The sequence below is a fragment of the Sinomonas atrocyanea genome (genome assembly GCF_030812675.1).
Lineage (GTDB): Bacteria > Actinomycetota > Actinomycetes > Actinomycetales > Micrococcaceae > Sinomonas > Sinomonas atrocyanea_B.
Genome location: NZ_JAUSTE010000017.1, coordinates 1 through 45043, shown reverse-complemented (window position 1 = coordinate 45043; position 45043 = coordinate 1). Strand labels below are relative to the sequence as shown.

Below are 45043 nucleotides of genomic sequence, written 5' to 3'. Positions count from 1 at the left end.
CCGATCCCTCAACGTTTGCGCCCCGCCCACCTTGTCGCCCCCCCCCACACGTTCCGGGTACCCAAACTGGTCCCTTTTGGGGGTTTCGGGGTACCCCGCGGCCGGGCCCCTCCGGGGGGCAGGGCCCCGGCCGTCGTCGTACTCCGTGGTTCCGAAGCAGTGGGCGCCCGGGGCGCGTGCCCGGAACGCGGGATCAGCGTCGAGATGCGTACCCGAGACTCAGCGGGCGAACCAGATGCCGATCTCGCGCTCGGCCGACTCCGGCGAGTCGGAGCCGTGGACGAGGTTCTGCTGGACCTTCAGGCCCCAGTCGCGGCCGAAGTCGCCGCGGATGGTGCCCGGCGCCGCGGCGGTCGGATCGGTCGCGCCGGCGAGCGACCGGAAGCCCTCGATGACGCGCTCGCCCTCGAAGACCGCGGCAACGACGGGGCCGCTCGCCATGAACTCGAGCAGCGGCTCGTAGAAGGGCTTGCCCTCGTGCTCGGCGTAGTGCTCGGCGAGCAGGTCCCGGCTCGGCGTGAGCTGCTCGAGGGCCACGAGACGGTAGCCCTTCGCCTCGACCCGAGCCAGGATGGTGCCGGTCAGGCCGCGGGAGACGCCGTCGGGCTTGACGAGGACAAGGGTGCGTTCGGTGGTCACAGGTGCTCCTGGAGGAAAAGGGGGCTGGTTTCCCGCCCAGTCTACTGATCAGGCCCCGTCGCCGGCGGCGCCGGGCTCTGCCGGGCCCGCCCCGGGGTGGCTGCGCTCCCACTCGGCCTGCTCGCGGTCGCGCTGGACGTTCTCCCGGTCCAGCCGCGCCCCCGTCCGGATCGCGAAGAACCACGTCACGAGCAGGATGCCGCCGACGACGAACATCATGGGCTCGAAGAAGCCGAGGGCCACGAGGACGAGCTGCAGGATCCAGCCGAGGGCCATCCCCCACGGCCGGGAGACCACGGCGCAGGCCAGGACGAACACGGCGAGCAGGCCGAACCCGCCGCCGAGCACCGTCCCGGCGCCGAGATCGTGCGCGCGAAGGCCGAACAGCACGAGCGTGGCGAAGAACACCACGAAGGCCTCGGTGAGCAGCAGGACCGAGGCGAACATGACCCGCACGGAGCGGCGCTTCCTCGGCATCCCCGGGCGCCATTCGCGCTGGGCCCTCGTGAGCCTGGCCATCATGAGGCGTCCTTCCCCAGCAGGGTCCGGGCCTCGCCCACGACCGTGATCGATCCGGTGATCAGCACGCCGCCGGCGAAGTCCTCGGTGGCATCGGCGCGCTCGACGGCGTACGCGATCGCGTCGTCGAGCTTCTCCTCGACGTGGACGGCGTCCTCGTCGAAGCCGAGGTCGAGCGCCATCTCGGCCAGCTCCTCCGCAGGGATGGCGCGGGGGGATGCCGACTGCGTGAAGCAGTACTCGACGCGCTCGTCCGCGAACTCCTCCTCGAGGGTCCGCAGGATCTCCTCGGCGTCCTTCTCGCGCAGGACGCCCAGGACGATCACGAGGGTCGAGAAGTCGAACGCCTCCTTGAGGGCCTGCGCGCTCACCCGGATGCCGTCGGGGTTGTGCGCGGCGTCCACGATGATCGTCGGGGACGTCCGCACGGTCTCGAGCCTGCCGGGCGAGCTCACCTCCGCGAACCCTTCGCGCAGCACCTCCACCGACAGCTCGCGCTCGCCGCCGCCGAGGAAGGCCTCGAGGGCCGCCACGGCCACGGCGGCATTCTCCGCCTGGTGGGCCCCGTGCAGCGGCACCACGAGGTCCTCGTAGCGCCCGGCGAGGCCCTGGACGGTCACAACCTGGCCGCCGACGGCGAGCGAGCGGGACTCGACGCCGAACTCCACGCCCTCGAAGCGGTGCGGCACACCCACCTCGCGGGCCTTCTCGAGGAGCACCTGCGCCGCCCCGCGGGGCTGCGCAGCGCTCACGAGGAAGCCGCCGCGCTTGATGATGCCGGCCTTCTCGCGCGCGATGTCCTCCACCGTGTCCCCGAGGAGGTCGGTGTGGTCGAGCGAGATGGGCGTGACGACCGAGACCGCGCCGTCGCCGACGTTGGTGGCATCGGTGATGCCGCCCAGGCCGACCTCGATGACCGCGACGTCCACGGGCTCGTCCGCGAACGCGGCGAAGCCAAGGATTGTGACGCACTCGAAGTACGTCAGGCGCGGCTCGCCGGCCGCCACGAGCTCGGCGTCCACGATCGCCAGGTACGGGGTGATCTCGTTCCAGATCCGCACGAAGGTCGCATCCGGCACCGGGGCCCCGTCGAGGCTGATCCGTTCCGTGACGCGGGCCAGGTGCGGGCTCGTGTACCGCCCGGTCCGCAGCCCGTGGGCCCGCAGGCCGGCCTCGATCATGCGGGCCGTGGACGTCTTCCCGTTCGTGCCCGTGATGTGGATGATCGGGAAGGCCCGGTTGGGCTCGCCGAGCACGTCCATCGCGCGGTAGAGGGGCGCGAGGCGGGGCTCCATCTTGTTCTCGGGGGCCCGGGCGAGGAGCAGTGCGTAGACCTCCTCGACCGTGGTCGGCTCGGCCGCGGACTGGGCGGGGCGCTCGTTCACTGGCCGGCCTCCCCGGCCGCCGCGCCCTGGCGCTCGGACCGGTCGGAGTCGACGCGCTCGACGAGCGCGGACGGCTCGACGTCGGCCACGAGCAGCTCGAGCTCGACCGCGAGGGTCTCGCCCTTGAGCAGTTCGGCGTGCTCGCGGGCCGCCGCGATGACGTGCGCCTTCGCGGTGACGCTCGCGCGGACGCGGTCGCCCACGGCGAGGTCGGCGTCCTTGCGCGCCTGCTGGATCACGCGCACGAGGTCGCGGGCCAGGCCCTCGGCCTCGAGCTCGGGGGTGAGGCCCGTGTCGAGGACCACGAAGCCCCCGCCCGGGAGCATCGCGACGGCGGCGTGCTCGCCGGCCTTCGCGGGGTCGACGACGGTCTCGAGTGTGTACTCGTGCGGTTCGAGGACGATGCCGCCGGCGTTGACGGAGCCGTCGTCGGCCACCGACCAGTCCCCCGACTTCGAGCCCTTGATCGCGGTCTGGACGCCCTTGCCGAGGCGCGGGCCGGCGGCGCGGGCGTTGACCACGAGCCGCCGCTCGATGCCGAACTCCTCCTCGCTGGCGTCGGCGGCGTCGAGGAGCCGGACGGCCTTGAGGTTCAGCTCGTCGGCTATCACGGCCTCCGACCCCGCCAGCGAGGCCGCACCGGGCACGACGACGGTCATCGCCGCGAGCGGCAGGCGCACCCGCAGCTTCGCGGCCTTGCGCAGGGACGAGCCTGCCGAGCACACGGCCTGGGTGCGGTCCATCTGCTCGACGAGCGCGGGATCGTCGGCGAACAGGGCGGGGTCCGGCCAGTCGGTGAGGTGGACCGAGCGGCCGCCGGTGAGGCCGCGCCAGATCTCCTCGGTGACGAGGGGCAGCAGCGGAGCGGCGACCCGGCACACGGCCTCGAGGGCGGTGTAGAGCGCATCGAACGCGTCGGCGTCCTCGTCGAAGAACCGCTGGCGGGACCGGCGCACGTACCAGTTGGTGAGCATGTCCAGGTACTCGCGCAGCAGGTCGCACGCGGTGGAGATGTCGTAGGCGTCGAGGTGGGCCTGCACGCCGCGCACGAGGCGGCCGGTCTGGGCCATGAGGTACCGGTCCAGCGGGTCGGTGTAGCCGTCGTGGCGGACCGCCGCCTCGAAGCCGGCGCCCGCCGCGCCGTCGCGGGTCCCGCGGGCGGCGTTGGCGTAGAGCGTGAAGAAGCTGTACACGTTCCACAGCGGCAGGATGACCTGGCGCACGCCGTCCCGGATGCCCTGCTCGGTGACGATCAGGTTGCCGCCGCGCAGGATCGGGCTGGCCATGAGGAACCAGCGCATCGCGTCGGAGCCGTCGCGGTCGAGCACCTCGGAGACGTCGGGGTAGTTGCGCAGGCTCTTGGACATCTTCTGCCCGTCGGAGCCGAGCACGATCCCGTGGCTGATGACGTTGCGGAACGCGGGGCGGTCGAACAGCGCCGTCGCGAGGATGTGCAGCGTGTAGAACCAGCCGCGGGTCTGGCCGATGTACTCGACAATGAAGTCGCCGGGGTTGTGCGTCTCGAACCATTCCTGGTTCTCGTAGGGGTAGTGCACCTGGGCGTAGGGCATCGAGCCCGAGTCGAACCAGACGTCCAGGACGTCCGGGACGCGGCGCATCGTGGACCGGCCCGTGGGGTCGTCGGGGTTGGGCCGGGTCAGCTCGTCGATGAAGGGCCGGTGCAGGTCCGGCTTGCCCTCGTGGTTGAGCGGGAGCCGGCCGAAGTCCGCCTCGAGCTCGGCGAGCGAGCCGTAGACGTCGGTGCGTGGGTACTCGGGGTTGTCCGAGACCCAGACGGGGATGGGCGAGCCCCAGTAGCGGTTGCGGCTGATCGACCAGTCGCGCGCGTTCTCGAGCCACTTGCCGAACTGGCCGTGCTTGACGTTGCCCGGGATCCACGTGATCTGCTCGTTGAGCTCGAGCATGCGGTCCTTGATCTTGGTCACCTCGACGAACCAGCTCGAGACGGCGCGGTAGATCAGGGGGTTCCGGCACCGCCAGCAGTGGGGGTAGCTGTGGACGTAGCTGGCCTGCTTGAGGAGGCGGCCCTGCTCGCGCAGGACCCGGGTGATGGGCTTGTTCGCCTCGAAGACCTGCAGGCCCACGATCTCCTTCAGCGGCGCATCCTCGCGGGAGCCGAACAGCGGGAGGAACTTGGCGCCGTCGTCGACGGAGAGGATCACGGGGATGCCGGCCGCCTCGCAGACGCGCTGGTCGTCCTCGCCGTAGGCCGGGGCCTGGTGGACGATGCCGGTTCCGTCGGTCGTGGTGACGTAGTCGGCGACGAGGATGCGCCAGGCCTTGCCCGTGCCGTAGACCTCGGCGTCGGTGAAGTAGTCCCAGAGGGGCTCGTAGCGCAGTCCCTCGAGCTCGGTGCCCAGGTAGGTGCGCTCCACGGCAGCGGCTGCATCCTCGGGCTGGCCGTACCCGAGGTCCTTGGCGTAGGACGCAAGGAGGTCCTCGGCGAGCAGGAAGCGGGTGCCGGCGGCGAACGGCGAGACGCCGGTCGCCTTCACGCCGCCGGGACCGGCGGGCACGACGGCGTAGCGCACCTCGGGCCCGACGGCGAGGGCCTCGTTGGTGGGCAGCGTCCACGGTGTGGTGGTCCAGGCGAGGGCCTGGACGCCCTCGAGCTGCCGGGAGATCTCGGAGTCGCCGGCGAGCAGCGGGAAGGTGACCGTGACGGTCTGGTCCTGGCGGTCCTTGTAGACGTCGTCGTCCATGCGGAGCTCGTGGTTGGACAGGGGCGTCTCGTCGTTCCAGCAGTACGGCAGGACGCGGTAGCCGCTGTACGTGAGCCCCTTCTCGTGGAGCGTCTTGAACGCCCAGATCACGGACTCCATGTACTCGACGTTGAGGGTCTTGTAGTCGTTCTCGAAGTCCACCCAGCGGGCCTGCCGCTTGACGTAGGCCTCCCACTCGTGGGTGTACTTCAGCACGGAGGCGCGGCAGGCGTCGTTGAACTTGTCGACGCCCATGGCGTCGATGTCCGACTTCTGGTTCATGCCGAGCTGCTTCATGGCCTCGAGCTCGGCGGGGAGGCCGTGGGTGTCCCAGCCGAACCGCCGCTCGACCCGCTTCCCGCGCAGCGTCTGGTATCGGGCCACGAGGTCCTTGGCGTAGCCGGTGAGCAGGTGGCCGTAGTGCGGAAGGCCGTTGGCGAAGGGCGGCCCGTCGTAGAAGACGAACTCGTTGGCGCCGTCGCGCCCGGCGTCCCGGCCGTCGACCGACGCCTGGAAGGTGCCGTCCTCGTCCCAGTACGCGAGGATGCGCTCCTCCAGCTCCGGGAAGCGCACGGAATGGTTCGTCGCCGCATCCTGGGCGGCTGCTGCAGAGGCCTTGGGGTACACGCTCACTCGGATCCTGGCTCGCTTCATGCTGCTGGATGCGAGGACGGCGTCCACCCGGATCTGCCGGACGGGACCGCGGTACCACCTCACTTGCCTGCGCCGACCGGCGCGGGCCTCTCATTGACGGCTGTGACGGGCCTGCCCGTCCGGTTCTACTGGGCGTTCCCGCTGGCGCGGGCGGCGCTGTTCTTCCGGAAGCTCGCCGGTGATGGCCGGGTCGACGCTGGTGCTGTCAAGTCTAAGCACTCGGGCTCGGCCCTGTCGAAAGCGGAAAATATCTCCAACGACTGGAATAAATGGCGGAGGCCGCGCACAATGGAGCCGTCACCAGCGCGCTCACCAAGGAGTCCAGGATGCGCACCACCCCAGCACTGTCGCTGCCGACCCTCGTCTCGGCGCCCGAATGGGTCGCCGCGGCCGCCGCCGACGGGCTCCGGCTCGAGGTCGCGCACACCGGGCGCCGTCAGCACGTGCCGCGATCCACCCGCTCGGCCGCCACCTCCATCCTGCGCACCGCTCTGGAGAACGCCGCGCGGCACGCCGACGCGTCCCGGCCGGTTCGCCTCGAGGTCGCCTGGCAGCCCGAGGGCCTTCGGCTGCGGATGCTCAACGTGCCCGGGGAGACGGCCCTCGGCCAGATGCTCCGGCCGGGCCGCGGCATCGCCTCGATGGCATCGCACGCCCACCACGCGGGCGGGTGGCTGCGCGCCGGGCTGTGCGACCGGGGGTTCGAGGTCGCTGCCTTCCTGCCGTGCGCCGTCCCGGTCGGCGCGCAGTCCCGCGCCCATGTCCGGGGAGCGGCGCGCACGGCCCCGGCCCTCCTCGCGTGGGCCGCGGGCGCGTGAGCCGGCCCCGCCGGTCCTAGGCGTGCCTGCGGATGAGCTTGTGGGCAGCGGCCTGGGCGACCGGCCGCACCACGATCTCGTCGAGGTTGATGTGGTGCGGGACGGTCACGGCATACCGGACGATGTCGGCCACGTCCTCCGCGGTGAGAGGCTCCTCGACGCCCTCGTAGACCTTCTCGGCGGCCTCGGCGTTGCCGCCGAGTCGGCGCAGGGAGAATTCCTCCGTCTTCACCAGCCCCGGGAGCACCTCGACGACGCGCACGTTGTTCTCGGCCTCCTCGAGGCGCAGCGCCCGCGTCATGGCCCGCTCGGCAGCCTTCGCGGCGTTGTAGCCTCCCCCGCCCTCGTACGAGACCAGGGCGGCCACCGAGGTGAGGTTGAGCACCGTGCCGTGGCCGTTCGCGCGGAGCATCGGCAGGAAGGCCCGGGTGATCTTCATCGTGCCGACGACGTTGGACCGCAGCATCCACTCCCAGTCCTCGGTCTTGGCCTCCGCGACCCAGTCCGTCCCCCGGGCGCCGCCGGCGATGTTCACCAGCGTGTCCGCCCCGCCTGCGTCGACGACGGCGGCGACGAGGCGCGCGACGTCGTCGTCCTCTGAGATGTCGGCCGGGACGGCGATCGCACCGGTCTCGGCGGCGAGGCTCTCGAGCCGCTCTGCGCGCCGCGCCACGGCGAACACCCGCCAGCCCTCCGCGGCGAGGGCCCGCACGGTGGCCTCTCCGATCCCGGTGCTCGCTCCGGTCACGATGGCGGAGCGCTGGTCAGTCTGGGGCACAGTGGTCGTCATGCGCCCAACCTACCGCGCTCCCCCGGCGCCCGGCCGGTCAGCGGGCCCCGAGGAGGTCCGCGAGGACCACCGCCTGGTTGTGCTCGGTGTCCTTGGCCGAGTACACGAGGTCCACGCTGCCGTGGTCCCGCACCGCCGCCTCGAGCTCGGCGAAGGCCTCGGCGCCGTCGAGCTCCTGGCGGTACCTGCGCGCGAATTCCTCGAAGCGGGCCGGGTCGTGGCCGAACCACGTGCGGAGCCTGTCGGAGGGCCCGACCTCCTTGAGCCAGAGGTCCACCGCGGCCCTGTCCTTGCTCAGCCCCCGAGGCCAGATCCGGTCCACGAGGATGCGGAAGGTCCCGTCGGGGGACGTCTCGTACACCCTGCGGATCCGCACGCTGCCCATGCCGCCATGCTAGGACCGCCCACGCCGCAGGGCCACGGTCGGCCACGTGCAGCAGAAAGCATGGAAGAATCGATGGCATGCCTGAAGCAGCCATCACGGGTACAGACACGCCCGACCGCACCCCCACGAACCCGACGAACGTCCCGGACAAGCCCGCCCTCGAGGGGCTCGAGGCCAAGCTCACCGAGCGCTGGCTCGCCGAGGGGACCTACCGGTTCGACCCCGACACGACCCGCGAGGCCGTCTACTCGATCGACACGCCCCCGCCGACGGCGTCCGGGTCCTTGCACGTCGGCCACATGTTCTCCTTCACGCAGACCGACCTGCTCGCGCGCTACCAGCGCATGACGGGCAAGAACGTCTTCTACCCCATGGGCTGGGACGACAATGGCCTGCCCACCGAGCGGCGCGTCCAGAACTACTACGGCGTCCGCTGCGACCCGGCCATCCCGTACGACGCGGACTACCGGCCGCCGGCGCAGCCGGCCAAGAACCAGCGCGACTTCGACGTCATCTCCCGGAAGAACTTCATCGAGCTCTGCGAGGAGCTCGCGGTCGAGGACGAGAAGGTCTTCGAGCACCTGTTCAAGACGCTCGGGCTCTCGGTCGACTGGGGCCTGACCTACCGCACGATCGACGACACGTCCCGAGCCGTGTCCCAGCGCGCGTTCCTGCGGAACTTCGCCGCCGGCGACGCCTACCTCGCCGAGGCCCCGACGCTCTGGGACGTCACCTTCCGCACCGCAGTCGCCCAGGCGGAGCTCGAGGACCGCGAGGTTCCCGGCGCCTACTACCGCTACGCGTTCACCGCGCCCGACGGCGAGCCGGTGCACATCGAGACCACCCGGCCCGAGCTGCTGGCCGCCTGCGCAGCCCTCGTGGCCCACCCCGACGACGAGCGCTACCAGCATCTCTTCGGCACCACCGTGGTCTCGCCGCTGTTCGGCGTGGAGGTCGAGGTCAGGGCCCACCCGCTCGCCAAGCCGGACAAGGGGTCGGGCATCGCGATGGTCTGCACCTTCGGCGACCTGACCGACGTCACCTGGTGGCGCGAGCTGCAGCTGCCGACCCGCCCGATCATCGGCCGCGACGGCCGCCTCGGCGCCGAGACCCCGGAGTGGATCACGGATGAGGACGGCCGCGCCGCCTACGCCCGGATCGCCGGCAAGACCGCCTTCTCGGCCAAGGAGGCCGTCGTCGAAATGCTCGCCGAGAAGGGCCTGCTCGACGGGGAGCCGAAGAAGATCCTCCACCCGGTGAACTTCTACGAGAAGGGCGACAAGCCGCTCGAGGTCGTGACCTCGCGCCAGTGGTACATCCGCAACGGCGGCCGCGACGAGGAGCGCCGGGCGACCTTCGTCCAGCGCGGCCGCGAGCTCGAGTGGCACCCGGCCTTCATGCGGGCGCGCTACGAGAACTGGGTCGAGGGCCTCAACGGCGACTGGCTCGTCTCGCGCCAGCGCTTCTTCGGGGTCCCGATCCCGGTCTGGTACCGGCTCGACGCCGAGGGCAACCCCGACTACACAGCCCCGATCGTGCCGGACGAGGCGTCGCTGCCCGTCGACCCGGTGGCAGAGCCCGCCCCCGGCTTCACCGAGGACCAGCGCGACGTCCCCGGCGGGTTCACCGGTGACCCGGACGTGCTCGACACGTGGGCCACCTCCTCGCTCACGCCGCAGATCGTGGGCCGGTGGAGCCGGGACGAGGCCTTCTTCGCCAACGTCTTCCCCTTCGACGTGCGGCCGCAGGCCCACGAGATCATCCGCACCTGGCTCTTCTCGACCGTGGTGCGCGCCCAGGAGCTCCACGGCTCGCTGCCGTGGAAGCATGCGGCGATCTCTGGATGGGTCCTGGACCCGGACCGGAAGAAGATGTCGAAGTCGAAGGGCAACGTGGTCGTCCCGACGGACATCCTCGAGGAATACGGTGCGGATGCCGTACGCTACTGGGCGGCCTCCGCCAAGCTGGGCGCTGACACGGCGTTCGAGGTCGCCCAGATGAAGATCGGCCGGCGCCTCGCGATCAAGGTCCTGAATGCCTCCAAGTTCGTCCTCGGCCTCGGCGCGACGGAGGCGGACGTCCTCACCGACGGCTCGGACCCCGTGCTCGTCAACCCGCTCGACCGTGCGCTCCTCGCCCAGCTCGCGGACGTCGTCGGGCAGGCCGGCGCCGCCTTCGCAGCGTACGACCCGGCCAAGGCGCTCCAGCTGACGGAATCGTTCTTCTGGCAGTTCACGGACGACTACGTCGAGCTCATCAAGGACCGTGCGTACGGCGCCCAGGGTGAGGAGCAGAAGGCGTCGGTCCTCGCCGCGCTTGCGACGACGCTCGACGCCGTGCTGCGCCTGTTCGCGCCGGTGCTGCCGTTCGCGACGGACGAGGTGTGGAGCTGGTGGCGCGCGGGCTCGGTCCACCGCGCCCCGTGGCCGGCCCCGGTCCCCGTCGCCGACGGCGACCGGGGGATGCTGCCCACGGTGGGCCTGGCCCTCTCGGGTATCCGCAAGGCCAAGTCCGAGGCGAAGGTCAAGCAGCGCACCGAGGTGCTCGCCGCGGTCGTCTCCGCCCCGGCCGAGCTGCTCCCGCAGCTCGAGGCCGGCCTCGGAGACCTCCGCGCCGCGGCGAACGCACGCTCGATCGAGCTGCGGGACGGCTCGGGCGAGGTGAGCGTGAGCGAGGTTCGGCTCGCGGACGCCTAGCCGGGCGCCGAGGGCAAAGGGGAAGCCCCATCAGCGTTGTCGCGTTGGTGGGGCTTCGACTTTTCGGCTGCTCGGTGACGTTCTCGCAGTCTGGTGGACTCCTCGGCATCCAGGTCTTGCCGTCCCGTCACTGGCGGCCAGTCGATGGCTTTGCCTGAGGCTGCGCCGAATCGGCTGTCACTGGATCTTCGGTTTCCACGTCCTCATCGTCTCCGATGGGGTGCTTCCATTGTGACCTCGGCGACACCCGCTTTCAAGGGTGTTCCCCTAACTACACGGCGGTAGTTCGGCGGGAGAGGGGCGCTGCGCTCAGCGCGCCGAGGGCTGCTCGGTGCGGGTGCGCTTGAGCTCGAAGAAGTGCGGGAAGGCGGCGAGCCCGACGGCCGCGTCCCAGAGGGCACCGGCTTCCTCGCCGCGCGGCACGCGGGTGATGACTGGGCCGAAGAAGGCCGTGCCGTTGATGGCGACGACGGGGGTCCCGACGTCCTGACCGACCTTCTCGATGCCCTCGCGGTGGCTGGCCCGCAGCTGGCGGTCGAACTCGTCGGAGTCTGCGTACTGGGCGAGCTCGGCCGGCAGGCCGACCTCCTCGAGCGCACGCCGGATGACCTCGCCGCGGTCGGTGACCTTCTCGTGGTGGATGAGGGTCCCCATGGAGTCGTAGAGCGGCTTGATGTGCTCTGGGCCGTGGAGCTCGGCGGCCGCGACGATCACGCGCACCGGGCCCCAGTTCTCATCCATGGCGCGCTGGTAGTCGTGCTCGAGCTCGCGCCCCTCGTTGAGCACGGACAGGCTCATCACGTGCCATCGGGTCTCGATGTCCCGGACCTTCTCCACCTCCTCGATCCAGCGGGAGGTCACCCAGGCGAAGGGGCAGGCGGGGTCGAACCAGAAGTCGGCGCGCTGCGCGGACGAAGCAGGGGTGAACATGGCAGCTCCTTGGACGTGGCCAGGCCGCGCGGCGGGCAGCGGCCCGCCGCGCGGAGATCAGGCCGACTTGTTGCGGCGCTTGGCGACGACGCTGTGCGGGATGAGGCCGGGCTCCTCGGATCCGGCGACGACACCGCGGCTGATGACCACGCCGGCGATGTCGTCGCGGCTCGGGAGGTCGAACATGACCGGGAGCAGCACCTCTTCCATGATGGCGCGCAGTCCGCGGGCACCGGTGCCGCGCTCGAGGGCGAGGTCTGCGATGGCCTCAAGGGCGCCCTCTTCGAAGTGGAGGTCCACGCCGTCGAGCTGGAACATCTTCTCGTACTGCTTCACGAGGGCGTTCTTCGGGACCGTGAGGATCTGCATGAGCGCCGGCCGGTCGAGGTTCTCAACCGTGGTGATCACGGGGAGGCGGCCGATGAACTCCGGGATGAGGCCGAACTTGAGCAGGTCCTCCGGCATGACGTCGGCGTAGGAGCTCTCCTTGCTCGTCAGCGCGCTGAGCGGGGCGCCGAAGCCGATGCCCTTCTTGCCGGCACGCTGCCCGATGATCTCCTCGAGGCCGGCGAAGGCCCCCGCGACGATGAACAGGACGTTCGTGGTGTCGATCTGAATGAATTCCTGGTGCGGGTGCTTGCGGCCGCCCTGGGGCGGCACCGACGCGACCGTGCCCTCGAGGATCTTCAGCAGGGCCTGCTGCACGCCCTCTCCGGAGACGTCGCGCGTGATCGAGGGGTTCTCGCTCTTGCGGGAGATCTTGTCGATCTCGTCGATGTAGATGATGCCCTGCTCGGCCTTCTTGACGTCGTAGTCCGCCGCCTGGATGAGCTTGAGCAGGATGTTCTCGACGTCCTCGCCGACGTAGCCGGCCTCGGTCAGGGCCGTGGCGTCCGCGACCGCGAACGGCACGTTGAGCCGGCGCGCCAGAGTCTGGGCCAGATAGGTCTTGCCGCAGCCCGTGGGCCCGATGAGGAGGATGTTGGACTTGGCGATCTCGACGTCGTCGTGAGCGTCAGCGAGCGATCCGCCCTTGCTGGCGTGCCCCGACTGGATGCGCTTGTAGTGGTTGTAGACCGCCACCGCGAGGGCCCGCTTGGCCGGCTCCTGGCCGATGACGTATTCCTGGAGGAAGTCGAAGATCTCGCGCGGCTTGGGAAGCTCGAACGAGCCGAGGTCGGAGACTTCGGCGAGCTCCTCCTCGATGATCTCGTTGCACAGCTCGATGCACTCGTCGCAGATGTAGACGCCGGGGCCCGCAATGAGCTTCCGGACCTGCTTCTGGCTCTTGCCGCAGAAGGAGCACTTCAGCAGGTCTGCGCTCTCACCAATGCGCGCCATTCGTCGATTCCCTTCCTGAAGAAGTCTGACCATCCCACTGTAGGGCACAGCGCCGACAGCCGTCGTAGGACACGGCACCCGATGCCATGCCCGGTCCGGCGCCGGTGCCCGCATTCCGGGCACCGGCGCCGGGCCGACGGTGCGGCCGGCGTCAGCGGGTGATGGCGCTCGGGCGGATCTTGCGGGATTCGAGGACCTCGTCCACGAGCCCGTAGTCCTTGGCCTCGCTCGCGGTGAGGAAGAGGTCGCGCTCGATGTCCCGGCTGATGTCGTCCGGAGTCTTGTTCGTGTGCTTGGCCCACGTGTGCTCGAGCCACTCCCGCATGCGCAGCACCTCGCGCGCCTGGATCTCGAGGTCGGTCGCCTGGCCGCCGGAACCGCCGGCGAGCGAAGGCTGGTGGATCATGACCGTGGAGTTGGGCAGTGCGAGCCGCTTGCCCGGCGTGCCTGCTGCGAGGATCACCGCGGCGGCCGAGGCGGCCATACCGAGGCAGACCGTCTGGATCTCCGGACGGATGAACTGCATCGTGTCGTAGATCGCGGTCATGGCCGTGAACGATCCGCCCGGGGAGTTGATGTACATCGTGATGTCGCGGTCCGGGTCGTTGGCCTCGAGGACGAGCAGCTGCGCCATGATGTCGTCCGCCGAGGCATCGTCGACCTGGACGCCCATGAAGATGATGCGGTCCTCGAAGAGCTTGGTGTACGGGTCCTGGCGCTTGAAGCCGTACGGAGTGCGCTCCTCGAACTGCGGGAGCACGTAGCGGGCAGTGGGGAGGTTCGCGGGGTTGACGCCCATGTTGTAGTTCATCGTGTTGCTCCTAGTCCTTCCGGGCGTCCTACTTGTCGGTCCCGCCGCCGCCGGACACGTGGCCCGCGCGCTCGGCGATCTTGTCGAAGAAGCCGTACTCGAGGGCCTCCTGGGCAGTGAACCACTTGTCGCGGTCGTTGTCCTTGAGGATCCGCTCGACGGGCTGCCCGGTCTGCTCGGCGGTGAGCTCGGCCATGACCTGCTTCATGTGCAGGATCAGCTCCGCCTGGATCTTGATGTCCGACGCCGTGCCCCCGATGCCGCCCGACGGCTGGTGCATCAGGATGCGGGCGTGCGGGGTCGCGTAGCGCTTGCCCTTCGTGCCGGACGAGAGCAGGAACTGCCCCATGGAGGCGGCAAGGCCGGTAGCCACCGTCACGACGTCGTTCGAGATGTACTGCATCGTGTCGTAGATGGCCATGCCGGCCGTGACGGACCCGCCGGGCGAGTTGATGTAGAGGTAGATGTCCTTCTCGGGATCCTCGGCCGAGAGGAGGAGCAGCTGCGAGCAGATCGCGTTCGCGTTGTCGTCGCGCACCTCCGATCCGAGCCAGATGATCCGCTCCTTGAGGAGCCGCTGGTAGATGTAGTCCTGGCCGCCGGACCCCTGGACCGGCTCAGCCATGCTCGGCGACTTCTCCTGCTGCATGGTGCGATACCTCTCGATCTGATGCACTGGGCATGGTTCGTTCTACAGGGACATTAGCCGTTTTCAGGGGCGCATTGTTCCGGCCCTGCGCGCTGTTCGCTCCCAGCGCATGCGCCTCAGGGCGGGGACGACGGAGGCCGCCGCCCCGTCCCTTCAGGGACGGCGGACGGCGGCCTCGTGTGCCGCTCGGCCCGGGCGGGAAGCGCCGGGCCGGAGGGCGTCAGAACGTGGCGGCGGCGGGATCGTCGCTCGGCGTCGCCTCGGTCGCCTCGGAAGCCTCCGGGGCCTCCTCCTCGTCGAGCGGACGGACGAACTCGCTGAGGTCGATCGCGTTGCCCTCGGAGTCCGTCACCTCGGCCTTGCCGAGCACGGCGGCGAGTGCCTTGCGGCGGCGGACCTCGCCGACCATCATCGGGACCTGGCCGGACTGGTCCATGATCTGCGCGAACTGGTTCGGGTCCATGCCGTACTGGCTGGCCGTGGTGACGAGGTACTCGATGAGCTCGCCCTGCGAGACCCCGATCTCCTCCTTGTCGGCGATCGCGTCGAGGATGACCTCGTTCTTGAAGGCGCGCTCCGTGTTGGCCTTGACCTCGGCGCGGTGCTCGTCGGTGTCGTGGTCCTCGTCCGCCGCGTGGCCCCCGTTGGCCGGGTTGAAGTGGGCCTCGACCTGCTCGGCCACGACGCTCTCGGGAACCGGGACCTCGACCAGCTCGACCAGCTTGTCGAGGACCTTGTCGCGGGCCTCGACGCCCTGGGCGACGACCTTCGACTGGGCGGCCTGCTTGACGAGGTCGGCGCGGAGCTCCTCGATCGTGTCGAACTCGGAGGCGAGCTGGGCGAAGTCGTCGTCGGCCTCGGGGAGCTCGCGCTCCTTAACCGCCGTGACCTTGACGGTCACGGAGGCGGTCTCGCCGGCGTGCTCGCCGCCGGCGAGCTTGGTCTCGAAGACGGCCTCTTCGCCCTCGGACAGGCCGGTGACGGCCTCGTCGAGGCCCTCGAGCATGGTCCCGGAGCCGACCTGGTAGGACAGGCCCGCAGCGGAGTCGACCTGCTCGCCGCCGACCGAGGCGGAGATGTCGATCGTCAGGAAGTCGTCGGCCTGCGCGGGGCGGTCCACCGGCTTGAGGGTGCCGAAGCGCCCGCGGAGCTCGTCGAGGGCGGTCTGGACGTCGTCGTCGCTCGTCTCGGCGGCCGCGACGTCGACCTTGAGGCCCTCGTAGTCGGGGAGCTCGATCTCGGGGCGCACGTCGACCTCGACGGCGAACTTGAGCTCGCCCTCGGTGGCGGCGGGGTCCGGGACCTCGGTGATCTCGACCTCGGGGCGGGAGAGCGGGCGGATGCCCGTCTCGGCCACGGCCTGCTGGTACCAGTCGTTGAGGCCCTCGTTGATGGCGGTCTCGAGCACGTAGCCGCGGCCGACGCGCTGGTCGACGAGGCGGGCCGGGACCTTGCCCTTGCGGAAGCCCGGCACCTGGATCTGCTCGGCGACGGACTTGTAGGCGGCATCGATGTTGGGCTTCAGCTCGTCGAGGGTCACCTCGACGTTGAGCTTGACCCGCGTGGGGCTGAGGTTCTCGGCAGCGCTCTTCACAGCGTGGCTCTCCTGGATGGTCGGATCATGGGTGCCGCCCTGGGCGTGATGCCTCAGGACGCGACTGTCGGGGTGACAGGATTTGAACCTGCGACTTCCTGCTCCCAAAGCAGGCGCTCTAGCCAAGCTGAGCTACACCCCGGTCTAGTGCACAGACCACGATACAGGCCTGCGACAAACCAATGCACATCAGCCCCGGGGCACGGAAACGGGCCCCTCCGTGACAGGAAGGGCCCGGTGCAGGCGAGGGGGCGACGGGAATCGAACCCGCGTATCCAGTTTGGAAGACTGGCGCTCTACCATTGAGCTACGCCCCCGGGGCCCTCCAACTAAAGCGAACGGGGCCCGCGGGTGTCAAATTGCGCCGCGGGTCCCGTCCGGGGCCTGGCAGCCGGTGCACCAGTAGAGCTTGCGCCCTGCCTCCGCGGCCATGGTCACCGCGGTGCCGCACACACGGCACGGCATCCCGTGCCGCCGGTAGACGTAGTGGGCGTCCTCCGGGCCAGGAAGCGACCCCGACCCCCCGATCCAGAACTGGGGGCCGGTGGTGACGATCCTGCCATCGCGGACCCCCTCGGCCATCGCCGCCGCGGCATCCTCCCACAGGGCGAGCGCACGCTCCGTGCCGAGGGCCGTGCCGGGCGTGAACGGGTCGAGCCGCGCGCGGAAGAGCAGCTCGGCGCGGTAGACGTTCCCGATGCCGGCGACGACCTCCTGGTCCATGAGCAGCCGGGCCACGGGAGCGCGGCGCCGCGTGAGACGCCGGGCGAATTCCGCTGCGTCCGCACCGTCCGACGCCTGCTGCTCCCCCGCCGCGGCACGGGCGAGCGGGTCGGGACCGAGGCGGGCGCGGACCGCGGCGGCCTCCTCGGCGGTCTCGACGACGCAGGCGCTCGCGCCGCGCAGGTCCGCCCAGCCGTTCTCGGACACGAGACGTGCCCTGACGGCGCCGCGCGGAGGGGGAGGCGCGGCACTCGGCTGCCGTGCGCCGTCGTCCGCCAGTTCGCGCTCCCCCACCCGCCGGGGCGCGCCGATGCTCGAGGCGCCCCGGAACGTCGCGTCGCCGCCGAACTCCCAGGCCCCGTAGAGGCCCAGGTGCACGCGCAGCACGAGTCCGCCCCCGAACTGGAGGAAGAGCTGCTTGCCGTGGGCCGAGGCGGCCTCCAGGACGCGCCCGTCCAGGAGCGCGGCCCCTTGGGCGAAGCGGCCCTGCGGGCTCGAGACGGAGAGCCGCCGGCCGACGAAGACGTCGCCGAACTGGCGGGCAAGACGGTGGATGGAGTGTCCTTCGGGCACGGTCGACAGCGCCTGGGGACTACTCGACGATCTCGCCGGAGGCCTCGTACGCGGCGATCTTGCCGATCCGGCGGACGTGGCGCTCGTCGTGGCTGAACGGCTCGGCGAGGAACGCCTCGATGAGGGTCGTCGCCTCGTCGACGCTGTGCTGGCGGCCGCCGACGGCGACGACGTTGGCGTCGTTGTGCTCGCGGGCGAGGCGGGCGGTGTCGAGGTTCCAGGCCAGGGCCGCGCGGATCCCCCTGACCTTGTTGGCCGCGATCTGCTCGCCGTTGCCCGAGCCGCCCAGGACGATGCCCAGCGCAGGCGTGCCGGCCTCCTGGTCGGCGACGACGGCGAGCGCGGCCTTGATGCAGAAGGCGGGGTAGTCGTCGAGCGGGTCGTACTCGGCGGGCCCGTGGTCCACGACCTCGAAGCCCCGGCCGCGCAGATGGGACACCAGGTGGGCGGAAAGCTCCATGCCGGCATGGTCGGTGGCAATGTGGACGCGCGGCTTCGGCACGGGGTTCCTCTCCTCGGATTCTCTCGCCCCGCCGCGGGCGCGGAGGCCGTGCCCCGGTGCCTTCCGGGACCTCGCGGGGGGCGAGGTCAAGACTACGCGCCCGAGGCACTCCGCAGCACGTCGACGACGCGGCGGGCGGTGTCGCCGTCCCGGCCGGAGAACGTGGCCCGGCGGCCGTCGTCGAGGACCACAGTGACGGCTTCCCCGCTCGCCACGAGGACGGACAGGGACTGGCCCCGGCGGCGGTACCCCCATCCCCCGAAGTCGCGGGCGCGCACCGTCTCGAACCCGGCCCGCAGCACCCGCTCCGGGGCGAATCTGAGGACCGGGACGACCCCGGCGAGGAAGACCCCCACGGACTCCGGGCTCACCCGCACGCGGGCAACGAGCGAGGCTGCCGTGAGGAGTGCCGCCGCGGTGAGGACCAGCGAGATCCACCACGAGAGGACGAGCAGCAGGAGGGAGACCGAGACGCCGATGATGCTGAGCATGACGAACACCGAGGACCGGGCGTGCGCCCAGTAGGTGAAGGTCGAGGCGGCACGCTCCGGCTCGAGCTCGTCGAGCAGCGCGGCCTCGTCCTTCGGGCTCCACTGCTCCTCGGGCTTGAAGGACAGCAGCATCACGACCGTGAACGCGACGGTGGCCCCGGATCCCATCGCGAGCACGATCGGATCCGGATGCGAGTCCCGGGCCGGGACGCCGTCCTGCCCGATGAGTCCGGCGGCGAGGACCGTGGTGAGGAACATCGACATCCCGACGCCGCCGGCCATGAAGATCCGGCGGGAGATCGGCGGCCGGCTCAGGAGCGCGGCCTGCAGGCACAGGAGGGCTCCGACGACCGCGACCAGCACTGCGCCGCCGAGGAGGTAGGCGGTGAAGGGGATGAACGCCCGGCCCCCGCCCGCGTCCCACTGCCATGCCACCGGGTCGGGGACCCGTCCGTGGAAGGAGAGCGAGGCCAGCCCGAAGCCCAGTGCGAGCAGGACGGGGTATCCGATCGCGAAGCGGAGCGCCTTCCGGTCCCACCTCGCCTCCGCAGATCCCGCCATGCTCCAACGCTACTGCACCCGCACGGCCGCCCGGGGCGCCCAGGAAGGCGCTGGCATGCTGCGGCGCACCATGAAACAATGCCTTCAAAAGTGACCCGCACCACGCGGGCCATCGTGGCGCACATGCTTGGAGGGCACATGCCAGGGACCAATCTCACCCGCTCGGAAGCCGTCGAGAGGGCTGAGTGCATCCAGCACGTCGAGGACTACCACGTCGAGCTCGACCTCACCCGCGGGGACAGGGTCTTCGGCTCGCGGACCACGGTGCGCTTCAGCGCCGCCGAGGGCGCCTCGTCGTTCATCGACGCCATCACCGACACCGTCCGCTCGGTGACGCTCAACGGCGTCGAGCTGGACGTCGAGGAGGCCAGCGACGGCGTCCGCATCCAGCTGCCGTCCCTCGCCGCCGAGAACGTCCTCGTGGTCGACGCCGACGCCCCCTACATGAACACCGGCGAGGGCCTGCACCGCTTCGTCGATCCGGTGGACGGCGAGGCCTACCTCTACACCCAGTTCGAGGTCCCCGACTCGCGCCGCATGTTCGCCGTCTTCGAGCAGCCCGACCTCAAGGCCTCCTTCCGCTTCACGGTCACGGCCCCGTCGCACTGGGAGGTCGTCTCCAATTCCCCCACGCCGGAGCCGGTGCGCGTCCCCGGGGAGCAGGCCCGCTCGGTGTGGGACTTCGCACCGACCCCGCGGATCTCCAGCTACATCACGGCGCTCATTGCCGGCCCGTACCAGAAGGTCGCGGACGAGCTCGTCAACTCCGAGGGCCGGACCATCCCGCTCGGGATCTTCGCGCGGAAGTCCCTCATGCAGTACCTCGACGCCGAGAACATCTTCGCCCTGACCAAGGAGGGCTTCGCGTTCTACGAGCGCGAGTTCGGGTGCGAGTACCCGTTCGAGAAGTACGACCAGCTCTTCGTCCCGGAGTTCAACGCGGGGGCGATGGAGAACGCCGGCGCTGTGACGATCCTCGAGAGCTACGTGTTCCGCTCGAAGCCCACCCAGGCCACCGTCGAGCGGCGCGCCATCACGGTGCTGCACGAGCTCGCGCACATGTGGTTCGGCGACCTCGTGACGATGCGCTGGTGGGACGACCTCTGGCTCAACGAGTCCTTCGCCGAGTTCATGTCCCACCTTGCCGCCGCCGAGGGCACCGCCTTCCGCCACGCGTGGACCACCTTCGCCTCCGTCGAGAAGTCCTGGGCATACCGCCAGGACCAGCTCCCCACGACCCACCCGATCTTCGCGGACATCAACGACCTGGCGGACGTCGAGGTCAACTTCGACGGCATCACCTACGCGAAGGGCGCCTCGGTGCTCAAGCAGCTCGTGGCCTGGGTGGGACACGAGCACTTCATGGAGGGCGTGCGCCGGTACTTCGCCAAGCACGCCTGGGGCAACACCGTGCTCGCCGACCTCATGGCCGAACTCGAGGCGGCCAGCGGCCGCGACCTGACCGCCTGGGGCCGGGCGTGGCTCGAGACCGCCGGAGCCAACACCCTCTCGCCCGAGATCGAGACGGACGACGACGGCCGCGTCCTCCGCTTCGCCGTCCGCCAGAGTGCCGTCCCCGACTACCCGCAGATCCGCCCCCACCGCCTCGCGATCGGGTTCTACGACCACGACGGCGCGGGCGCGCTCGTGCGCACGCACCGCGCCGAGCTGGACGTGGACGGGGAGCTCACCGAGGTGCCTGAGCTCGTGGGGCGGGCCCGTCCGGCCCTCGTGCTGCTGAACGACGACGACCTCGCGTACGCGAAGGTGCGCCTCGACCCGGCCTCGCTGGCCACGGCGACCTCGTGCCTGAAGGACATCGCGGAGAGCCTGCCCAGGGCCCTCGTCTGGGGCTCGGCCTGGGATGCGGCCCGGGACGGCGAGACCCCTGCCCGCTCCTATGTCGACCTCGTCCTCGGCAACATCGGCTCCGAGGCAGACGCCTCCGTCGTGCAGACGCTCCTCCGCCAGCTCGCCACCACGCTCGACTACTACGTCGACGCAGCTGCCCAGCCGGACGCCAAGCGCAGCGCGGCAGAACGGCTGTGGGCCCTGGTCCACGATGCGGCGCCGGGGTCGGACTCGCAGCTGCAGTTCGTCAAGGCGTTCGCGGCCCTCGCCTCCTCCGAGGAGCATCTGGACGCGGTGGCAGGCCTCCTCGACGGGTCGGCGGCGGTGCCCGGGCTCGAGGTCGACCAGGACCTCCGCTGGGAGCTCGTGGCCTCGCTCGCGTGCGGCGGCCGCCTCGACAGGGCCCGGATCGAGGACGAGCTCACGCGGGACACGACCGCCACGGGCCAGTGCGCCGCGGCGCTCGCCACTGCCGCGCTGCCCACGCCGGAGGCCAAGGCCGAGGCGTGGGAGTCGATCGTCGAGGAGGGGACCCTCTCCAACGCCATCCAGCAGGCTGCCATCAACGGCTTCGCCCGCGCCCACGACGCGTCGCTGCTCGCCCCGTTCGCCGAGAAGTACTTCGAGGCGGTGCCCCGCATCGTCGCCGAGCGCACCCACGCCCTGGCCCAGCAGGTCGTCGTCGGGCTCTACCCCGCGCGCCAGACCACCCAGGAAATGCTGGAGCGCACCGATCGGTTCCTCGCGTCCCTCGGGCCGGACCAGGCCGCGCTGCGCCGGATGACCCTCGAGAACCGCGACGGGGTGGCGCGTGCGCTGCGCGCCCAGGCCGCCGACCGGTAGCCTGCCTCCCATGGCGATCGGAGAGCACCACTACAGCGTGTCCGTGACGTGGACGGGCAACCGGGGCACCGGCACGTCCGGCGTGCGCGACTTCGGGCGGGAGCACGACGTCGCGCTGCCGGGCCTGCCAGTCCTGCCCGGGACCGCCGACCCGGCGTTCCGCGGCACGGCCGACCGGTACAACCCGGAGCAGCTGCTGCTGGCCGCGCTGGCCCAGTGCCACATGCTCAGCTACCTGTTCGAGGCCGCGCGGGGCGGCGTGGTCGTGACGGGCTACTCCGACGCCGCGACGGGCACGCTGAACGTCCACGGGGCGTCCGGGGAGTTCACCGAAGTGACGCTGCGCCCGCGCGTCGAGCTGGCCGACGAGTCGCAGCGCGCGCTCGCCGACAGCCTGCATGACGATGCGCACGCGACCTGCTTCATTGCGCGCTCGGTGAACTTCTCGGTCAGGCACGAGCCGGTAGCACCCTGACGCCCGCGGGTCGTTAAGGTGGAAGGGCCACCATCCCCCAGACAAGGAGGCCCCCGACGGTGCATTCCGGCCTGTCCGCGATCCTGCTCGCCCTCACGCCCCGCACGGCGTCCAGCCCCTCCCCGACGCCGACCCCGGCTCCGACCACCGACAGCCCGAGCCCCGTCCCGATCACGGCGGCCCAGCTGGACAGCGCCGTGACCACCTTCAACCAGACCCTCCTCCAGATCGCGATCGCCGTCGGCATCGGTCTCGTGGTCTGGCTCGTGGCGACGTACCTGATCCGGCAGATCGTCAAGCGCATCCTGGCCGGCAGGACGCTCACGCAGCGGCGCATCTTCCGGTGGGCGGCTCCCGCACTGAGGGCGCTCGACTCGGAGCGCAGGGCCCAGCGCGCGCAGACGATCGGCTCCCTCCTCAACTCGGTCGTCGCCGTGGTCATCACCACGATCGTCGGCATGTACGTCCTGCGCGCGCTCGGTGTCGATCTGGCCCCGGTGCTGACCAGCGTCGGGATCCTCGGCGTCGCCATCGGCTTCGGCGCCCAGCAGCTCATCCGCGACTTCCTCGCCGGGATCTTCATCACGCTCGAGGACCAGTACGGGATCGGCGACTTCATCGAGACGGGTGCGGGCGAGGTGGCCGGCACAGTCGAGTCGGTGGGCCTGCGCATCACGCGGGTGCGGGCCGAGGACGGCACGATCTGGTACCTGCGCAATGGCGAGATCCTGCGCCTCGGCAACCGGTCCCAGGGCACCTACCTGCCGCCCGCCGCGGACGCCCCTGCCGCCGTCCCCACGGCCGGTGCGGCCGGCACCGCCGGCACGACCGGCGGGGGCCAGGCCGCAGGAGGAACGGACCCCTCGCGCGAGGGCAAGGGCGCGCTCGGCCGGGCGGCGGGCGAACAGTACGGCAACGGAGGGCAGAGGTCCCATGAGTGAGATGACAACACCGGGCGTGCCGGGCGGACCGCGCGGGAACCAGCCGGACCTCCTGCGCGGGTCGGGCGCGGGGGCCTCCTTCTACGACCTCGTGGGCGGCCACGAGACGTTCGTCAAGCTGGTGGACACCTTCTACGAGGGCGTGGCCGAGGATCCGCTCCTGCGCCCCATGTATCCCGAAGAGGACCTCGGTCCGGCCCGGCACCGCCTGACCATGTTCCTCGAGCAGTACTGGGGAGGGCCGGGCACCTACAGCGCCGAGCGCGGGCACCCGCGCCTGCGGATGCGGCACGTGCCGTTCAAGGTCAACCCCGAGGCGCGCGACCGGTGGCTCCTCCACATGCGGGCGGGCGTGGAGGCTCTCGGCCTCGCCCCCGTGTACGAGGCCACGCTGTGGGACTACCTCGAGCGCGCCGCGCACTCGCTGGTGAACACCTTCGACGACTGAGCGGCGCCCACGCCGACGGACCCGGCGCGGGATCCCCGTCCCCGGAGGCTAGCTGCCCTGCAGGACGGGGGCGCGCCGGCACAGCACGTGTCCCCGGCTCGAGGACAGCCGGGACCACGGACCGCAGGAGAACCGCTGCAGGTCCTCCCCCGGCGTGATGAAGCCGAGCATGTGGGCCGCGAAGGCTGCCCCGGCCGGGAGGGCCGGGCACGGCGCGAGGTCCCGTCCCCACACGGCTGCGCGCACGCCCTGCACCACCGCCGCGCCCGGCTGGTCCGGGACCGCAGCGGCGACCTCGGCGATGCCCGCCGCTGCTGCGCCCCGCACTGCCTCGGCGTCGACCCCGCCCTCAAGGGTCCAGGGACCGCGCGGCGGCGTCACCGCAGCCCAGGGCGCGCGCGCCTGCGCGGGCGGAAGCTCTAGTTCGGTCCCCGAGGCGCCGAGGCGTGCGAGCCGGTCGAACACGGAGGCCATCGCCACGGTCACGTCGGCCTGGGCCGGGGTGGCGAGGCCGGCAGTCCGGAGTCCCAGGATGGTCGGGACGGGCTCTCCGAGGGCCCGCGGGCCCATGACGAGCACGTAAGCGGCCAGCACGCCGCCCACGGCCTGGAGCCGTACGGCGCCGTCCTCGATGGCGCGCGCACGGGAGAGGAAGACCCGCAGGTCCTCGACCGCGTGCGGATCCCCGAGGTCCAGCACCGTGTCCGGGCCCGGCGCCCTCACGGCTGCCCCGCCTCGGCCGGAAGCGGCGGGCGGCGCCGGAAGGGCACGTCAGGGCCGGCGAAGTGGGCGAATTCCGAGCGCATCGCCTCGGGCAGCCGCACTGGCCGCCCCGTCGACCGGCTCACGAGCACCATCGAGGTCGAGCAGTTGGCGCACACGGCCCCGTCCGCGGGATCGACCACCGCATAGCCGAGGTCGAAGCTCGATCCGCCGACCCGCGTCACCCAGAGGTCCACGGCCACCGGCTCGCGGCGGTACAGGAGCGGAGCGAGGTACTCGATCTCGTGCCGCCCCACGAGGGTGAAGTTCTCCTCCGTCACCAGGTCCGCGAGCGTCTGGGGGCCGTCCTCGCGGTCCGCGCTCCTGAGCGGCTCACGGAGCCAGTGGACACGGGCGTCCTCGAGGAACTGGAGGAACCGCACGTTGTTCACGTGGCCGTAGGAGTCGACGTCGCCGAAGCGCAGCTGGAGGGGGAAACGGTAGGCGGAGGGCATGGACCCATCTTCGCACCAGCCCAGGAGGCCCTCCCCCCGCCGGCTGGCAGCGGGCTGGCCGGTGCGTCTAATGTCGTGCCATGACGTCACCTGCGCGCCGTTCCGGGCCCACCGGAACCCTGCTGACCCTTCTGGACCTCGACGATCTGGGAGGGGCCCGCACCGACGAAGACGTCTTCGTCGGCCCGAGCGAGCGGCAGCCGCGGCACCGGGTCTTCGGCGGACAGGTCCTCGCGCAGAGCCTGGTGGCCGCGTCGCGCACGGTCACCGGGGTCCGCCCCGTCCACTCGATGCACGCCTACTTCCTGCGCCCGGGCGACGCGGACAAGTCCATCACGTTCGGGGTCGAGCGCCTGCGGGACGGCCGCTCCTTCTCGGCGCGGCAGGTGCACGCCTACCAGGACGGAAACCCGATCCTGTCGATGATCGCCTCGTTCCAGGAGGAGTCGGAGGGCGTCGAGCACCAGTCGGCCATGCCCGAGGGGATCCCCGACCCCGAGTCGCTGCCGAGCACCGCAGACCTCCTGGGGGAGATCGACCATCCGGTGGCGCAGTACTGGGCCTTCGACCGCCCGTTCGACGTCCGCCACGTGGACCCCGCGATCTACATCTCGACCTCGGGCCCGCATGTCGCCAGGAACGCGGTCTGGATGAAGACCATCGAGCCGATGCCCGACGACGACATGCTCCACCGCGCGGCCCTCGCGTTCGCGAGCGACTACACGCTGCTGGAGCCGGTCCTGCGGCGCCACGGCCTCTCGTGGATCACGCCCGGGATGAGCGTCGCGAGCCTCGACCACGCCATGTGGTGGCACCGGCCGGTCCGGGTGGACGAGTGGCTGCTCTACGTCCAGGAGTCGCCCAGCGCCCAGGGCGCCCGCGGGCTGGGCGCCGGCAAGGTGTTCAACCGCAGCGGGGTCCATGTGGCCAGCGTTGCGCAGGAGGGCATGGTCCGCCTGCCCTATCTCGAGGGCCCGGCCTAGGGCTCACGAAGCCCCGGCGCAGACGGAGGGGCCGGCCGCAGCGGCCGGCCCCTCCGTCTGCGCAAGACGCCCCCCGTCAGTCGCGGGTGAGCTTGCGGTGGGTGACCCGGTGCGGCTTGGCCGCGTCGGGGCCGAGGCGCTCCACCTTGTTCTGCTCGTACGATTCGAAGTTGCCCTCGAACCAGTACCAGTTCGACTCGTCCTCGTCCGTGCCTTCGTAGGCGAGGATGTGGGTGGCCACCCGGTCGAGGAACCAGCGGTCGTGGGAGACCACGACGGCGCAGCCGGGGAACTCGAGCAGCGCGTTCTCGAGGCTCGAGAGCGTCTCGACGTCGAGGTCGTTCGTGGGCTCGTCGAGCAGCAGGAGGTTTCCGCCCTGCTTGAGCGTCAGCGCGAGGTTGAGCCGGTTGCGCTCTCCGCCGGAGAGCACGCCGGCCTTCTTCTGCTGATCGGGGCCCTTGAACCCGAACGCGGAGACGTAGGCGCGCGAGGGCATCTCGACCTGGCCGACCTGGATGTGGTCGAGGCCGTCGGAGACGACCTCCCACAGGGTCTTGTTCGGGTCGATCCCGCCGCGGCCCTGGTCGACGTAGGAGATCTTGACCGAATCGCCGATCTTGAGCTCGCCTCCGTCGAGGGGCTCGAGCCCGACCAGCGTCTTGAAGAGCGTGGTCTTGCCGACGCCGTTGGGTCCGATCACGCCGACGATGCCGTTGCGCGGCAGGGAGAACGAGAGCCCGTCGATGAGCACACGGTCCCCGAAGCCCTTCTTGAGCTCCTTGGCCTCGATGACCAGCTGGCCAAGGCGCGGGCCCGGCGGGATCTGGATCTCCTCGAAGTCGAGCTTGCGCGTGCGCTCGGCCTCGGCGGCCATCTCCTCGTAGCGGGCGAGGCGGGCCTTGGACTTCGTCTGGCGGCCCTTCGCGTTGGACCGGACCCAGTCGAGCTCCTCGGAGAGCCGCTTGGCGAGCTTCGCGTCCTTCTTGCCCTGGACTTCAAGGCGTGCCCGCTTCTTCTCGAGGTAGGTCGAGTAGTTGCCCTCGTAGGGGTAGAGCCGGCCGCGGTCCACCTCGCAGATCCACTGGGCGACGTGGTCAAGGAAGTAGCGGTCGTGGGTCACCGCGAGCACGGCCCCGGGGTAGTCGGAGAGGTGCTGCTCGAGCCAGAGGACGCTCTCGGCGTCGAGGTGGTTGGTCGGCTCGTCGAGCAGCAGGAGGTCCGGCTTCTGCAGCAGGAGCTTGCACAGCGCGACGCGCCGGCGCTCACCGCCCGAGAGGACCTTCACGTCGGCATCCGGCGGCGGGCACCGCAGGGCGTCCATGGCTTGCTCGAGCTGGGAGTCGAGGTCCCAGGCGTCCGCGGCGTCGATGGCCTCCTGGAGCTTGCCCATCTCCTCGAGAAGCGCGTCGTAGTCGGCGTCGGGGTTCGCCATCTCCTCGGAGATCTGGTTGAAGCGCTGGATCTTGCCGTAGATCTCGCCGACGCCCTCCTGCACGTTCCCGAGGACCGTCTTGTCCTCGTTCAGCGGCGGCTCCTGGAGGAGGATGCCGACGCTGTAGCCCGGGGAGAGCCGGGCCTCGCCGTTTGACGGGGTGTCCAGGCCCGCCATGATCTTGAGGATGGTCGACTTGCCGGCACCGTTCGGCCCCACGACGCCGATCTTGGCTCCGGGGAAGAACGACATGCTCACGTCGTCGAGGATGACCTTGTCCCCTACGGCCTTGCGGGCCTTGGTCATGGTGTAGATGAATTCCGCCATGGCCTTAAATCTAGTGCTTCGCGCGGATGATCACACATCCGGGCTCCGCCGACGGGGAGCCCGTCCGGCCAGCCGTCGGGGCTCCCCTGCCCGCGTCCGCCCGCTCACGCGGACATGAGCCGCTCCCCGGGGTCGGCGTCCGCGCTGCCCTCGGCCCCGTCGCGTCCCTCCGGATCCGCTCCCCCGAAGTCCTCCGCGGACTCGTGCCCGGAGGGATAGGCGTCCTCGTCGCCCAGGTCGGGCGGCACCTCGAGGAAGGGCTCCTCGGCCGGCCCCGCGGCGGCGACCTCCCCGGTGACGGGGTCGACGACGCCGACCCCGTCCACGGCCTCGGCGGCCCGCGCGAGCGGGGTGGGCTCGTCGCGGCGCCGGTTCCACCGACCCATGCCGAGGGCGAGGTCGTGGCCGACGGACGCGGCGATGATGTCCGCCTCGGTTCCCGGTGTCCCGTCGGCGCGCTCGAAGTTCCTGATCTGCAGGCGGCCCATGACGATCAGCCGGTGGCCCTTGCGGACGCTGTCGGCCACGTTCTCCGCCATGGGTCCGTAGCACTGGATGTTGTACCAGCTCGTGTGGTTGTCGACCCACGACTGGCGCTCGCGGTCGAACCGCCGGTCGTTCACGGACATCCGGAACCGGCAGTACGGCGTGTTGTGCCGGGTGAGTCCCACCGTCGGCTCGGTGCCGACCCAGCCGCGCAGGGTGATCGTGTCGTTCATCAGAAGACCTCCAAGTCCGGGCCCTGCGGTGTGGAGGGCCCGGAACCAGCCTCTCGGCGAGGCGGGTGCGGCAGAAGCGCGTCCGGCGCGTATGTGGACGGCACCCCGAGGCGGGGGCTGTGGAGGAGAAGAGGACGGCGTGCGACAGTGCCGGGTTGCGCGGGATAGACTTTCACGGGCCCGCCCCAGTAGCTCAGAGGATAGAGCAGGAGCCTTCTAATCTCTTGGTCGGGGGTTCGATTCCCTCCTGGGGCGCTCCGCGGTGTCCCGGGCCCTTTCCGCCGAGCCCCGGCCGACATCCAGGGCACCCCCGGTCCGCGCACCGGGGGTGCCCGCCGGTCTCCGGCCTAGTCCGCGAACCTGTTCCGGCCCGGGCCCTCGGTGCGGAAGTCGAGCGAGAGCCGGAACCGGCGGGCATCGAGTCGGTACTGCGGCAGTTCCACGGGGCCGCACGCGCCGGTGCCGAGGCCCTGGTGCTCCGCATCGAGGGTGACCCACAGCCAGTCGGGGTCCGGCACCAGGTCCGTCGGGTGGGCTGCGGCATCGAGGGCCTCGCTGGTCCAGCGGCGGGACGTGAAGATGAACGGCTCACCCGTGATGGTCAGCGCCGCCCCGCCCCCAGAGAGCGCTGCGCGGCGCACCCCGCGGCGGGCGCCGTTCTCCTGTGGCCGGACGCAGGGCTCCTGGAGCTCCGCGATGTCCGCGGAGAAGCTGCCCTGGCGGACCGCTGCCAGCGCATCCGGGTACGACTCCCCTGGCCCCAGCCCGAGCCATTCGACGCGGTCCAGCGCCGCGGGGACGGCAAGGCGCACCCCCAGGCGCGGCACCGGAACCTGCCAGGCGCCCAGAGGCGAGCCGACGACGTCCAGGTGCAGGCCGCCGTCGTGCGCGTGCCAGCGGTACTCGACCTCGTAGCCCACGTCGCTGCCCGCGGGCATGACGTGCGAGACGACGCTCAGGGCCCCTTCCTCCTCGGCGACCGAGACGGTCCGGTGCCGGAGCCTGTCGAGGCCCAGCGCGCGCCAGGCGGCGGCCGGAGCCGTCCCGGGGGCACGTTCGTCGTTGTCGGTGGGCGCACGCCACAGGTCCAGCCGGGGGCCGACCATCGGGAGCCCTGCGAGCAAGGTCAGCGTGCCCGCGGCGTCGAAGCGGCCCGGGCCCAGGTCCCAGCCGCCGGCCGCGCGGGGACGGCAGGGCGCGTCCCCGGCGGGCCTGCTCGGACCGCGGGACGCTTCCACCGGCCGGTCCAGCCGGGCCTGGGCGAAGGCGACCTCGTGCCCGGCGCCGGCCCACGGGGCGGACTCCGCCAGGTGCGCGGACACGGTGAGCCACCGCTCGCTGCCCGGGAGCGGACCCGCCGGCGCGGCGGCAGCCGGCAGCGGGACGTCGGCACAGCCTCCCGGCTCCAGCTCTGGGACCTCGAGGAGACCCGAGGCGACCGCGGCGCCGTCGTCCTCGATGCGCCACCGGAACGCGAGGTGGGAGGTGTCCCGGTGGGCCAGGCGCGAGCGGACGCGCACGCTGCCTGAGGCCGGCTCGAGCACGAGGGGCGCGTAGGCCACGGCAAGCTCGCTGAGCCCGGACGAGGGACGACGGTCTGGGAAGAGGAGGCCGTCCGCGACGAAGTTGCCGTCGTGGACGTCCTCGCCGAAGTCGCCGCCGTAGGCGAAGAACTCCCGGCCCGCGCCGCGGCCCGCCGAAACGCGCTGGGCGATGCCGTGGTCGAGCCACTCCCAGACGAAGCCGCCGGCGATCCTGGGGTACGCGTCGAACAGCGCGGCGTACTCGGCGAGGCCACCGGGCCCCGTGCCCATCGCGTGGGCGTACTCGCACAGGACGAACGGCAGGGCCCGCCGGTGGGCGTCCGCCGCCCGGTCCGCCGCGGGCGGTTCCTCGCCGCGGCCGATGAGCTCCGTCTCGGCGTGGTCGGCGTACATGCGGGAGTAGACGTCGACGTAGGTGCTGTCCCAGTCGCCCTCGTAGTGGATGAACCGGTCGGGGTCGCGCTGCCGGGTCCATGCGGCCATCGACTCGAGGTTCGCCCCGCGCCCGGATTCGTTGCCCAGGGACCAGCCGATGACGCAGGGGTGGTTCTTGTCTCGCTCGACGGTGCGGGCCATGCGGTCCAGGAACGCCTCGCTCCAGCCGGCCTCCCCGCTCGGGTTCCGGTGCCAGCCGACCTTCTCGAAGCCGTGCGTCTCGAGGTCGCATTCGTCGAGGACCCACAGGCCGTATTCGTCGCATAGGGCGAGGAAGCGGGCATCCGGTGGATAGTGGCTCGTGCGCACGGCGTTGACGTTGTGCCGCTTCATGAGCTCGATGTCCGCGCGCATCGTGTCGAGGTCGAGCGCGCGGCCCGTGCGGGGATGCCACTCATGCCGGTTCACGCCCCGCAGCGCGAGCGGGACGCCGTTGACGGTAAGGGTGGCGTCGGAGATGGCGACCGTGCGGAAGCCGACGGCGATCCTGGCGGTCTCCCCGGCCGTCGAGACCGTCCCGCGGTACAGGCGCGGCTCCTCCGCGCTCCACGGCTCGACGTCCTGCACCACGAGCGGCTCGTTCACCGGAGCGTCGACTCCCAGGCTGGGGATCCGCACGGTGGCGCCGGTGGGGCCCTCGACGAGGAGCCGGCCCTGGCCGGTCGCGGCGTCGAAGCCGGCGTGGACGAACAGGTCCTCGATCCCGTCCACGGGCCGGTGCAGGAGGGTGACCGGGCGGAAGATGCCCGAGAGCCACCACATGTCCTGGTCCTCGAGGTACGAGCCGGCAGACCACTGGTGGACCCGCACGGCGATCAGGTTGCCGGTGGGGCGCACGCTCGCGGTGACGTCGAACTCGTGCGTGAGCCGTGAGCCCATCGCATCACCGATCCGGTCTCCATTGAGGTAGACCTCGAAGGCCGAGTCCACGCCCTCGAAGCGGATGACCCAGCGGCCGCCTGCGGGGGCGGCGGGCAGATCGAAGCTGCGGCGGTACTCCCCGGTCGGGTTCTCGTCCGGAACGTCGGGCGGGTCCAGGGGGAACGGGTACGTGACGTTCGTGTACGCCGGGGCCGAGTACCGGGGCGGGCCCGGAACGCCCTCGAGCTGCCAGCAGTGCGGGACGCGTACCCGGTCCCAGGCGCGGTCGTCGAAGCCTGCTGCCTCGAACCCGGCGGTGCCCGCGGCGGTGGGAGAACAGCGGAAGGCCCAGTCGCCGTCGAGCGGGAGACGGGCGGCGTCGGTGTCCAGGTGCGCGCGCGGCGCCAGCGCGCCGTGGTGCGGAGCCATGTCGGAGAACCACGCACTCCCCTGCCTCACCGCGGTCATGGGGTCCTGCTGCGGGAGGGGATCAGCGGGGCGAAGAGGACCCGGGTCTTCCAGTCCCACAGCACCATGTAGGCGACGAAGGCCACACTGAGCACGATCGCCACTCCACGCACCGCCGCGAGGGGGATCCACTCGAACACGTCGAGCTGGTCGGTGATGGCGATGACGGTGAAGAACATGGTCACGAGGTAGTAGGTGAGCAGCGGCCAGCCCTTCCGCACGCCGACGAGGGCGAACAGCGCCATGAGCCACGTGATGTACCAGGGCTGGATCATCGAGGCGGTCATGACCACCGCGGTGAAGGCGAGGGCCATGCGGAGGAACACGTCCGCGCTCCGGCCCCGCACGATGAACCAGAGGGCGATGACCGCCCCCACGATCGTTCCGACGCGCTTGATGAGGCCGGCGACCAGGTCCGGGTCCCCGCCCGCGAGCTGGGTGGCCCAGCCGGCCACGACCGAGAGCAGGCCGAAGGGGGCGTACCAGATCCACAGCGTGCCGGGCGTGGCCATCGCCGGGACCCACCCGAACCAGAGGCCGGAGGCGGCGCCTGCGGCGGCGAGGAGTGCCAGGGCGATCGCCGCGGTCGCGGCCCAGTACCCGATGCGCCGGCCCCAGCCGGCGTCCCTCCCGGCCCACATGAGGCCGAGGAAGGGCAGCGCGAGGATGGTGATCGGCTTGATCAGGATGGACACCGTCACGATGACGATTGCGAGCACGTGCCGGCCCCGCACGGACGCGAGGAGCCCGAGGAGCAGCAGGCCGAGCATGAGCGCGTCGTTGTGGATGCTGGCGACGAAGTTGATGACGAACAGCGGGTTGACCACGGTCAGCCACAGGGTCTTGGATGCCCCCAGTCCGAAATGCCCGGCGAGGCCTACCACGGCGACGGCGCACAGGGCCACGCCACCGACGGCCACGAGGCGGAACAGCGCGATGGCCACCTCGAGGTTGCCGCCGCTGAGCCAGACGATGCCCTGCTCGATCCACAGGAACAGCGGCCCATAGGGCGTCGGCGCCTCGGTCCACAGCGAGTCGGGTCCGAGGTTGTGGTAGTTGTTCAGCGCGGAGATGCCGTTCACGTACGGATCGAGCCCGGCCGCCATCAGCCGGCCCTGGCCGATGTAGGCGTACACGTCACGGCTCAGCAGCGGGAAGGTGAGCATGAACGGAGCGCACCAGAGCGCGGCGATCCGGACGGCCACGCGGGGGTGCACCTCCGACCAGTCCCCCACGCGCTGCCCGAGGCGCAGCCAGGCGCGAACGAGCAGGAGGCCGCCGGAGGCGACGAGGACCGTGCACAGCACCACGAGGACGGGGTTGTCCCGCAGGAGGATGAAGAACGGAACGCGGATGAGCGAGGACCCGTTCGCCATCCAGCCCACGCCCAGGCCGCCCACGGCCATGGCGAGCGCGGAGGCCGCCCCCTGCCACACGGCAATGCGGCCGTCGCCCGGAAGCCCGGCGATGGTGCCCGCGGCACGGGGGACGCTCAGGCTGCCGCCTGCCGGAGGCTGAGGCATCAAGGTCCCTACTGTCTCGGAAGCGCTGGCTGGGAAGCGCTGTCTCTCAAACGCCGGACTGAGGCCGCCCGCTGGGCGCCGTCCCCGTCGGCATGACGTCCTCCCGATGCTACCAGCCGGCCGCCGCGGCCCCGGCGGCGCAGGGGCCCGCTGGTAGACTTGCGGGCGGTCGCGAGCCCCCGTGCGGCCCGCCGGTCCGTAGCGAGGAGAACAGCCATTTCCATCCAGCCTGCCCGCCCCGCGGACAAGAGCCAGCCCGCGGACGAGAGCCGCGCCGCCCAGCCCCACCGCGTCACCGCGTGGCTCCTCTCCCCCGCCGGCCTCCTGACCGGCTACCTCGCCGTCCACCTCGGCTACCTGGCCTACCTCTCCATCTTCGTCTTCCAGGGGCAGGCGTTCAGCGACACGAACATCTACCGCGCCTGGGCCGCGGACGGCTTCCCGCAGAACGTGCAGCCCTCACCGTGGGTCTACCCGATGGTCGGGCTCCTGCCGATCTGGATCTCGGGGCTGGCCGGTCCGGGCCCCTTCCTCATCCTGTGGGTCGTGCTCACGTCGCTGCTCAATGGCGCCGCCCTCGGAATCCTCAGCGGCTGGGGCAAGAAGGCCGAGGGCGTGCGCGCCGGGTGGTGGTGGCTCGTGTTCATCGCCCTCATGGGCCTGCTGGGCTTCGCCAGGGTCGACGGCGTGACCGCACCGATCGTGCTCATGGGCCTGAGCCTCGGCGTCGCCAGCCCGTTCGCCGCCTCGGCCATCCTCGCCTTCGCCACCTGGATGAAGATCTGGCCCGCCGCCGCCCTGCTGCCGCTCTTCGCCGTGGTCAGGGACCGCTGGAAGGTGCTCGTGGGCGCCGCGCTCGTCACCGCCGGCGTGGTCGCTGCCGCCGCGGCCCTCGGCGTGCTCGGCCACCTGCTCGACTTCCTCACCACCCAGGGCTCACGCGGCATGCAGCTCGAGGCGACGTTCACGACGCCGTGGCTGTGGATGTCGGTCCTCCGACTCGGTGGCGCCCACATGTACATGAACACCGAGATCAACTCGATGCAGGTGGACGGCCCCGGGTCGACGGTGGCGTCCGCCCTCATGCAGCCGCTGTTCGTCCTGGTGGCCGCCGCCATCGCGGGAACCATCTTCTGGGCCCTCCACGAGGGGAAGAAGCGCGGGCACGAGGACCGCTCGGAGCTCCTGCTCGCCGGGGCGCTCGCCATGGTGAGCGCCTTCATCGTGTTCAACAAGGTCGGCTCGCCGCAGTTCATGGTCTGGCTCGGCCCCGTCGTGGCGCTCGGCATCGCCCAGGACCGCGCCGCCTGGCGGGTCCCGGCGCGGCTCCTGCTCGGCATCGCGGTCGCCACGTACTTCATCTACCCGCTGTTCTACGACGCGCTCAGCCACAACAACCCGCTCATGGCCGTGGTGCTCACCGTGCGGAACGTGCTGCTCGTGATCCTGTTCGTGTGGTCCGCGATCCGCCTCGTGCGTCTCGGACGGCGCGGCGCGCCTGCGGAGCCCCGGCGCGAGGCGGGCCACGAGGCCGACGCCGCGTAGTCCGGCCGGCGCGCCGGCCCACCGGCGGCGCGCCCCCGACAGTCGATCAATCAGGTCAGAACGTGCTGGTCCGGCTGCTGCCCCGCTCGCGCGGGCGCTCGAACACGATGCGCCGCGTCTTCGGGTCGAGCAGGACGAGGTAGGCGACGAAGGCCAGGGCCACGAGCCCGGCGAGGGCATCGGGCGGAAGCGGGATGTTCACGAACCCGAACACGTGCAGCTGGTCCTGGGCGCCGAACACCACGAAGAACACGACGGTCAGGTACCACAGCTTCACCTGCCAGTCGTCGCGGACCCCGGTCACCGCCAGGAACGGGAAGAACCACAGGACGTACCACGGCTGGATGATCGGGCCGAGGACCACGATGGCCATGAAGGCGAGGCCGAGCCGGCGCACCACCTGCCGGTCGTCGCCGCGGAAGATGAGCCAGACGGCAGCCGCGATGCCCGCCCATTTGAGGATGCCCCGGTAGACCTCGGCGGCATGGCCGCCGTCGAGGCCCATCGCTCCGAGCACGGCGGCCACGATGTTGCTCGTGAAGCCGGACGGCGTGTAGGCGATGAATCCGGGCGTGGGGTCCACGATCGCGTTCACCCACCCGAATCCGAGGCCGTACACGAGCGAGCTCACGGCGAACAGGCCCAGGCAGATGAGGCCCGTGCCCGTCCAGCAGAGGAACTTGCGCGGCCATGAGGCCCGGGGACCGGCCCAGAGGAGGCCGATGAACGGCAGGACAACGGCGGTGATCGGCTTGACGCCGATGGAGAGGGTCGTCAGGACGATCCCTGCAAGCCAGTTGCCGCGCGCCGCGTAGTAGACCCCGGCCACGGCGAAGCCGATCATGAGCGCCTCGTTGTGGGCGCTCGCGATGCAGGAGATGAGGAAGAGCGGGTTCGCCACGGTCAGCCACACGGCCCGAGCGCCGTCCACCCCGTGGAGCTCCGCGAGCCGGTAGCCGTAGTACGCGCACAGTGCCACCCCGCCGAGGGCGAGGACGCGGAACAGCAGGACGGAGAGGTCCGGCTGTCCCCCCGTGAGCTGCACGATCCAGCGTTCGAACCACAGGAAGTACGGCCCGTAGGGGGTGCGGGTGGAGGCCCACGAGGGGTCCGTGCCGAGCTCGAGCCAGTTGTTCAGGCTCGAGATCCCGGTGTCGTAGGGGTTCAGCCCGGCGGCCATGAGCCTGCCCTGCCCCACGTAGGCATAGACGTCCCGCGAGTAGATGGGGACGGCGGCCGCGAGCGGAAGCCCCCAGAGCAGGACGGCCGCCACGGTGGGCCGGATCGTCCCGGGCCCCCAGTGGCGCAGCCGCTGTCCGAGCCTCAGCCAGGACCGGGTGAGGAGCATGGCCCCGATCACTAGCGCGATGATGCAGGCCGTGACGCCCCATGTCTCGGTGCGCAGCATGATGAAGAGCGCGGTGCGGTTGAACTGGGAGGCGTCTGCGAGCCAGCCGACCCCGAAGGATCCGACCACGATCAGCAGGGAGCCGACGAAGCCCTGGCCCAGCGCCCAGTGCGGGGGCTGGTTCACGCCCGCGGGGGGAACCGACGTCCACAGGGAGCCCAGCCGCTCGAGAATCCTCCCGGGCAGGGCAGGGCGCTGAGAGGACATGGGCCACCCCTTCGGTCGGTGCGGGAGAGGCTCATTCTAGCATCGGCGCCCCCGCCCGGCCCGTCGGGAACCGGGGGCCGGCCCCGGCTGGCGGTACTCTTGGCGGGTGCCCATCAGCAACGAACACATCGTCTGGATCGACTGCGAGATGACCGGCCTCGACCCGGTCGCCGATGCCCTCATCGAGGTGGCCGTCCTCGTCACCGATTCAGAGCTCAACGTCCTCGGCGACGGAGTCGACGTCGTCATCAGGCCCTCCGACGCGGCCTTGGCCGGCATGGGCGACTTCGTCCGCGCCATGCACACCGAATCGAAGCTGCTCGACGAGCTGCCCCACGGCATGACCATGGAGGCGGCCCAGGCCGAGGTCATGGCCTACATCCGGTCGTGGGTCAAGGAGCCGAACAAGGCCCAGCTCGGCGGCAACTCGGTCGGGACCGACCGGATCTTCCTGGCCCGCGACATGCCCGAGGTGGTCGAGTACCTGCACTACCGCGTCATCGACGTCTCGACCATCAAGGAGCTGGCCCGCCGCTGGTACCCTCGGGCGTACTTCCAGTCGCCCCCCAAGACCGGGAATCACCGGGCCCTCGGGGACATCCGCGATTCCATCGACGAGCTGCGCTACTACCGGGAAACGGTGTTCGTCCCCGCGCCGGGTCCCGACTCTGCAGCGGCCCGCGAGGCGGCGGAGCGGATCACCTCAGGTGCCGCAGCAGCAGGAACGGCCGCGAGCCCGGAGACCGCAGAAAAAAGTTAGCCGTGGGCGGCCGTTTTGGTCGTGAGCACCGCCGCGGAGCAGGTAGACTATTTCTCGTTGCTTTCACGGGGAAGGACGGCTGAGCCAGCTCGGCCCTCCCCGAACAGCGCACGCGGTGGGTATAGCTCAGTTGGCAGAGCGTCTGGTTGTGGTCCAGAAGGTCGCGGGTTCGAGCCCCGTTACTCACCCCGAAGAGGCCGGGTCTCCGGCCACCACGAGGCCGCCGGGGTTGTCCCCGGCGGCCTCGTTGTTGTCCCTCGCCGTCCCGTCGATCCGTGGGGGCGAAATGCCCCGGCACAGAAGAGGAGCCGCACCGTGGCCGTCCGTCCCATCACCATCTGGGGGGAGCCTGTGCTCCACCGGCGCGCCTCCGAGGTCACGGAATTCGACGCCGCCCTGCACGACCTGATCGAGGACATGCACGAGACGAACGAGGCCGCCCACGGCGTCGGCTTGGCCGCTCCGCAGATCGGGGTCGGCCTCCGCGTCTTCGTGTACAAGTTCGCCAACGACGACGGCGTCCCGCCCCGCGGCGCGATCGTCAACCCGCGCCTGACCCTCTCCAAGATCTCCGGCGCTGCCCCGGACCCCGAGGAGGACGAGGAAGGCTGCCTCTCCTTCCCTGGCGAGGGCTACCCGCTGCAGCGTGCCGAATGGGTCAAGGTCGAGGGGTTCGACGGCGAGGGGCAGCCGCTCGAGTTCGTCGCGACGGGCTGGTTCGGCCGGGTCATGCAGCACGAGTACGACCACCTCGACGGCAAGCTCTACGTCGACCGCCTGATCGACCGCTACGGGAAGAAGGCGCGCAGGGCGGCGCGCAAGCACGGGTGGGGCGTCCCGGGCCTCACGTGGATGCCGGGAGTCGACCCGGACCCGTTCGGCCACGACGACCACGACCATGACGTGCACGAGCACATCTGAGACAGCGGACAGCGGATAGGGCCGTACGCAGACGCCGAAGGGCGCCGCACCGGGTGGTGCGGCGCCCTTCGCGCATCGAGGCGGGATCTACTGCTCGCGGATGACCCGCTGGAGGTCCTCATCAGCCGCGCGCTGGAGCTCCTCCAGCTGGGCGACGCGCTCGGGGGTCACGTCCCCGTGCGCAAGGGCCGCCTTCGCGTGGTCGACGAGCAGCTTTGCCTGCTTGGCGTTGGCCTTGGCGACGTCGAGCGCGTGCTCGAGCGTGCTCTCATGCTCTGTTGCTTCCATAGGTGCATCTTGCCCCTGGGCCGTCGCCGAATCCAGTTTCCCCGCCGATTGCTACCGAGATGTTGCGAGGGTGTACTCGTCGGCGGCGGTCTGCACGGGGAACGACGGCGCGTGGTCGCCGGCCATGTCCTCGAGGACGCGGACCACCTGCGAGCTGTACCCGAACTCGTTGTCGTACCAGACGTAGAGCACGAGGTTCTTCCCGGTCGAGATCGTCGCGAGGCCGTCGACGATCCCGGCGCGGCGCGAGCCGACGAAGTCGCTCGAGACGACCTCTGGCGAGTCGATGTAATCGATCTGCTTGCGCAGGTCGGAGTGCAGCGACATCTCGCGAAGGTACGCGTTGACCTCGTCCTTGGTGGTCTCGTTCTCGAGGCTGAGGTTGAGCACCGCCATCGACACGTCGGGGGTGGGGACGCGGATCGCGTTGCCGGTGAGCTTGCCGGCCAGCTCGGGCAGGGCCTTGGCCACGGCCTTGGCGGCGCCCGTCTCGGTGATGACCATGTTGAGCCCCGCGGCGCGGCCGCGGCGGTCACCCTTGTGGAAGTTGTCGATGAGGTTCTGGTCGTTCGTGAAGGAGTGCACGGTCTCGACGTGGCCGTGGACGACCCCGTACTTGTCGTTGATGGCCTTCAGGACCGGCGTGATCGCGTTGGTCGTGCACGAGGCCGCCGTGACAATGCGGTCGTCGGCCGAGATCGAGGTGTGGTTGATCCCGTGCACGATGTTCGGAAGGTCGCCCTTGCCGGGGGCCGTCAGGAGCACCCGGGCCACGCCCTTGCTCTGCAGGTGCTGGGCCAGGCCCTCCGCGTCGCGCCACTTGCCGGTGTTGTCCACGACGATCGCGTCGTTGATGCCGTACTGCGTGTAGTCGACCGTGGCGGGGCTGTCCGAGTAGATGACCCGGATGAGGGTGCCGTTGGCGAGGATCGTGCTGTTCTCCTCGTCCACCGTGATGGTGCCCTCGAAGGCGCCGTGCACGGAGTCGCGCCGCAGCAGGCTCGCGCGCTTGATGAGGTCCTTGTCGGAGCCCTTGCGGACCACGATGGCGCGCAGGCGCAGGCCCGCGCCGCCGCCGGCGTGCTCGATGAGGATGCGCGCGACCAGACGGCCGATGCGGCCGAAGCCGTAGAGCACCACGTCGGTGCCCTTGCGGGGATCGGCGCCGTGCTTGCCCACGATCTCGGCGAGCTCGGCCCGCAGGAAGTCTTCGAGCGGGAGGGTCTGCCCCTCGGCCCGGAACGCCTCGTTCAGGCGGGCGATGTCAATCGAGGCCGCGCCGAGCTCCAGCGTGTCGAGCGCCTTGAGGATCGGGAGGGTCTCCTCGAGGGCGAGCTCCTCGCTGTCGATCTGGCGGGCCCAGCGGTGGGCCTTGAGCAGTCCGACCACGGACTGGTTGATGAGGCTGCGGCCGTGGACCGAGGTCACCACGTTGTTCTGGCGGTAGAGCCGGCCGATGACCGGGATCATCTCCTCCGCGGCGGCCTCGCGTCCGATCCACGTGCCGAGTGCGGTTTCCGTCGTTGTGCTCACACAGGTGCCTTTCTCTGCTTCTCGCACGCCGTCGTGCGGATGCCCGCCGTTGATGTCCAGGGGTTTGGTCAGCGGGCATGAAAAGAGCCGGTCCTGCGATCGCAGAGCCCGGCCCGTGGAGAACTTCTACGTTCTCTTCCAGTGTACGTGCGGCAGTCCGGGGGCGGGACCGGGAGCCCTGTGAAGTCACTCACAGGCTCTCGGTTCTGCCGGCGGGGGGGTCGGGGGGGCGAGGACAGGCCGGCCTGTGAGCCGGGTTCTGTCTCCGCGCCCGGTTGCCCGGGCGCGGGAGGCGACCATCCATCTAGGACCGCCGTTGCCGGCGGCCTCGAGCGGCCTACCCGGGCGCTCGGGCGGGCAGCCCTCGAACGCGCCCTGTCTGGCCTTGCTCCGGGTGGGGTTTACCGAGCCTCCCCGGTCACCCGGGGAGCTGGTGGTCTCTTACACCGCCGTTTCACCCTTACCGCGGACGCGGCGCCAGGCGCCTGTCCGCGGCGGTCTGTTCTCTGTGGCACTGGCCTGCGGGTTTCCCCGAGTGGGCGTTACCCACCACCCTGCCCTGCGGAGCCCGGACTTTCCTCGCGGCGCCCTGGCATGCGCCAGACCGCCCCGCGGTCGCCCGGCCGACCTGTCCTCGACTTCCCAGTCTATAGGCCCGCACTCCTCCCGTGCTCCGGCGCCGGGTACGATGCCGTGGTGCTCATCCTGCTTCCCCCCTCCGAGGGCAAGACGCCCGCGCCCTCCGGCCCCGCCGTCGACCTCGGCTCGCTGAGCTTCCCGCAGCTCGAGGTGGCCCGCAAGGAGGCCATGGAGGCGCTGGCCGAGGTGAGCGGGCGCGAGGACGCCCTCGCGGTCCTCGGGGTCGGCGCGTCGCTCGCGCACGACGTCGAGCGGAACCGGCGGCTCGCGACGGAACCGGCGGCGCCGGCCCACGCCGTCTACTCGGGCGTCCTGTACGGGGCCCTCGGCTATGCGGGCCTTACCCCGGCGCAGCGCCGCAGGGCCGACGACTGGGTCGTCGTGGTCTCCGCGCTGTGGGGTGCCGTGGGCTTCGCGGACAGGGTGCCGGCGTACCGGCTGTCGATGTCGGCCTCCCTGCCCGGGCTCGGGCGGCTCGCCGGGTACTGGAGGCCGCTCCTCGCCGAGGCGCTCGCGGACCGCGCGGCCCGGGAACTCGTCGTGGACTGCCGCTCGAGCACGTACGCCGCCGCCTACGCTCCCCCGCCGGCCGGGACCGTGACGGTCGATGTGTTCAGGGATCGGGACGGGAAGCGCAGCGTCGTGAGCCACTTCGCCAAGCACCACCGGGGAGACTTCGTCCGGCACCTGCTCACCCGGCGCGGCAAGGCGCCGGCGACTCCCGAGGCGCTGCTCGCCGTCGCCCGCGAGAAGTGGGAGGCGGAGCTCCTCCCCGGGACGGCGCGCCGCCCGCACTCGCTGGCGCTCGTGCTCAGGGACTGAGGCCGGAGCGGCCCCTCAGGCCCACTCGGGCGAGCGGACCAGGATGCACCCGGAGTCCGGGCAGAAGACCACGTCATCCTCGGCGGCACTCCGGATCGCCGCCAGGTCTCCTGGGCTCAGGGCCATGCCGGACCCCTCCGAGGTCCCGTGGAAGAGGCGCGCGGCCCCCACTCCCCGCTTGGCCAGCGTCTTCTCGTAGATCCCCACGAGCCCGGGCTCGACGCCCTGGGCATACGCGGCGCGCTCCTCGGCCACCGCGGCCCGCTCGGCGGCGATCGATGCGAGCTGGGCCTCGAGCTCGGCGCGGAGCTCGTCGCTCGCGCCGCGGGCGTCGCCGAGGGCCTCGGCCGCGGTGCCCTGCGCCGAGCGCAGCCCGTCGAGGCGTTCGAGGACCTCGAGTTCGACGTCCTCGAGGTCGCTCTGGCGAGCACGCAGGCCCGCGACGTCCTTCTGGAGGGCCTCGAGGTCCTTCGACAGGCCCCCCGCGTAGAGGCGGTCCTCGTCCCGGGCGATCCGCGTGGAGGTCTCCGAGACCTTCGCCTCGATCCCGGCGAGCTCGGCCTCCGCCTCCGCCACGGCCCGGTCGGCGTCGCGCGCCGCCGCGGAGGCCTGCTCGAGGGCCGCCTTCGCGGGGCCGAGCCGCGGGTCCGTCTCGAGGTTCCGGCGGCGCACCTCGAGGGAGCGCAGCCGGGCGTCCAGGGCCTGCAGCCCGAGGAGCTTGAGCTGTTCGGCGGCCGGGGCCTTGGGCATCGTTCCTCCTTAGGGGCCGCTGCCCTGGATGGAGTGGCGGTGGCGGCCGGTGGCTGCGACTCTATCCCTCGCCGGGGGTGAGGATGAAGTCCCAGGGATCGGTGTTGATCGTGGAGACCCTGATGTCGAGGCTGTGGCCCTGGTCGGTGAGGACGTTGTCGAGCGCGGACGCGGCTGCGGGCAGCCAGAGCCATTCGCTCGCGAAGTGGCTCACGTCGATGAGGTAGGGGCGCCCGTCCGCGGACGCCTCCCGCGCCTCCGAGGCCGGGTGGTGGCGGAGGTCCGCGGTGATGTAGACGTCGGCCTCCGCCGCACGGACGGCATCGAACAGGCTGTCCCCCGCTCCCCCGCACAGCGCGACCCGGCGCACGAGCCCGTCGCGGTCGCCGGAGACGCGGACGCCGCCGGCCACCGCCGGCAGGATTCCGAAGAGCCGCCCGGCCAGGTCGCCCAGGCTCGTGAGCTCGGCGAGGTCGCCCACGCGGCCGATCCCCTCCTCGGGAAGCCCGTTGGCCGCCTTCGTCAGCGGGGCGACGTCGTCGAGCCCCAGCGCGTCGGCGAGGACGTCGGAGACGCCGCCCACGGCGGAATCGCCGTTCGTGTGGACGCTCACGAGGGCGGTGCCCGACTCGATGAGGCGGTGCACCGCGCGGCCCTTGGGGGTGTTCGCGGCGACGCTCGTCACCCCGCGCAGCAGCAGCGGGTGGTGGGCCACCACGAGGTCGGCCTCCCACGCGGCGGCCTCCTCGATCACCTCCAGGACCGGGTCGACGCAGAACAGGATCCTGCGCACCGGCTGGGAGGGACGCCCCGTCACGAGGCCCACCGCGTCCCATCCCTCGGCGAGGGACTCGGGCCACAGCTCCTCGATGGCCAGGAGGACGTCGGCGAGCGTCACCCCCTCCGCTGCGCCGGGAGTCCCCTCGGGGGCCTCCTCGCCGCCGGGCTCGGCGCTGGGGCCGGTGGATGCGTCCAGCGGGACGGGGCCGTTCTGCTCTGTCACGAGGCGAGGTCCTCTCTCGGGAATCTTCCGCGGGCTGCGGACATTGTAGGCAGCATGAAGACTTTCATTCTGGGCGGCGGCTGCTTCTGGTGCCTCGACGCGGTCTACCAGAAGACCCGCGGCGTCTCCTCGGTGGTCTCCGGCTACACCGGCGGGCACTTCCCCGACCCCGACTACTACAGCGTGTGCTCCGGGATGACGGGGCATGCCGAGGTCGTCGCGGTGACGTTCGACGAGGAGGTCATCCCCGAGGAGACCGTGCTGGACCTGTTCTTCGTCCTGCACGATCCGACCACGCCCAATCGGCAGGGCTATGACGTCGGCACCCAGTACCGCTCGTCGATGTTCTACCTGACGGATGAGGAGAAGGACCTGTTCGAGCGCGCGATCGAGCGCAACCAGCCGCTCTGGAGCGCCCCGATCGTGACCGAGGTGAGCCGGGCGGGCACGTTCTACCCGGCCGAGGACTTCCATCAGGACTACTACGCGAAGAACCCGGACGCGGGCTACTGCAGCGTGATCATCAATCCCAAGCTCGCCAAGGCCAGAAAATATTACTCGCAGTGGCTGACCTCCTAGCCGCCGCTTCGGCGCGCTGGCTAGGCTGAAGCCGCAGCCGGCCTCTACGGTCAAACTGTCACGCCCATTTCCAGAAAGCTAAGGACTCATGGCACGCATCTACGACGACGTCACGCAGCTGGTCGGCAACACCCCCCTGGTCCGGCTCAACCGGCTCACGGAAGGCCTGGAGGCCCAGGTCGCTGTCAAGCTCGAGTTCTACAACCCGGCCAACAGCGTCAAGGACCGCATCGGCGTGGCCATCATCGATGCTGCCGAGAAGGCCGGCGCGCTCAAGCCGGGCGGAACGATCGTGGAGGGCACCTCCGGCAACACGGGCATCGCGCTGGCCATGGTGGGCGCCGCCCGCGGCTACAAGGTGATCCTCACGATGCCCGAGACGATGTCCACCGAGCGCCGAGTGCTGCTGCGCGCCTACGGCGCCGAGATCGTGCTCACCCCGGGCTCCGAGGGCATGCGCGGCGCCGTGGAGAAGGCCCAGGAGATCGTCGCCAACACCGAGAACTCGATCTGGGCCCAGCAGTTCGCGAACCCGGCCAACCCCGAGGTGCACCGGGCCACCACGGCCGAGGAGGTCTGGAACGACACCGACGGCGGCGTCGACATCTTCGTCAGTGGCATCGGCACCGGCGGCACCATCACCGGCGTCGGCCAGGTCCTGAAGGAGCGCAAGCCCGGCGTGCAGGTCGTGGCCGTCGAGCCGAAGGACTCCGCCATCCTCAACGGCGGCCCGGCCGGCCCGCACAAGATCCAGGGCCTCGGGGCCAACTTCGTGCCGGAGATCCTCGACACGAACGTGTACGACGAGGTGCTCGACGCGACCCTCGAGGACTCCGTCGAGGTGGCCCGGGCGCTCGCCGCACAGGAGGGCATCCTCGGCGGCATCTCCTCCGGCGCGATCGTCTGGGGCGCGCTCGAGCTTGCCAAGCGTCCGGAGAACAAGGGCAAGCTGATCGTCGCCGTCGTGTGCGACTTCGGCGAGCGCTACATCTCCACGGTCCTGTACGACGACATCCGCGGCTAGGGGCCCGGGTTCCGGGCTCGGCAGAAGGAAACCTGTGTCTCTGATCAAACGCACGGTGGCGCGCCTGAGGGAAGACCTCGAGGCCGCCGCGGCGCACGACCCGGCAGCCCGCGGCAACGTCGAGAACTTCCTCGCGTACTCCGGCCTGCATGCCATCTGGATCCACCGCCTCACCCACGCCATGTGGCAGCGCGAGGACCTCCGCTTCCCGGCGCGCCTGATCTCGCAGGCCGGCCGCTTCCTGACCGGCATCGAGATCCATCCGGGCGCGACGATCGGGCGCAGGTTCTTCATCGACCACGGAATGGGCGTGGTGATCGGCGAGACCGCCGAGATCGGCGACGACGTCTTCCTCTACCACGGGGTCACCCTGGGCGGCCGCTCGCTCGCGAAGGTCAAGCGTCACCCCACCATCGGTGACGGCGTGACCATCGGCGCGGGCGCGAAGGTCCTCGGGCCCATCACCATCGGGGCCGGGAGCGCCGTCGGCGCGAACGCCGTGGTGGTCAAGGATGCCCCGCCCAACTCGATCGTCACGGGCGTGCCAGCGACCTGGCGCCACCGCGACGCGGCGAAGGAGACGAAGCCGGCCGTGGACCCGGCGGAGTACTACTACATCTGATATGGAGTAGTCCGCTGTCAAGTGGGCATGGCGAGGCGCCGCCGGGAAGGTGATCCCGGCGGCGCCTCGTGGCTTCCTGGCTCCGTTTTCC

General features: G+C 71.0%; 39 protein-coding genes, 4 tRNA genes and 1 other RNA gene. 16 read left to right on the top strand and 28 right to left on the bottom strand.

Translation table 11 applies throughout. The features are described 5' to 3' along the window. Nucleotides 1-219 precede the first annotated feature (219 nt). From ndk to ileS, 4 genes are read right to left on the bottom strand one after another with little or no spacing between them, the layout of a single operon-like run. Nucleotides 220-639, bottom strand: coding sequence for a nucleoside-diphosphate kinase (gene ndk, locus J2W20_RS17890; RefSeq protein ID WP_307008319.1), 420 nt, complete (start codon nt 637-639; stop codon nt 220-222). A gap of 48 nt (nt 640-687) precedes the next feature. After that, the gene (locus J2W20_RS17885) at nt 688-1158 is read right to left on the bottom strand and encodes a DUF4233 domain-containing protein (protein WP_307008328.1); all 471 of its coding nucleotides are present in this window, start codon (nt 1156-1158) and stop codon (nt 688-690) included. Beyond that, nucleotides 1158-2543, bottom strand: coding sequence for a bifunctional folylpolyglutamate synthase/dihydrofolate synthase (locus J2W20_RS17880; protein WP_307008318.1), 1386 nt, complete (start codon nt 2541-2543; stop codon nt 1158-1160). The genes J2W20_RS17885 and J2W20_RS17880 overlap by 1 nt, the downstream gene beginning before the upstream one ends. Continuing rightward, a complete protein-coding gene (ileS, locus tag J2W20_RS17875) occupies nt 2540-5899 on the bottom strand; it encodes an isoleucine--tRNA ligase (RefSeq protein ID WP_307008316.1) in 3360 nt (1119 codons plus the stop codon). Before ileS ends, J2W20_RS17880 begins: the two co-directional genes overlap by 4 nt. A gap of 347 nt (nt 5900-6246) precedes the next feature. Between ileS and J2W20_RS17870 the strand changes: the two genes are divergently transcribed. Beyond that, complete coding sequence (locus J2W20_RS17870; RefSeq protein ID WP_307008314.1) at nt 6247-6738, top strand: hypothetical protein; 492 nt, start codon at nt 6247-6249, stop codon at nt 6736-6738. Nucleotides 6739-6754: 16 nt separating this feature from the next. On the opposite strand, the gene J2W20_RS17865 is transcribed toward J2W20_RS17870, so the two are convergent. Together J2W20_RS17865 and J2W20_RS17860 are read right to left on the bottom strand one after the other, a co-directional pair. Further along, nucleotides 6755-7528 (bottom strand): SDR family oxidoreductase, encoded by a 774-nt coding sequence (locus J2W20_RS17865; protein WP_307008312.1) that lies wholly within the window; start codon nt 7526-7528, stop codon nt 6755-6757. Nucleotides 7529-7565: 37 nt separating this feature from the next. Further along, nucleotides 7566-7913: a DUF488 domain-containing protein gene (locus J2W20_RS17860; RefSeq protein ID WP_307008310.1), complete on the bottom strand. Its 348-nt coding sequence runs from the start codon at nt 7911-7913 to the stop codon at nt 7566-7568. A 77-nt stretch (nt 7914-7990) separates the two neighbouring features. On the opposite strand from J2W20_RS17860, the gene valS reads away from it, so the two are divergent. Beyond that, nucleotides 7991-10609, top strand: coding sequence for a valine--tRNA ligase (valS, locus tag J2W20_RS17855; RefSeq protein WP_307008308.1), 2619 nt, complete (start codon nt 7991-7993; stop codon nt 10607-10609). A 309-nt stretch (nt 10610-10918) separates the two neighbouring features. Here valS and J2W20_RS17850 read toward each other — a convergent pair whose 3' ends face one another. The 10 genes from J2W20_RS17850 to J2W20_RS17805 all read right to left on the bottom strand — a co-directional run bounded on the left by J2W20_RS17850 (nt 10919) and on the right by J2W20_RS17805 (nt 18784). Continuing rightward, the gene (locus J2W20_RS17850; RefSeq protein WP_307008305.1) at nt 10919-11539 is read right to left on the bottom strand and encodes a mycothiol-dependent nitroreductase Rv2466c family protein; all 621 of its coding nucleotides are present in this window, start codon (nt 11537-11539) and stop codon (nt 10919-10921) included. Between the two features lie 57 nt (nt 11540-11596). After that, complete coding sequence (gene clpX / locus J2W20_RS17845; RefSeq protein ID WP_307008303.1) at nt 11597-12880, bottom strand: ATP-dependent Clp protease ATP-binding subunit ClpX; 1284 nt, start codon at nt 12878-12880, stop codon at nt 11597-11599. A 151-nt stretch (nt 12881-13031) separates the two neighbouring features. Then, on the bottom strand, nt 13032-13691 hold the full coding sequence (locus tag J2W20_RS17840) for an ATP-dependent Clp protease proteolytic subunit (protein WP_307008301.1): 660 nt from the start codon (nt 13689-13691) through the stop codon (nt 13032-13034). Nucleotides 13692-13719: 28 nt separating this feature from the next. After that, the gene (locus J2W20_RS17835; RefSeq protein WP_307008299.1) at nt 13720-14340 is read right to left on the bottom strand and encodes a ClpP family protease; all 621 of its coding nucleotides are present in this window, start codon (nt 14338-14340) and stop codon (nt 13720-13722) included. Between the two features lie 220 nt (nt 14341-14560). Then, on the bottom strand, nt 14561-15934 hold the full coding sequence (tig, locus tag J2W20_RS17830) for a trigger factor (RefSeq protein WP_307008296.1): 1374 nt from the start codon (nt 15932-15934) through the stop codon (nt 14561-14563). A gap of 67 nt (nt 15935-16001) precedes the next feature. Continuing rightward, a tRNA-Pro gene (locus J2W20_RS17825) sits at nt 16002-16076 on the bottom strand. Between the two features lie 104 nt (nt 16077-16180). Then, nucleotides 16181-16251 (bottom strand) — tRNA-Gly (locus J2W20_RS17820). 37 nt (nt 16252-16288) lie between these two features. Then, nucleotides 16289-17230 carry an Fpg/Nei family DNA glycosylase gene (locus tag J2W20_RS17815; RefSeq protein ID WP_307008294.1) on the bottom strand — a complete coding sequence of 314 codons (942 nt, stop codon included), beginning with the start codon at nt 17228-17230 and terminating at the stop codon, nt 16289-16291. Between the two features lie 19 nt (nt 17231-17249). Further along, complete coding sequence (locus tag J2W20_RS17810) at nt 17250-17732, bottom strand: ribose-5-phosphate isomerase (RefSeq protein WP_307008292.1); 483 nt, start codon at nt 17730-17732, stop codon at nt 17250-17252. A 92-nt stretch (nt 17733-17824) separates the two neighbouring features. Then, the gene (locus J2W20_RS17805) at nt 17825-18784 is read right to left on the bottom strand and encodes a hypothetical protein (protein ID WP_307008290.1); all 960 of its coding nucleotides are present in this window, start codon (nt 18782-18784) and stop codon (nt 17825-17827) included. A gap of 138 nt (nt 18785-18922) precedes the next feature. Between J2W20_RS17805 and pepN the strand changes: the two genes are divergently transcribed. The 4 genes from pepN to J2W20_RS17785 all read left to right on the top strand — a co-directional run bounded on the left by pepN (nt 18923) and on the right by J2W20_RS17785 (nt 23342). Next, nucleotides 18923-21478 (top strand): aminopeptidase N, encoded by a 2556-nt coding sequence (gene pepN / locus J2W20_RS17800; RefSeq protein WP_307008288.1) that lies wholly within the window; start codon nt 18923-18925, stop codon nt 21476-21478. A 10-nt stretch (nt 21479-21488) separates the two neighbouring features. Further along, nucleotides 21489-21953, top strand: a complete 465-nt coding sequence (locus J2W20_RS17795) for an OsmC family protein (protein ID WP_307008286.1) — start codon at nt 21489-21491, stop codon at nt 21951-21953. Nucleotides 21954-22138: 185 nt separating this feature from the next. Further along, entirely contained in the window at nt 22139-22894 is a 756-nt protein-coding gene (locus J2W20_RS17790) for a mechanosensitive ion channel family protein (protein WP_307008327.1), read from the top strand. Nucleotide 22895: 1 nt separating this feature from the next. Then, nucleotides 22896-23342 carry a globin gene (locus J2W20_RS17785; protein ID WP_373458050.1) on the top strand — a complete coding sequence of 149 codons (447 nt, stop codon included), beginning with the start codon at nt 22896-22898 and terminating at the stop codon, nt 23340-23342. A gap of 48 nt (nt 23343-23390) precedes the next feature. Here J2W20_RS17785 and J2W20_RS17780 read toward each other — a convergent pair whose 3' ends face one another. Continuing rightward, nucleotides 23391-24065 carry a hypothetical protein gene (locus J2W20_RS17780; RefSeq protein WP_307008281.1) on the bottom strand — a complete coding sequence of 225 codons (675 nt, stop codon included), beginning with the start codon at nt 24063-24065 and terminating at the stop codon, nt 23391-23393. Further along, nucleotides 24062-24559, bottom strand: coding sequence for an acyl-CoA thioesterase (locus tag J2W20_RS17775; protein ID WP_307008279.1), 498 nt, complete (start codon nt 24557-24559; stop codon nt 24062-24064). Before J2W20_RS17775 ends, J2W20_RS17780 begins: the two co-directional genes overlap by 4 nt. 80 nt (nt 24560-24639) lie before the next feature. On the opposite strand from J2W20_RS17775, the gene J2W20_RS17770 reads away from it, so the two are divergent. Then, on the top strand, nt 24640-25542 hold the full coding sequence (locus J2W20_RS17770) for an acyl-CoA thioesterase (protein WP_307008278.1): 903 nt from the start codon (nt 24640-24642) through the stop codon (nt 25540-25542). Nucleotides 25543-25618: 76 nt separating this feature from the next. Here J2W20_RS17770 and ettA read toward each other — a convergent pair whose 3' ends face one another. Together ettA and J2W20_RS17760 are read right to left on the bottom strand one after the other, a co-directional pair. Further along, complete coding sequence (ettA, locus tag J2W20_RS17765) at nt 25619-27301, bottom strand: energy-dependent translational throttle protein EttA (protein WP_307008276.1); 1683 nt, start codon at nt 27299-27301, stop codon at nt 25619-25621. A 104-nt stretch (nt 27302-27405) separates the two neighbouring features. After that, nucleotides 27406-28020, bottom strand: coding sequence for a single-stranded DNA-binding protein (locus J2W20_RS17760; protein ID WP_307008274.1), 615 nt, complete (start codon nt 28018-28020; stop codon nt 27406-27408). A 182-nt stretch (nt 28021-28202) separates the two neighbouring features. On the opposite strand from J2W20_RS17760, the gene J2W20_RS17755 reads away from it, so the two are divergent. Next, nucleotides 28203-28275 (top strand) — tRNA-Arg (locus J2W20_RS17755). Nucleotides 28276-28367: 92 nt separating this feature from the next. On the opposite strand, the gene J2W20_RS17750 is transcribed toward J2W20_RS17755, so the two are convergent. Together J2W20_RS17750 and mptB (J2W20_RS17745) are read right to left on the bottom strand one after the other, a co-directional pair. Beyond that, nucleotides 28368-31328 carry a glycoside hydrolase family 2 TIM barrel-domain containing protein gene (locus tag J2W20_RS17750; RefSeq protein WP_307008272.1) on the bottom strand — a complete coding sequence of 987 codons (2961 nt, stop codon included), beginning with the start codon at nt 31326-31328 and terminating at the stop codon, nt 28368-28370. Beyond that, nucleotides 31325-32851: a polyprenol phosphomannose-dependent alpha 1,6 mannosyltransferase MptB gene (gene mptB / locus J2W20_RS17745; RefSeq protein ID WP_307008271.1), complete on the bottom strand. Its 1527-nt coding sequence runs from the start codon at nt 32849-32851 to the stop codon at nt 31325-31327. Before mptB (J2W20_RS17745) ends, J2W20_RS17750 begins: the two co-directional genes overlap by 4 nt. Before the next feature lie 222 nt (nt 32852-33073). On the opposite strand from mptB (J2W20_RS17745), the gene J2W20_RS17740 reads away from it, so the two are divergent. Further along, nucleotides 33074-34396 (top strand): glycosyltransferase 87 family protein, encoded by a 1323-nt coding sequence (locus J2W20_RS17740; protein WP_373458048.1) that lies wholly within the window; start codon nt 33074-33076, stop codon nt 34394-34396. A 55-nt stretch (nt 34397-34451) separates the two neighbouring features. Here the strand turns inward: J2W20_RS17740 and mptB (J2W20_RS17735) are convergent, their stop codons facing one another. Beyond that, complete coding sequence (gene mptB / locus J2W20_RS17735) at nt 34452-36011, bottom strand: polyprenol phosphomannose-dependent alpha 1,6 mannosyltransferase MptB (protein WP_307008270.1); 1560 nt, start codon at nt 36009-36011, stop codon at nt 34452-34454. Nucleotides 36012-36117: 106 nt separating this feature from the next. Between mptB (J2W20_RS17735) and orn the strand changes: the two genes are divergently transcribed. The 3 genes from orn (at nt 36118) to def (ending at nt 37692) form a co-directional block, all read left to right on the top strand. Continuing rightward, nucleotides 36118-36771 (top strand): oligoribonuclease, encoded by a 654-nt coding sequence (orn, locus tag J2W20_RS17730; RefSeq protein ID WP_307008269.1) that lies wholly within the window; start codon nt 36118-36120, stop codon nt 36769-36771. 115 nt (nt 36772-36886) lie between these two features. Continuing rightward, nucleotides 36887-36959, top strand: a tRNA-His gene (locus tag J2W20_RS17725). 127 nt (nt 36960-37086) lie between these two features. Continuing rightward, nucleotides 37087-37692, top strand: coding sequence for a peptide deformylase (gene def / locus J2W20_RS17720; RefSeq protein WP_307008268.1), 606 nt, complete (start codon nt 37087-37089; stop codon nt 37690-37692). An 87-nt stretch (nt 37693-37779) separates the two neighbouring features. Here the strand turns inward: def and J2W20_RS17715 are convergent, their stop codons facing one another. The 3 genes from J2W20_RS17715 to rnpB all read right to left on the bottom strand — a co-directional run bounded on the left by J2W20_RS17715 (nt 37780) and on the right by rnpB (nt 40144). Beyond that, nucleotides 37780-37980, bottom strand: a complete 201-nt coding sequence (locus J2W20_RS17715; RefSeq protein ID WP_307008266.1) for a hypothetical protein — start codon at nt 37978-37980, stop codon at nt 37780-37782. A 51-nt stretch (nt 37981-38031) separates the two neighbouring features. Beyond that, the gene (locus J2W20_RS17710; protein ID WP_307008265.1) at nt 38032-39513 is read right to left on the bottom strand and encodes a glyceraldehyde-3-phosphate dehydrogenase; all 1482 of its coding nucleotides are present in this window, start codon (nt 39511-39513) and stop codon (nt 38032-38034) included. Nucleotides 39514-39745: 232 nt separating this feature from the next. Then, nucleotides 39746-40144: RNase P RNA component class A (gene rnpB, locus J2W20_RS17705), an RNA gene on the bottom strand. Between the two features lie 65 nt (nt 40145-40209). Here rnpB and J2W20_RS17700 point away from each other — a divergent pair. Beyond that, nucleotides 40210-40974, top strand: a complete 765-nt coding sequence (locus J2W20_RS17700; RefSeq protein ID WP_307008263.1) for a YaaA family protein — start codon at nt 40210-40212, stop codon at nt 40972-40974. Nucleotides 40975-40989: 15 nt separating this feature from the next. Here J2W20_RS17700 and J2W20_RS17695 read toward each other — a convergent pair whose 3' ends face one another. Then, nucleotides 40990-41724, bottom strand: a complete 735-nt coding sequence (locus J2W20_RS17695; protein ID WP_307008262.1) for a zinc ribbon domain-containing protein — start codon at nt 41722-41724, stop codon at nt 40990-40992. Between the two features lie 61 nt (nt 41725-41785). After that, nucleotides 41786-42622 carry a Nif3-like dinuclear metal center hexameric protein gene (locus J2W20_RS17690; protein WP_307008323.1) on the bottom strand — a complete coding sequence of 279 codons (837 nt, stop codon included), beginning with the start codon at nt 42620-42622 and terminating at the stop codon, nt 41786-41788. Nucleotides 42623-42781: 159 nt separating this feature from the next. Between J2W20_RS17690 and msrA the strand changes: the two genes are divergently transcribed. From msrA to epsC, 3 genes are all read left to right on the top strand, one after another. Further along, nucleotides 42782-43306, top strand: a complete 525-nt coding sequence (gene msrA, locus J2W20_RS17685) for a peptide-methionine (S)-S-oxide reductase MsrA (protein ID WP_307008261.1) — start codon at nt 42782-42784, stop codon at nt 43304-43306. An 88-nt stretch (nt 43307-43394) separates the two neighbouring features. After that, nucleotides 43395-44330: a cysteine synthase A gene (cysK, locus tag J2W20_RS17680; protein ID WP_307008259.1), complete on the top strand. Its 936-nt coding sequence runs from the start codon at nt 43395-43397 to the stop codon at nt 44328-44330. 43 nt (nt 44331-44373) lie between these two features. Beyond that, nucleotides 44374-44952 carry a serine O-acetyltransferase EpsC gene (gene epsC / locus J2W20_RS17675; RefSeq protein WP_307008321.1) on the top strand — a complete coding sequence of 193 codons (579 nt, stop codon included), beginning with the start codon at nt 44374-44376 and terminating at the stop codon, nt 44950-44952. Nucleotides 44953-45043 lie beyond the last annotated feature (91 nt).

Excerpts from the sequence above, each read along its gene's own strand:
- J2W20_RS17885 (WP_307008328.1), bottom strand. The coding sequence starts at position 1,158 with ATGGCCAGGCTCACGAGGGCCCAGCGCGAATGGCGCCCGGGGATGCCG.
- J2W20_RS17870 (WP_307008314.1), top strand. The coding sequence starts at position 6,247 with ATGCGCACCACCCCAGCACTGTCGCTGCCGACCCTCGTCTCGGCGCCC.
- J2W20_RS17865 (WP_307008312.1), bottom strand. The coding sequence starts at position 7,528 with ATGACGACCACTGTGCCCCAGACTGACCAGCGCTCCGCCATCGTGACC.
- J2W20_RS17860 (WP_307008310.1), bottom strand. The coding sequence starts at position 7,913 with ATGGGCAGCGTGCGGATCCGCAGGGTGTACGAGACGTCCCCCGACGGG.
- valS (WP_307008308.1), top strand. The coding sequence starts at position 7,991 with ATGCCTGAAGCAGCCATCACGGGTACAGACACGCCCGACCGCACCCCC.
- J2W20_RS17850 (WP_307008305.1), bottom strand. The coding sequence starts at position 11,539 with ATGTTCACCCCTGCTTCGTCCGCGCAGCGCGCCGACTTCTGGTTCGAC.
- clpX (WP_307008303.1), bottom strand. The coding sequence starts at position 12,880 with ATGGCGCGCATTGGTGAGAGCGCAGACCTGCTGAAGTGCTCCTTCTGC.
- J2W20_RS17840 (WP_307008301.1), bottom strand. The coding sequence starts at position 13,691 with ATGAACTACAACATGGGCGTCAACCCCGCGAACCTCCCCACTGCCCGC.
- J2W20_RS17835 (WP_307008299.1), bottom strand. The coding sequence starts at position 14,340 with ATGCAGCAGGAGAAGTCGCCGAGCATGGCTGAGCCGGTCCAGGGGTCC.
- J2W20_RS17805 (WP_307008290.1), bottom strand. The coding sequence starts at position 18,784 with ATGGCGGGATCTGCGGAGGCGAGGTGGGACCGGAAGGCGCTCCGCTTC.
- pepN (WP_307008288.1), top strand. The coding sequence starts at position 18,923 with ATGCCAGGGACCAATCTCACCCGCTCGGAAGCCGTCGAGAGGGCTGAG.
- J2W20_RS17795 (WP_307008286.1), top strand. The coding sequence starts at position 21,489 with ATGGCGATCGGAGAGCACCACTACAGCGTGTCCGTGACGTGGACGGGC.
- J2W20_RS17785 (WP_373458050.1), top strand. The coding sequence starts at position 22,896 with ATGACAACACCGGGCGTGCCGGGCGGACCGCGCGGGAACCAGCCGGAC.
- J2W20_RS17775 (WP_307008279.1), bottom strand. The coding sequence starts at position 24,559 with ATGCCCTCCGCCTACCGTTTCCCCCTCCAGCTGCGCTTCGGCGACGTC.
- J2W20_RS17770 (WP_307008278.1), top strand. The coding sequence starts at position 24,640 with ATGACGTCACCTGCGCGCCGTTCCGGGCCCACCGGAACCCTGCTGACC.
- ettA (WP_307008276.1), bottom strand. The coding sequence starts at position 27,301 with ATGGCGGAATTCATCTACACCATGACCAAGGCCCGCAAGGCCGTAGGG.
- J2W20_RS17760 (WP_307008274.1), bottom strand. The coding sequence starts at position 28,020 with ATGAACGACACGATCACCCTGCGCGGCTGGGTCGGCACCGAGCCGACG.
- J2W20_RS17750 (WP_307008272.1), bottom strand. The coding sequence starts at position 31,328 with ATGACCGCGGTGAGGCAGGGGAGTGCGTGGTTCTCCGACATGGCTCCG.
- mptB (WP_307008271.1), bottom strand. The coding sequence starts at position 32,851 with ATGCCTCAGCCTCCGGCAGGCGGCAGCCTGAGCGTCCCCCGTGCCGCG.
- mptB (WP_307008270.1), bottom strand. The coding sequence starts at position 36,011 with ATGTCCTCTCAGCGCCCTGCCCTGCCCGGGAGGATTCTCGAGCGGCTG.
- J2W20_RS17715 (WP_307008266.1), bottom strand. The coding sequence starts at position 37,980 with ATGGAAGCAACAGAGCATGAGAGCACGCTCGAGCACGCGCTCGACGTC.
- J2W20_RS17695 (WP_307008262.1), bottom strand. The coding sequence starts at position 41,724 with ATGCCCAAGGCCCCGGCCGCCGAACAGCTCAAGCTCCTCGGGCTGCAG.
- msrA (WP_307008261.1), top strand. The coding sequence starts at position 42,782 with ATGAAGACTTTCATTCTGGGCGGCGGCTGCTTCTGGTGCCTCGACGCG.
- cysK (WP_307008259.1), top strand. The coding sequence starts at position 43,395 with ATGGCACGCATCTACGACGACGTCACGCAGCTGGTCGGCAACACCCCC.